The 55,196-nt window shown below is 69.1% G+C and carries 52 protein-coding genes and 2 pseudogenes (1 of these 54 running past the window's edge); 35 read left to right on the top strand and 19 right to left on the bottom strand.

Annotated features, from left to right (window positions below):
• The first annotated feature begins 89 nt into the window (after positions 1-89).
• From KHU32_RS20790 to KHU32_RS23575, 3 genes and pseudogenes are all read left to right on the top strand, one after another.
• The gene (locus KHU32_RS20790; RefSeq protein ID WP_213672100.1) at positions 90-656 is read left to right on the top strand and encodes a hypothetical protein; all 567 of its coding nucleotides are present in this window, start codon (positions 90-92) and stop codon (positions 654-656) included.
• 86 nt (positions 657-742) lie between these two features.
• Positions 743-1,057: a transposase gene (locus KHU32_RS23570; protein WP_408887864.1), complete on the top strand. Its 315-nt coding sequence runs from the start codon at positions 743-745 to the stop codon at positions 1,055-1,057.
• A gap of 5 nt (positions 1,058-1,062) precedes the next feature.
• A pseudogene (locus KHU32_RS23575) lies at positions 1,063-1,206 on the top strand (transposase); the annotation flags it as partial.
• Between the two features lie 88 nt (positions 1,207-1,294).
• On the opposite strand, the gene KHU32_RS20800 reads toward KHU32_RS23575, so the two are convergent.
• Together KHU32_RS20800 and KHU32_RS20805 are read right to left on the bottom strand one after the other, a co-directional pair.
• Positions 1,295-2,413 carry an AI-2E family transporter gene (locus KHU32_RS20800; RefSeq protein WP_213672101.1) on the bottom strand — a complete coding sequence of 373 codons (1,119 nt, stop codon included), beginning with the start codon at positions 2,411-2,413 and terminating at the stop codon, positions 1,295-1,297.
• Positions 2,414-2,864: 451 nt separating this feature from the next.
• Entirely contained in the window at positions 2,865-3,656 is a 792-nt protein-coding gene (locus KHU32_RS20805; RefSeq protein WP_213672102.1) for a bestrophin-like domain, read from the bottom strand.
• 566 nt (positions 3,657-4,222) lie between these two features.
• On the opposite strand from KHU32_RS20805, the gene KHU32_RS20810 reads away from it, so the two are divergent.
• Positions 4,223-5,872, top strand: a complete 1,650-nt coding sequence (locus KHU32_RS20810; RefSeq protein WP_213672103.1) for a carboxylesterase/lipase family protein — start codon at positions 4,223-4,225, stop codon at positions 5,870-5,872.
• A 65-nt stretch (positions 5,873-5,937) separates the two neighbouring features.
• On the opposite strand, the gene KHU32_RS20815 is transcribed toward KHU32_RS20810, so the two are convergent.
• The gene (locus tag KHU32_RS20815; RefSeq protein ID WP_213672104.1) at positions 5,938-6,873 is read right to left on the bottom strand and encodes a 1-phosphofructokinase family hexose kinase; all 936 of its coding nucleotides are present in this window, start codon (positions 6,871-6,873) and stop codon (positions 5,938-5,940) included.
• Between the two features lie 406 nt (positions 6,874-7,279).
• Between KHU32_RS20815 and KHU32_RS20820 the strand changes: the two genes are divergently transcribed.
• The 9 genes from KHU32_RS20820 to KHU32_RS20860 all read left to right on the top strand — a co-directional run bounded on the left by KHU32_RS20820 (position 7,280) and on the right by KHU32_RS20860 (position 16,120).
• Complete coding sequence (locus KHU32_RS20820; RefSeq protein WP_249681486.1) at positions 7,280-8,356, top strand: NAD(P)-dependent alcohol dehydrogenase; 1,077 nt, start codon at positions 7,280-7,282, stop codon at positions 8,354-8,356.
• A gap of 506 nt (positions 8,357-8,862) precedes the next feature.
• Positions 8,863-9,693 (top strand): TauD/TfdA dioxygenase family protein, encoded by an 831-nt coding sequence (locus KHU32_RS20825; protein ID WP_213672105.1) that lies wholly within the window; start codon positions 8,863-8,865, stop codon positions 9,691-9,693.
• Positions 9,690-10,700, top strand: coding sequence for an ABC transporter substrate-binding protein (locus KHU32_RS20830; RefSeq protein ID WP_213672106.1), 1,011 nt, complete (start codon positions 9,690-9,692; stop codon positions 10,698-10,700). Before KHU32_RS20825 ends, KHU32_RS20830 begins: the two co-directional genes overlap by 4 nt.
• Entirely contained in the window at positions 10,684-11,433 is a 750-nt protein-coding gene (locus KHU32_RS20835) for an ABC transporter ATP-binding protein (protein ID WP_249681487.1), read from the top strand. The genes KHU32_RS20830 and KHU32_RS20835 overlap by 17 nt, the downstream gene beginning before the upstream one ends.
• Positions 11,426-12,247, top strand: a complete 822-nt coding sequence (locus KHU32_RS20840) for an ABC transporter permease (RefSeq protein ID WP_213672108.1) — start codon at positions 11,426-11,428, stop codon at positions 12,245-12,247. The genes KHU32_RS20835 and KHU32_RS20840 overlap by 8 nt, the downstream gene beginning before the upstream one ends.
• Positions 12,248-12,308: 61 nt before the next feature.
• On the top strand, positions 12,309-13,343 hold the full coding sequence (locus KHU32_RS20845) for a sulfate ABC transporter substrate-binding protein (protein ID WP_213672109.1): 1,035 nt from the start codon (positions 12,309-12,311) through the stop codon (positions 13,341-13,343).
• A gap of 7 nt (positions 13,344-13,350) precedes the next feature.
• Positions 13,351-14,214, top strand: coding sequence for a sulfate ABC transporter permease subunit CysT (gene cysT, locus KHU32_RS20850; protein ID WP_213672110.1), 864 nt, complete (start codon positions 13,351-13,353; stop codon positions 14,212-14,214).
• Complete coding sequence (gene cysW / locus KHU32_RS20855) at positions 14,211-15,053, top strand: sulfate ABC transporter permease subunit CysW (RefSeq protein ID WP_213672111.1); 843 nt, start codon at positions 14,211-14,213, stop codon at positions 15,051-15,053. Before cysT ends, cysW begins: the two co-directional genes overlap by 4 nt.
• Positions 15,050-16,120, top strand: coding sequence for a sulfate/molybdate ABC transporter ATP-binding protein (locus KHU32_RS20860; RefSeq protein ID WP_213672112.1), 1,071 nt, complete (start codon positions 15,050-15,052; stop codon positions 16,118-16,120). Before cysW ends, KHU32_RS20860 begins: the two co-directional genes overlap by 4 nt.
• A 51-nt stretch (positions 16,121-16,171) precedes the next feature.
• On the opposite strand, the gene cysC is transcribed toward KHU32_RS20860, so the two are convergent.
• The 3 genes and pseudogenes from cysC to KHU32_RS20875 form a co-directional block, all read right to left on the bottom strand.
• A complete protein-coding gene (gene cysC, locus KHU32_RS23495; RefSeq protein ID WP_213672113.1) occupies positions 16,172-18,055 on the bottom strand; it encodes an adenylyl-sulfate kinase in 1,884 nt (627 codons plus the stop codon).
• Positions 18,052-18,846, bottom strand: coding sequence for a sulfate adenylyltransferase subunit CysD (cysD, locus tag KHU32_RS20870; protein ID WP_213672344.1), 795 nt, complete (start codon positions 18,844-18,846; stop codon positions 18,052-18,054). Before cysD ends, cysC begins: the two co-directional genes overlap by 4 nt.
• Positions 18,847-18,915: 69 nt before the next feature.
• Positions 18,916-19,608: pseudogene (locus tag KHU32_RS20875) on the bottom strand (phosphoadenylyl-sulfate reductase); the annotation flags it as partial.
• A 345-nt stretch (positions 19,609-19,953) separates the two neighbouring features.
• Here KHU32_RS20875 and KHU32_RS20880 point away from each other — a divergent pair.
• The gene (locus KHU32_RS20880; protein WP_213672114.1) at positions 19,954-20,550 is read left to right on the top strand and encodes a peroxidase-related enzyme; all 597 of its coding nucleotides are present in this window, start codon (positions 19,954-19,956) and stop codon (positions 20,548-20,550) included.
• 252 nt (positions 20,551-20,802) lie between these two features.
• On the opposite strand, the gene KHU32_RS20885 is transcribed toward KHU32_RS20880, so the two are convergent.
• Complete coding sequence (locus KHU32_RS20885) at positions 20,803-21,918, bottom strand: LLM class flavin-dependent oxidoreductase (RefSeq protein WP_213672115.1); 1,116 nt, start codon at positions 21,916-21,918, stop codon at positions 20,803-20,805.
• A 273-nt stretch (positions 21,919-22,191) separates the two neighbouring features.
• Here KHU32_RS20885 and KHU32_RS20890 point away from each other — a divergent pair, with 273 nt between their 5' ends.
• On the top strand, positions 22,192-23,163 hold the full coding sequence (locus tag KHU32_RS20890; protein WP_213672116.1) for a serine O-acetyltransferase: 972 nt from the start codon (positions 22,192-22,194) through the stop codon (positions 23,161-23,163).
• Positions 23,164-23,403: 240 nt separating this feature from the next.
• Here KHU32_RS20890 and KHU32_RS20895 read toward each other — a convergent pair whose 3' ends face one another.
• Positions 23,404-23,874 carry an Lrp/AsnC family transcriptional regulator gene (locus tag KHU32_RS20895; protein ID WP_213672117.1) on the bottom strand — a complete coding sequence of 157 codons (471 nt, stop codon included), beginning with the start codon at positions 23,872-23,874 and terminating at the stop codon, positions 23,404-23,406.
• A 175-nt stretch (positions 23,875-24,049) separates the two neighbouring features.
• Here KHU32_RS20895 and KHU32_RS20900 point away from each other — a divergent pair, with 175 nt between their 5' ends.
• Positions 24,050-25,018, top strand: coding sequence for a DMT family transporter (locus KHU32_RS20900; RefSeq protein WP_213672118.1), 969 nt, complete (start codon positions 24,050-24,052; stop codon positions 25,016-25,018).
• Positions 25,019-25,092: 74 nt separating this feature from the next.
• Positions 25,093-25,980: a PhzF family phenazine biosynthesis protein gene (locus KHU32_RS20905; protein ID WP_213672119.1), complete on the top strand. Its 888-nt coding sequence runs from the start codon at positions 25,093-25,095 to the stop codon at positions 25,978-25,980.
• Positions 25,981-26,028: 48 nt separating this feature from the next.
• Here KHU32_RS20905 and KHU32_RS20910 read toward each other — a convergent pair whose 3' ends face one another.
• From KHU32_RS20910 to KHU32_RS20935, 6 genes are all read right to left on the bottom strand, one after another.
• A complete protein-coding gene (locus KHU32_RS20910; protein ID WP_213672120.1) occupies positions 26,029-26,835 on the bottom strand; it encodes an ABC transporter permease in 807 nt (268 codons plus the stop codon).
• A complete protein-coding gene (locus KHU32_RS20915; RefSeq protein ID WP_213672121.1) occupies positions 26,832-27,665 on the bottom strand; it encodes an ABC transporter permease in 834 nt (277 codons plus the stop codon). The genes KHU32_RS20910 and KHU32_RS20915 overlap by 4 nt, the downstream gene beginning before the upstream one ends.
• Positions 27,666-27,669: 4 nt before the next feature.
• Complete coding sequence (locus KHU32_RS20920; protein WP_213672122.1) at positions 27,670-28,782, bottom strand: ABC transporter ATP-binding protein; 1,113 nt, start codon at positions 28,780-28,782, stop codon at positions 27,670-27,672.
• Positions 28,725-29,792, bottom strand: coding sequence for an ABC transporter substrate-binding protein (locus KHU32_RS20925; protein WP_213672123.1), 1,068 nt, complete (start codon positions 29,790-29,792; stop codon positions 28,725-28,727). Before KHU32_RS20925 ends, KHU32_RS20920 begins: the two co-directional genes overlap by 58 nt.
• Positions 29,793-29,948: 156 nt before the next feature.
• Positions 29,949-31,286, bottom strand: a complete 1,338-nt coding sequence (locus KHU32_RS20930) for an NAD(P)/FAD-dependent oxidoreductase (protein WP_213672124.1) — start codon at positions 31,284-31,286, stop codon at positions 29,949-29,951.
• 69 nt (positions 31,287-31,355) lie between these two features.
• Positions 31,356-32,285, bottom strand: a complete 930-nt coding sequence (locus tag KHU32_RS20935; RefSeq protein WP_213672125.1) for a LysR substrate-binding domain-containing protein — start codon at positions 32,283-32,285, stop codon at positions 31,356-31,358.
• Positions 32,286-32,623: 338 nt separating this feature from the next.
• Between KHU32_RS20935 and KHU32_RS20940 the strand changes: the two genes are divergently transcribed.
• Positions 32,624-33,748 (top strand): HPP family protein, encoded by a 1,125-nt coding sequence (locus KHU32_RS20940; protein ID WP_213672126.1) that lies wholly within the window; start codon positions 32,624-32,626, stop codon positions 33,746-33,748.
• A 12-nt stretch (positions 33,749-33,760) separates the two neighbouring features.
• Here the strand turns inward: KHU32_RS20940 and KHU32_RS20945 are convergent, their stop codons facing one another.
• The gene (locus tag KHU32_RS20945) at positions 33,761-34,102 is read right to left on the bottom strand and encodes a DUF6525 family protein (RefSeq protein WP_213672127.1); all 342 of its coding nucleotides are present in this window, start codon (positions 34,100-34,102) and stop codon (positions 33,761-33,763) included.
• Positions 34,103-34,357: 255 nt separating this feature from the next.
• On the opposite strand from KHU32_RS20945, the gene KHU32_RS20950 reads away from it, so the two are divergent.
• From KHU32_RS20950 to KHU32_RS20990, 9 genes are all read left to right on the top strand, one after another.
• Positions 34,358-35,329: a Bug family tripartite tricarboxylate transporter substrate binding protein gene (locus KHU32_RS20950; protein ID WP_213672128.1), complete on the top strand. Its 972-nt coding sequence runs from the start codon at positions 34,358-34,360 to the stop codon at positions 35,327-35,329.
• Positions 35,330-35,396: 67 nt separating this feature from the next.
• On the top strand, positions 35,397-35,708 hold the full coding sequence (locus KHU32_RS20955) for a hypothetical protein (protein WP_213672129.1): 312 nt from the start codon (positions 35,397-35,399) through the stop codon (positions 35,706-35,708).
• A gap of 76 nt (positions 35,709-35,784) precedes the next feature.
• A complete protein-coding gene (locus KHU32_RS20960; protein WP_213672130.1) occupies positions 35,785-36,912 on the top strand; it encodes an ABC transporter substrate-binding protein in 1,128 nt (375 codons plus the stop codon).
• Between the two features lie 4 nt (positions 36,913-36,916).
• Complete coding sequence (locus KHU32_RS20965; RefSeq protein WP_213672131.1) at positions 36,917-37,786, top strand: branched-chain amino acid ABC transporter permease; 870 nt, start codon at positions 36,917-36,919, stop codon at positions 37,784-37,786.
• A complete protein-coding gene (locus KHU32_RS20970) occupies positions 37,783-38,658 on the top strand; it encodes a branched-chain amino acid ABC transporter permease (RefSeq protein WP_213672132.1) in 876 nt (291 codons plus the stop codon). Before KHU32_RS20965 ends, KHU32_RS20970 begins: the two co-directional genes overlap by 4 nt.
• The gene (locus KHU32_RS20975; RefSeq protein ID WP_213672133.1) at positions 38,655-39,410 is read left to right on the top strand and encodes an ABC transporter ATP-binding protein; all 756 of its coding nucleotides are present in this window, start codon (positions 38,655-38,657) and stop codon (positions 39,408-39,410) included. The genes KHU32_RS20970 and KHU32_RS20975 overlap by 4 nt, the downstream gene beginning before the upstream one ends.
• Positions 39,407-40,132, top strand: coding sequence for an ABC transporter ATP-binding protein (locus tag KHU32_RS20980; protein ID WP_213672134.1), 726 nt, complete (start codon positions 39,407-39,409; stop codon positions 40,130-40,132). Before KHU32_RS20975 ends, KHU32_RS20980 begins: the two co-directional genes overlap by 4 nt.
• 17 nt (positions 40,133-40,149) lie before the next feature.
• Positions 40,150-40,797 (top strand): glutathione S-transferase family protein, encoded by a 648-nt coding sequence (locus KHU32_RS20985; protein WP_213672135.1) that lies wholly within the window; start codon positions 40,150-40,152, stop codon positions 40,795-40,797.
• Between the two features lie 11 nt (positions 40,798-40,808).
• Positions 40,809-42,512, top strand: a complete 1,704-nt coding sequence (locus KHU32_RS20990; protein WP_213672136.1) for a GMC family oxidoreductase — start codon at positions 40,809-40,811, stop codon at positions 42,510-42,512.
• A 15-nt stretch (positions 42,513-42,527) separates the two neighbouring features.
• Here the strand turns inward: KHU32_RS20990 and KHU32_RS20995 are convergent, their stop codons facing one another.
• A complete protein-coding gene (locus KHU32_RS20995) occupies positions 42,528-43,067 on the bottom strand; it encodes a DUF4189 domain-containing protein (RefSeq protein WP_213672137.1) in 540 nt (179 codons plus the stop codon).
• Positions 43,068-43,297: 230 nt separating this feature from the next.
• Here KHU32_RS20995 and KHU32_RS21000 point away from each other — a divergent pair, with 230 nt between their 5' ends.
• Positions 43,298-43,636: a hypothetical protein gene (locus KHU32_RS21000; RefSeq protein WP_213672138.1), complete on the top strand. Its 339-nt coding sequence runs from the start codon at positions 43,298-43,300 to the stop codon at positions 43,634-43,636.
• 18 nt (positions 43,637-43,654) lie between these two features.
• On the opposite strand, the gene KHU32_RS21005 is transcribed toward KHU32_RS21000, so the two are convergent.
• On the bottom strand, positions 43,655-44,353 hold the full coding sequence (locus tag KHU32_RS21005) for an alpha/beta fold hydrolase (RefSeq protein ID WP_213672139.1): 699 nt from the start codon (positions 44,351-44,353) through the stop codon (positions 43,655-43,657).
• Positions 44,354-44,455: 102 nt separating this feature from the next.
• On the opposite strand from KHU32_RS21005, the gene KHU32_RS21010 reads away from it, so the two are divergent.
• Positions 44,456-46,525, top strand: coding sequence for a DEAD/DEAH box helicase (locus KHU32_RS21010; RefSeq protein ID WP_213672140.1), 2,070 nt, complete (start codon positions 44,456-44,458; stop codon positions 46,523-46,525).
• 59 nt (positions 46,526-46,584) lie between these two features.
• On the opposite strand, the gene KHU32_RS21015 is transcribed toward KHU32_RS21010, so the two are convergent.
• Positions 46,585-47,562 (bottom strand): serine hydrolase, encoded by a 978-nt coding sequence (locus KHU32_RS21015; protein ID WP_213672141.1) that lies wholly within the window; start codon positions 47,560-47,562, stop codon positions 46,585-46,587.
• A 292-nt stretch (positions 47,563-47,854) separates the two neighbouring features.
• Here KHU32_RS21015 and KHU32_RS21020 point away from each other — a divergent pair, with 292 nt between their 5' ends.
• The 3 genes from KHU32_RS21020 to KHU32_RS21030 all read left to right on the top strand — a co-directional run bounded on the left by KHU32_RS21020 (position 47,855) and on the right by KHU32_RS21030 (position 51,466).
• Entirely contained in the window at positions 47,855-49,048 is a 1,194-nt protein-coding gene (locus KHU32_RS21020) for an acyl-CoA dehydrogenase (protein ID WP_213672142.1), read from the top strand.
• A gap of 148 nt (positions 49,049-49,196) precedes the next feature.
• On the top strand, positions 49,197-50,438 hold the full coding sequence (locus KHU32_RS21025; protein WP_213672143.1) for a class I SAM-dependent RNA methyltransferase: 1,242 nt from the start codon (positions 49,197-49,199) through the stop codon (positions 50,436-50,438).
• A gap of 35 nt (positions 50,439-50,473) precedes the next feature.
• Positions 50,474-51,466 carry an MBL fold metallo-hydrolase gene (locus KHU32_RS21030; RefSeq protein WP_213672144.1) on the top strand — a complete coding sequence of 331 codons (993 nt, stop codon included), beginning with the start codon at positions 50,474-50,476 and terminating at the stop codon, positions 51,464-51,466.
• 1 nt (position 51,467) lies between these two features.
• Here KHU32_RS21030 and KHU32_RS21035 read toward each other — a convergent pair whose 3' ends face one another.
• Positions 51,468-52,202: an SDR family NAD(P)-dependent oxidoreductase gene (locus KHU32_RS21035; RefSeq protein WP_213672145.1), complete on the bottom strand. Its 735-nt coding sequence runs from the start codon at positions 52,200-52,202 to the stop codon at positions 51,468-51,470.
• Between the two features lie 161 nt (positions 52,203-52,363).
• On the opposite strand from KHU32_RS21035, the gene KHU32_RS21040 reads away from it, so the two are divergent.
• The 3 genes in view from KHU32_RS21040 to KHU32_RS21050 are tightly spaced (at most 44 nt apart) and all read left to right on the top strand, a layout consistent with a single transcriptional unit that may run on beyond the window.
• The gene (locus KHU32_RS21040; RefSeq protein WP_213672146.1) at positions 52,364-53,578 is read left to right on the top strand and encodes an NADP-dependent isocitrate dehydrogenase; all 1,215 of its coding nucleotides are present in this window, start codon (positions 52,364-52,366) and stop codon (positions 53,576-53,578) included.
• A 44-nt stretch (positions 53,579-53,622) separates the two neighbouring features.
• A complete protein-coding gene (locus tag KHU32_RS21045) occupies positions 53,623-54,297 on the top strand; it encodes a DUF599 domain-containing protein (RefSeq protein ID WP_213672147.1) in 675 nt (224 codons plus the stop codon).
• Positions 54,290-55,196, top strand: the 5' portion of a protein-coding gene (locus tag KHU32_RS21050; RefSeq protein ID WP_213672148.1) for an alkaline phosphatase D family protein. The gene runs 665 nt beyond the window's last position; 907 of the gene's 1,572 nt are visible here — the first part of the coding sequence; it begins with the start codon at positions 54,290-54,292; the stop codon falls past the right edge of the window. The genes KHU32_RS21045 and KHU32_RS21050 overlap by 8 nt, the downstream gene beginning before the upstream one ends.

Here is a 55,196-nt window from a genome sequence, read left to right on the forward strand (position 1 = left end):
AACGTCAACTCCCTGCCGGGCGACCGCAAGCCGGCTCTAGGTTTTCAAGGGCGATCACGCCTGCGAAACACCAGATCGGGAGGATCTCGATGAACCGCCGCCTCTTCCTAACGCTGCCACTAACACTCGCCCTCCCCGCGATCGCAAGGGGGCAAAACATAAATACCGACGAGGTCATCACGCTCAACGGCGTGATCGAGACAGTGGATCCCAATACGCGGGAGGTGCTGATACGCGGCCAGTCCGGCGCCCAGTCCGGCGTGTTGGTGACCGTGGTCGCCGGACACGCCGTGCAGCGCCTCGACCAGCTCCGCCCCGGCGACCGCGTGACGGTGCGCTACTATCAGGCGCTGGCTGCCCAGGTAGTTCGCCGACGCGACGGATCAGCCGAACCGCCCTTCGCGGGAATGAACATCGCACGTGAGGCAAATCGTCCCGGGGGCGAGGTCACCCGCGTGCACGCCGCCCGCGTCACCATCAGGGCAATCAATCGCGAGACAAACGCGGTCACCTTCACCGGGCCGGGCAATCTCACCCGCACGGTCACCCCGCGGAACCCGGAAGTCCTGGAGTTCGTCCGGTCGCTGCGCGAAGGCGAAGAGGTGGATATGGTCTACGAGGAAGCCCTGGCAATCTCGATTGAGCCCGCGCGCTGAGGCACGACCCGTCTGTCCCAGGCCGGTAGAATGGCAGCCAGCGTGCGATGCTGACCGCGCCCGACCCTGCACTAGCCGGGTAGGTATTGAGTTCGCGCATCGATGATGTCGCACTTGACCGTTTGAGAATGGGTTGGCGCGGCTCGATTGTGATGATTCAAGCTCGGGATGTGACCCGAGAGCCGCGCCGCCAAATGGCCGAGATTGCCCGCAAGATAAAGCGCGACCCGTCTGACCTGACGGAGGAGTGGGCGCAGGTCGCGCCGCTGATGCCCGAGCCGACCAGACGGCGCAGGAAACCATCGGTAGACCAGCGCGAGATGCTGAAGGCGGTCCGCTACCTGGCGTGCCCAGTCGTGGTTCTGCTTCGTGCGGCGCCTGCTGTTCCGCACCATCCATGACGTGGCGCTGGGTGGTGGAGCGGGTTTTCGGCTGGATGATCCGCTGGTACAGCCTGGTTCGAGACTACGAGCAACGCCTCGACGCCGCCGAGGCCTTGATCCATCTCGCGACGGGCGCCCTTCTCCTACGAAGGATCGTCCCTCCCTGAATCCTCAAACAGTCAACTAGCGCCGCAGCCTGGGGCGACGGTCTGGAGAAATTGCATCGGGTATCTGAGTGCGTGTTTGCAGCGCGGCTCAAGGTGGCGCGGGAGGAATGCCTTCCCGTAAGGGCATGTTCGGATCCGCTTCCGAAACCCAAAGCATAAAGATCTGATAGCCGAGCGCGAACAGCGTGGCACCGACGAACATCCCAAGGATTCCCCCGCTCGCCATTCCGCCGAGCGCGCCCAGCAGGATGATCGGCATCGGCGCGTCCACGCCACGGCCAAGGAGCATGGGCTTGAGGACGTTGTCCGCCATTCCCGCGACCAGAAGCAGCACTGTATAGGCAATCGCCAGCGTGCTGCTGTACTCGCCTCTCGACCAGATCCAGGCGATTGCTGGCAACGAAACGACCAGTGCGGGAACCTGGGCGATACCGAGGATCAGCACAATCAACGCCAGCACGCCAGGGAGTGGCACCCCGGCCACGATCAGGCAAAGGCCGATCAGCAAGGCCTGGATGAAAGCCACGCCGACGACGCCCAGGGCGACCGCCCGGACGGTCGCGGTCGAAAGCTTGGTCAGGGCCGAGCCGCGGGCGTCGCCAGCAATCCGCCTGAAGATCGCGTTGATGCTGCGGCTGCCGGCATGGCCAAAGGCCATGATGATGCCGGCGATGATGAATGAGATCGGGAACTTCAACATCTCGCCGCCCAGGCCCGCGACAACGCCGAGCGCGCCTCTCGCGAGTTCGCCGATCTTGGGTTGCATATTGTGCACCAACGCCGGGAGGTCCGAATGGGCCTGCGACCAGAACGCGTAGGCCTGGGTGCCGATCAGCGGCCAGTTCCTCACGGCTTCACGGGGAGGCGGGATCACGATGGTGTTGGTCTGCAGGCCAGTGATAAAGCTGTGCACGGAGTCGCCGATGGACATCACCAGGATGGCCGTCGGGGCCGCGATCAGGGCGATAACGAGGAGGACCAGCAGAATCGCGGCCAGCCCTTGTCTTCCGCCCAGCCTCGAGGCGATGGATTGATGCAGTGGGAACAGCGTCACTGCCAGGATCAGGGCCCAGGCCATCATGGTCAGGAATGGCGCAAATATCCGATAGCAAAGCATCACCATGGCCAGGACCAGGGCCGCGCGGATCAGGACATCCAGAAAGATCGATGCAAGGCGCCGCGCGATTTCGGGATCAATCGGATTCATGGGGATTTCCTCACGTCTGGCAGAGCATTCTTCAGCTCGCACGAAGCGCGGTCACATCGCCCAATTGTCGCCGATCTCTACGCCGCGCCGGATTTCCGTGTAATCTCCATGTCGAACATCGCATTCCGACTTCGTAACGTCCAGGCATGTTTTTGCCCTATCCGGGCTGCCGGCCGATCAGCAAAGCTTGGCTTTGAACATCCATGGAGGACGAAAAGGACATGGACCGCCCGGAAGCTACAACGGACACCGAGAACCGTGGCTACGTGAGGCCGGCGGCGTCGCGTCAATCGGTTTCCGACACGCCCGGCTTCTCCTCCACGCTCCGCAGCTTGGCTGCTTCTGCCGCTGCAACGGGTCTTTGAACAAATCGGCCCTCTCCGGGTGAGGCGGGTCAAATACACGCAGGCAACCGCGCCCCCAGCACCCAGGCCATAGCTTCGACGGTCAGTTAGCGGCTCATATCGGCCAAGGCCGCCCGCATCGCCGCACTGCGGATACCGAATATCCCGCCATAGGGCATGTTGAGATCGACGATCACGAACATGACGCTCGCGATCGAGACCACGCCGATGGCCAGAACGATTGCACTGAGCCGTCGCTGTGGAATCTGCAAACCGAAGCTGAGGAAGACCAGCACCAGCCAAAAGCTGATGATGCCGACGAATAGTCCCCCTGACGGCGCTTGCGCGTCTTCGATCACCGCCCAGCGGTTTTCCAGCATCTTGCCATAGTCCTCCCGGCAGCGATGGGCCGTATTGGCCAGCGCGGCGCCGGAGGGGTCGGCGGCGTTGAGGGCCAGGCCGATCTCATTGAGCAGGCCGGACAGGGTGGGGTCCTCTCCGCGAATGGCCATGTGGCGGACATCCGGCATTCCGCTGAAGACCGGCGCCGGTTCGGAGGGCCAGGTGCTGCCGATCACGGCTGCCGTGTACTGGCGCAGCTTGAGCCGCGTCTCATCGAACGAGGGCCCCAGATTCCGCACGCATTGGTCCAGGCGCGCGAGTTGCGCGGCATAGAGCGAGCGGTTTCGGTTGGCTGAATCGAAGGCCGACCGTGTCGTGGACAGTTGGAGGCTGAGAACCAGGGCCGCGAATGTCACGAGAAGTCCGGTCACGAGCCGCACCGCATCCATGTTCTCCTGGGAGATATGCTCTCGCGGCAGGCGAATGCGCAGCACGACGCCGCAAAGCGCGCTCATGCAGAACAGGATGAGAAAGCCGAAGCCGTAGACGATCTCCATCACACGTCCGCCCCCACTGCTGTCAGCCGCAGGCCGATGCCGGCGCCGATGCGCTTCGGCTCCAGGGATATTTACCTGATTCACCCGACCATCGCAGCGATGGTGATGATGGCGGAAAAGCCGGCGAACGAACCTTGGGAGGCGTCGGGAGCGGCAGCACCCGCCGCAAAGGGCAACAGCCCCTGCCCTAGGCACCACCATCGCAGCAACGGCGCGCAGGCCGCCTCGCTTATCCCCCGATTTGAAGGGCCATCCCGCGCCGGAACATTATTATCAAATTTCGATGTTAAATTTGAAAAACACTGTTTATTGTTGTTGATAGTGAACCCTGTCCCACATCCTCCCCACCACCGATCAGCGGCGTACTTCGCGGTGCCGGGTCGCTGTTGTCCGTCCCAGGCGGGTTTCGCCAGCCTCCTTCCGTGACCGGCGACGGGTCTTGCCGTTCCCCGCGACCTTTCCGGCAGGCAGCGCAGGACCATCCCCGATGCCGCGACGCCGCGGCCGTCTTTCCCCGCCTTCTGAGCTCACCGCAAAACCCGAACGCGTCAGCTGAAAGACCGACCATGCCTCGATCCAAATCTTCCGTCCTGTCCGCATTGGGCCGGCGTCCCCTGCTCGGCGGCAGCCTGGCGATGCCCTGGCTTGCCCTTGGCGCGTCCGCTCAGACGCAGCCCGGCCCCAGCCCCGTCGTGGAAACCACCTCGGGCCGCCTGCGGGGCGTGGCTGTGGGCGGCGTGTCCAGCTTCAAGGGCGTCCCCTATGGGGACACCACCGCAGGCGCCAACCGCTTTCGTCCACCCCAACCTGCGCCGCGCTGGGCCGGCGTCCGGGAGGCGACGGCCTTCGGTCCCAATGCCCCGCAGATCTGGGCCGAGGGCCCCACTGAGTTCGCCTGGTACTGGGCCAATCTGCCGCAGAGCGAGGATACCCTGACGCTCTCGCTCTACACGCCCGGCACGGACCAGGGCCGCCGGCCGGTGCTGCTCTGGCTGCATGGCGGCGGCTTCTCCATCGGAACCGGCTCATCCCCGGGCTTCGACGGCTCCCATCTCGCCCGGACGCAGGACGTCGTGGTCGTGTCGATCAACAACCGGCTGAACTTGTTCGGCTCCTTCTTCACGGGCGAGCATCAGGACCAGCTGTCGCCGGAATCCGGCAACCTGCAGGTGCTGGATCAGATCGCGGCGCTGCGCTGGGTGCGCGACAACATCGCGGCCTTCGGCGGCGACCCGAACAATGTCACGATCTTCGGCCAATCCGGCGGCGCGGCGAAGGTGGCGGCGCTGCTCGCGGCTCCGGCCGCTTCCGGGCTGATCCACCGCGCGGTGATCCAGAGCGCTTCCGGCGCCTGGCGCCTTGCTCCGCCCGAGGTCGCGGCGCGCTCCGCCCATGCTGTGTTGCGTGAATTCGGCCTGACGGCGCGCGAGGCTGGCCGGCTGCGCGAGGCACCGGTCGATCGCCTCCTTGCCGCCCTGGCCAAGGTCGGCGCCGCGGAGTTCCGGCCCGTGCTCGACGGCCAGGTCTTCCCGCATCATCCCTACGATCCGGTGGCCGCGGCCAGCGCGCGCGGCATCCCGCTGCTGATCGGCTGGACCGCCACGGAGGCGACCTTCTTCCTCGCCGGCGATCCCGGCAATTTCAACCTGGACGCCGCCCGCGCGCGGGCCCGCATCCAGCGCTTCCTGCGTCTCGACGACGCGGAGACGAGCCGCGTGATCGAGGGCTACCGGCAGCTCCACCCGGATGCCACGCCGAGCGAGCTCCTGATCCAGGTCACGAGCGACCACTTCTATCGCCTGCCCACTTCGCTGATCGCGGGTCGCCAGGCGGCGGCGAGCAACGCCCCGGTCTACGCTTACGAGTTCAACTGGGTGTCCCCCGCCCGGCAAAGGGCGCTGGCGTCCCCGCACACTTCCGAAATGCCGTTCATCTTCGGGACGCTCGACGCGGCGGCCGCACTGGTGGCGGGCGATCCTGCAGCGCCGCAGGTCCGTGATCGCCTGGGCGAGATCTGGGGCAGCTTCGCCCGATCCGGCCGTCCCGCCAGCCAGGCGGTCGGCGACTGGCAGCCCTATACGGAGGCCGATCGCGTCACGGCGCTGCTCGGTGGCGACTGGCGCACGGTCAAGGACACGCTCGCCGGGCCGCGGCAGTTGATCGGACGGCTCAAGCCCTACGAATACAGTGATCCCGTCACCTTCGTGCGGGACTGAGGCGAGGAAGCGAGGCGGCGCCCGCGGTGGACCGGCGTTGAAGCCGGTCCGCCGCGGGCCTGCGCTCAGCTCTGCTCGGCCAGCATCTCCGACCGAAGCCGCTCGACATCGGCGCGACGGCTGAGCTCCGTCCCCAGCGTCAGGACCGCGGCCGCGCCCGCGGCCATGCCCCAGACGAAGGCGTCCCGCGCGCTCTCCCCCTCACTGAAGGCCCATGTCATCGCGGCGATGAAGCTGTCGCCCGCCCCCACCGCGCTGACGGCGGTGACGGGCAGCGCCGCGTGGCGGAGAACCTCGCCGTCGCTCGCCAGCAGCGCGCCGTCACGCCCCAGGGTCACGGCCAGATGCTCGACACGGCCGCTCTTCACGAACTCGGCCGCCGCCTCGGCGAGATCCTCCGGATTGCCGAGCCGGCGGCGCGTCAGCGCCTCGAACTCGCCCAGGCTCGGCTTGGCGAGAAAGACCCCGCCGGCGCGGATCGCCGCTTCGAGCGCGGGGCCGGAAGTGTCGAGCACGAAGCGCGCGCCCTTGCGCTGCGCGGCGGCGCCGACCTGCGCGTAGAAATCCACGGGCATGGTGCGGGCGAGGCTGCCGCTGGCGACGACGTAATCAGCATCGCAGGCCTCGATCGCGGCGATCGCCGCGCGCCATTCGGCTTCCGTGACCTCCGGACCTTCGGGCACGAAGCGATATTCGCGGCCGCTGATCTCCTCATGGACCGTGAAGCTGATGCGCGTCTCCCCGCTGATCGGCAGGCGGCGATGCTGAATGCCCTTGGCCTCGACGAGGCTCTCGAGCACCGGCCCGATCGCGCCGCCGGAGAGATAGAAGGCCATGGCGTCGCCGCCCAGTTCCTGCACCACGCGGGCGACGTTGATGCCGCCACCGCCCGGATGGAGCCGCTCGCCATGGGTGCGCGTCTTGCGGATCGGTCGGATCTCCTCCGCATTGGCCGCGATGTCGATGGTTGGATTGACGGTGAGCGTAACGATCCGCTTCAAGAAATCCTCCAGGAATGTTGGTTCTCAGACTACAGGAAATCGGGGAAGCACGGCTCCCACCTCGCACAACTCCAACGGTCCATCCGCTGTGTGGTTTTCACAGGAACACCGGTCACCCCTGGTCTGCGTCGCCCTGCCCCTGTTCGCCATGCTGCAAAATTCCACGAGATGCGTCTTCGAACCAGCTTGAAGCAGGCAAGCCATTCTTCCGGCTTCGTTCCGAAGGCTCCGCAGAAGAGCGTGCGGGCGTGGAAAACTAACCTGAAAGAAGAAAGGACGGGTTGATGCGCATCAACGCCCACGGGCGCCCGCAGGGATAGAACCGCGAGAGGCGTGGGACGCAAATCGGGCGAGCCTGTTTCGCATCTCTCCACGTCCCGCAAGAACCGAGAGGAAAAGGCATCCCATGGCACAGATGATGAAAGCTGCAATTTTCGTCGAGCCGGGCCGCATCGTGCTCGATGAGAAGCCCATTCCCGATATCGGGCCGCTCGACGCCCTCCTGCGCATCACGACGACGACGATCTGCGGCACCGACGTGCATATCCTGAAGGGTGAATATCCCGTGGCCCGCGGGCTGACGATCGGCCACGAACCCGTCGGCATCATCGAAAAGCTAGGCTCGGCGGTCGAGGGCTACAAGGAAGGCCAGCGCGTCATCGCCGGCGCGATCACGCCCAGCGGCCATAGCTATGCCTGCCTCTGCGGTTGCGCTTCGCAGGACGGCGCGGGCACGCGGCACGGCTTCAAGGCCACGGGCGGCTGGCGCTTCGGCAATACGATCGACGGCTCGCAGGCCGAATATCTCCGCGTGCCGGATGCCATGGTCAATCTCAGCCCGGTCCCCGAGGCGCTCACCGACGAGCAGGTGCTGATGTGCCCCGACATCATGTCGACGGGCTTCTCTGGGGCGGAAAGCGGCCGCGTCCGCATCGGCGATACGGTTGCCGTCTTCGCGCTCGGCCCGATCGGGCTATGCGCGGTGGCCGGCGCCAAGCTGATGGGCGCGACGACGATCATCGGCGTCGATACCGTTCCCGAGCGCCTGGCCATCGCGAAGTCGCTGGGCGCCAGCCATGTCGTCGACTTCAAGGCGGGCGATCCGGTCGAGAAGATCATGAACCTGACCGATGGGCGCGGTGTCGACGTCGCGATCGAGGCGCTCGGCACGCAGGGCACCTTCGAAGCCGCGCTGAGGGTCCTGCGCCCCGGCGGCGCGCTGTCGAGCCTCGGCGTCTATTCGAGCGACCTCGTCATCCCGCTCGGCGCCTTCGCCGCCGGCCTCGGCGATCACAAGATCGTCACGACGCTGTGCCCGGGCGGCAAGGACCGCATGCGGCGCCTCATGGAGGTGATCGCGGCGGAGCGCATCGATCTGCGGCCGATGGTGACGCACCGCTTCCCGCTCGAGCGTATCGAGGAAGCCTATGATCTCTTCGCCCATCAGCGTGACGGCGTGCTGAAGGTCGCGATCACGCCCTGAGGCGCCTTCAAATCACTTCGGACCTCTGGGCCGGCAGCGCGATGGCGTTGCCGGCCTTTTTCGTAGGCGGGAGGCGGCGGCGTCTCCGATCGGCGCTGGGGGCCGCCAAGAGCAGGCCCGCGCATCCGCTTCGGACCAGCCAGTTCCGCTTCCTTCAGGCTCGGATCGCGGGCAACGACGGATATTCAACAGAAGACTCGACAAGCCTCGATAATGAATTCACCATAATTGTGTGGATTATATGAAATAGGCGAAAAACCGCGGTGAATATGGTTGGAGCAACGCCGGTTTGGGCGCAGAGCGGGAAGGAGCCGCGGGACATGATCCTGGGCGAATTCCATGCGGCCGCGACGAGCAGGCCCGCCGACCGGCCTCGCCGCCTTCCGCAGCATCGCGCCGACGATCTGTCGCCGCTCGGGCTCCGATGTCGTCATCCGGCCACGGAGCCCAGCCGCGCCTGATCCCCGATACGGCGCGAGCGCCATGTCATTTCGCAGGGAGATTCCATGAGCTACGAAACACTGAAGCTGCACCGCATCTCGCCCCATGTCGGCGCCGAGGTGCAGGACATCGACATCACACGCCCCCTCACCAACCGGCAGGTCGAGGAGCTGCACCGCGCCCTCGGCGAGTTCGGCGTGCTGTTCTTCCGGGAGCAGCGCTTCGACCACGACAGCCAGAAGCGCTTCGGCCGCTATTTCGGCGAGCTCGACATCCATCCGAACACGCCAGGCCCAGAAGGCCATCCCGAGATCCTGCCCATCCACGCCGATGCCAATTCCAAGGTCATCGCCGGCGAGAAATGGCACAGCGACGTCTCCTGCTTCCAGGAGCCGCCGCTCGGCTCGATCCTCCATATCCACACCACCCCGCCCGCCGGCGGCGACACGCTCTTCGCCAGCCTGGCTGCGGCTTATGAGGCCCTCTCGCCCCGGCTGAAGACCTATCTGGAAGGGCTCACCGCCTTCCATTCGGGCGAGCGCAACTACCGACGCCGCAACGCCCTGCACGGCATCGACGACCGCGGCCGCGTCTTCCCCAGCGCCGTGCATCCGGTGGTCATCCGCCACCCGATCTCGGGCCGGAAGGGCCTCTACGTGAACCGCCTCTTCACCTACCGCATCAACGAGGTGAGCGAGGAGGAGAGCGAAGCCATCCTCAACCATCTCCTCCAGCATGCCGAGAAGCCGGACTTCCAGATCCGCTTCCAATGGCAACCGCATTCCGTCGCCTTCTGGGACAACCGCGCCGTCCAGCACCTCGCCATCTGGGACTACTTCCCCCATGTGCGAACCGGCTCACGCGTCACCGTCAAGGGCGGAGCGCTCGCGGCATGAGCGCGACCCGACGTGGCCTTCTCGGCGGCGCGGCAGCCGCCGCCTCCTTCTACAGCTCCGCGATGGCGCAGGAGAGCCGCGAACTGCGCATCGCCGTGCAGTTCGGCATCACCTACCTGCCGCTTACCGTGATCCGCGAGCAGCGGCTCATCGAGCAGCAGGCCCAGTCGCTCGGCCTGCCCGAGCCGAATGTCAGCTGGATCCAGGTCAGCGGCGGCGCTGCCATGAACGACGCGCTGCTGTCGGGCAACCTCGACATCGCCTCGGCCGGCATCCCGCCCGTGGGGCTGCTCTGGGCGCGCAGCCGGAACAACCTCAAAGTGCACGCCATCTCCTCGCTGGTGGCGGCACCGCTCTGGCTGAACACGCGCAACCCGGCCGTGCAGACGCTGCGCGACTTCACGCCGCAGGACCGCATCGCCCTGCCGGCCGTGCGCGTCTCCTTCCAGGCCATCACCCTGCAGATCGCGGCCGAGAAGGAGTTCGGGCCGGGCCAGCACGCGCGGCTCGACCCGATCACCGTCAGCCTGCCGCATCCGGATGCGACGGCCGCGCTCATCGGCGGGCGGAACGAGATCACCGCGCATTTCGGCAATCCGCCTTTCCAGAACCAGCAGCTCCAGAACGCGGGCATCCGCCGCGTGCTCTCCTCCTACGACGTGGTGGGCAGCCCCCACAGCGTGACCCTGCTCTACGCGACGCAGCGCTGGCGCGACACCAACCCGCGCACGCTGCGCGCGATCCGGGCCGCGCAGGAAACGGCCAATGCCTGGATCGCGGCCCATCCGCGCGAGGCGGCCGAGCTCTACGTCCGCGCCGAGCGGTCGTCGCTGAGCGTGGATTTCGTGGAGGAGCTGATCCGCCATCCGGACCACCGCTTCACCACGGCACCGCAGGGCGTGGAGTACTTCGCGCAGTTCCAGCACCGCACCGGCCAGATCCCCGTCCGGATCGAATCCTGGAAGGAGATCTTCTTCCCCGAGGCGCATGATGGCCCCGGCAGCTGAGCCGCCCGTCCTGGCGCTGGAGCGGGTCTCGATCCGCTTCGGCGCCGTCACGGCGCTGCAGGAGGTGGACCTCACCGTCACCTCCGGCGAGCGGCTGGTGCTCGTGGGCCCCTCGGGCTGCGGCAAGTCCACGCTGCTGGCGGCGATCGGCGGCTTCCTGGCGCCCAGCGCGGGCCGCGTGCTGCTGGACGGCCAGCCCGTGCGCCGCCCCGGCCCCGACCGGATGATGGTCTTCCAGGAGTTCGACCAGCTCCTGCCCTGGAAGACCGTTTCGCAGAACATCGCCTATCCGCTCCGCCTCGCCGGGGTGGCGCGCGCGGAGGCCCGGGACCGGGCGGAGGAGCTGATCCGCCAGGTCGGCCTCGCCGGCTTCTCCACGGCCTATCCGCACACCCTCTCGGGCGGCATGAAGATGCGCGTCGCCATCGCCCGCGCCCTCGCCGCCCGGCCGCGCCTGCTGCTGATGGACGAGCCCTTCGCCGCGCTCGATGCGCTCACCCGCCGTCGCATGCAGCAGGAGCTGCTGCGGCTCTGGCAGGAGCACGGCTTCACCCTGGTCTTCGTGACCCATTCCATCGAGGAGGCCGTGCTGCTGGGCAGCCGCATCCTCGTCCTCTCGCCCCATCCCGGCCGCATCCAGGCCGTGCTGGACGTGCCGGAGGCGCCGACGGCGCGCCTCGGCCTGGAGGGCGAGCTGAACCGCCTGCTCCTGCCGGAGACGGCCGATGTTTGACGGCACCCGCCCCCTCCCCGCCGTCCAGGGACCCTCCGTCACCTTGGCCTGGCGCCCGCTGCTGCGCCGCGCCGGCGTGCTGCTGGTGCTGGCCCTGGCCTGGGAGCTCTACGGCCGGTGGATCGCGAACGACCTGATCTTCCCGACCTTCCTCGACACCATCGCCGCCTTCTGGCGCCTCACCGTCTCGGGCGAGCTGCCGGCGCGCGCGGCCTCCTCATTGGAGGTGCTGGCGATGGGCTATGCCGCGGGCCTCGCGCTGGCGGCGGTGCTGGTGCTCTTCGCGGTGGCGAGCACCTTCGGCAGCGAGCTGCTCTCGACCTTGACCGCCATGTTCAACCCGCTGCCGGCCATCGCCCTGCTGCCCCTGGCGCTGCTCTGGTTCGGGTTGGGCGCGCCGAGCCTGGTCTTCGTGATCACCCATTCGGTGCTCTGGGCGGTGGCGCTGAATGCGCATTCCGGCGTGCGCGCCATTCCGCCGACGCTGCGGCGCGTGGGCGAGAATCTCGGCCTGCGCGGCTGGCAGCTGGCGCTGCGCATCCTGGCGCCGGCCGCGCTGCCCGCGGTCATCGCCGGCCTCAAGATCGGCTGGGCCTTCGCCTGGCGCACGCTGATCGCGGCGGAGCTCGTCTTCGGCACCAATTCGCGCTCGGGCGGCCTCGGCTGGCTGATCTTCGAGCGGCGCAACAACCTGCAGATCGACGAGGTCTTCGCCGGGCTGCTGGCCGTCATCGCCATCGGCCTTGTGGTCGAGGGCGTGCTCTTCCGCACGCTCGAGCGCCGTACCGTCGACCGCTGGGGCCTGCAGCGATGACGCCGCCCACGCGGCGATCGCCTCGCCTTTCCCACCCGCTCATCTCCAGGAGACCCAACGCATGACCGTTCCGACCCTTCCCCGCCGCGCGCTGGTCGCCGGCGGGGCCGCCGCCTCGCTCACCGGCCTCGCCACCGGGCGCGCCGCGCAGGCCCAGGCCGCCCAGACCCTCCTCAACGTCAGCTACGATCCCACCCGCGAGCTCTACCGCGAGTTCAGCGCCGCCTTCGCCGCCAACTGGGCCGGACGTGGAAATCCCCGCCCCACCATCAACAACTCCCATGGCGGCTCAGGACGACAGGCCCGCAGCGTCATCGACGGCCTGCAGGCCGATGTCGTCACCCTCGCCCTCGCCTATGACATCGACGAGGTCGCCGAGCGCGGCTTCCTCGCCCGCGACTGGCAGAAGCGCCTGCCCCACAATTCCACCCCCTACACCAGCACCATCGTCTTCCTCGTCCGCCGCGGTAATCCCAAGGGGCTGCGCGACTGGGCCGACCTCCTCAAGCCCGGCGTCGCCGTCATCACCCCCAACCCCAAGACCTCCGGCGGCGCTCGCTGGAACTACCTGGCCTTCTGGGCCTGGGCGCAGCGCCAGCCCGGCGGCAGCGCCGCCACCGCCGAGCAGGCCACCCAGCAGCTCTTCCGCCAGGTCCCCGTGCTCGACACCGGCGCCCGCGGCTCCACCACCACCTTCGTCCAGCGCGCCCAGGGCGACGTCCTGCTGGCCTGGGAGAACGAGGCCCATCTCGCCCTGCAGGAGTTCCCCCAGGCCGGGCTGGAGATCGTCTACCCGCCGCTTTCCATCCTCGCCGAGCCGCCCGTGGCGGTGGTGGACCGCAACGTCGACCGCCGCGGCACCCGGCCGCTGGCCGAGGCCTTCCTCAACCACCTCTACAGCGAGGAGGGGCAGCGCATCTCGGCAAAGAACTTCTACCGCCCCCGCGACGCTGCCGTCCTGCAGGCCAATGCCGCGCGCTTTCCCGCCATCGAGTTCGTGACCATCGACGACACCTTCGGCGGATGGACCGAAGCCCAGCGCGTCCATTTCAGCGACGGCGGCGTCTTCGACCGCATCTACAGGCCAGGACGCTGAGCGCACGATGAGCGCGAGCGCCTCCCTGCCCTTCCTGGCGACGGCCCGTTCGAGCCGTCGCCACGCGCTGCCGGGCTTCAACCTCTCCCTCGGGCTGACGCTCGCCTGGCTGGGGCTGATCGTGCTCGTGCCGCTGGCGGCGCTGGCGATCAAGCCATGGGAGATCGGCGTCGGCGGCGTGCTCGCCGTGCTGACGGATGCGCGCGTGCTGGCGGCCTTCCGCCTTTCCTTCGGCGCGGCCCTTCTGGCCGCGCTCGTCAGCGTGCCCGTCGGCCTCCTGATCGCCTGGACCGTGACGCGCTACCGCTTCCCGGGGCGCCGCCTGCTGGACGCGCTGGTGGACCTGCCCTTCGCGCTGCCCACGGCGGTGGCGGGCCTCGCCCTCACCGCGCTTTTCGCGCCGAATGGCTGGCTCGGCGCGCCGCTCGCCGAATGGTTCGGCTGGCGCGTGGCCTTCACGCCGGCGGGCGTGGTGGTGGCGCTGGTCTTCGTGGCGCTACCCTTCCTCGTGCGCACCGTGGAGCCCGTGCTGCGCGACCTCCCGCTCGATGCCGAGGAAGCCGCGGCCACGCTCGGCGCGACGCGCCTGCAGACGATCCGGCGCGTCGTCCTGCCCGCGCTGCTGCCCGCGGTGATCACCGGCTTCGGCCTGGGCTTCGCGAGAGCGGTGGGCGAGTACGGCAGCATCATCTTCATCGCCGGCAACATGCCCATGGTGAGCGAGATCGCCCCGCTGCTCATCGTGGTGAAGCTGGAGCAGTTCGACTATGCGGGCGCGGCCGGCATCGGCCTTGCCATGCTGCTGCTCTCCTTCGTCATCCTGCTGGCGCTCAACCTCTGGCAGCGCCGGCTGCGGCGAGGCCGGGCATGAGCGCAACGCGCCCCGCCGTCGACGATCCCGCCCTGCTGCGCTGGGCGGCGGTGACGGCCACCCTGCTTCTGGCGTTGGCGATCTTCGTGCTGCCCCTGGCGGCCGTCTTCGCGGAAGCCCTGCGCCGTGGTTGGGAACCCGCGTTGGCGGCCATCGTCGAGGAAGATGCGCAGGCCGCGGTCCGCCTGACGCTGCTGGTCGCCCTCATCGCGGTCCCGGTCAATACGATCGGCGGCATCGCCGCGGCCTGGGCCGTGGCGAAGTTCGACTTCTGGGGCAAGCGCCTCCTGGTCACGCTGATCGAGCTTCCCTTCTCCGTCTCGCCGGTCATCTCGGGCCTGGTCTACGTGCTGCTCTTCGGCGCGCAGGGCTATCTCGGCCCCTGGCTGCAGGCGAACGACCTGCAGATCATCTTCGCGCTGCCCGGCCTCGTGCTCGCGACGGTCTTCGTCACCTTCCCCTTCGTCGCGCGCACGCTCATCCCGCTCATGCAGGAGCAGGGGCGCGAGGAGGAGGAGGCCGCCGCCACCCTCGGCGCCGGCGGTTGGGACATCTTCCGCCGGGTGACGCTGCCCAACGTGAAATGGGCGCTGCTCAGCGGCGTGCTGCTCTGCAACGCGCGCGCGATGGGCGAGTTCGGCGCGGTCTCCGTCGTCTCGGGCCATATCCGCGGCCAGACCAACACCATGCCGCTGCACGTCGAAATTCTTTATAATGAATATATGTTCGTCGGCGCCTTCGCGGTCGCCTCGCTGCTGGCCCTGCTGGGCCTCGTAACCCTGTTCGCCAAGGCGCTGCTGGAAGTCCTGGCGGGACGCCGGATAGGAGCACGCGCGTGACGGTCGACGTCGAGAACCTGGTCCGCCGCTTCGGCGCGGCCGCCGCGCTGGATGGCGTGTCCCTTTCGCTGAGGCAGGGTGAGTTCGCGGCGCTGCTCGGCCCCTCCGGCTCGGGCAAGACCACGCTGCTGCGGATTCTCGCCGGTCTGGACTTCCCCGACCAGGGCCGCGTCCGCATCGCCGGCGTGGATGTGGCCAGCGTGCCGGCGCGCGATCGGGGCGTGGGCGTCGTCTTCCAGAGCTACGCGCTGTTCCGGCACATGAGCGTGGCCGAGAACGTCGCCTTCGGCCTGCGGGTGCGCCCGCGCCGCTACCGCCCGCCCGAGGCCGAGATCCAGCGCCGCGTGCGCGAGCTGCTCGAACTGGTGCAGATCCCGGAACTGGCCGGGCGCTATCCCGAGCAGATCTCCGGTGGCCAGCGGCAGCGCGTGGCCCTGGCCCGCGCCCTGGCCATCGAGCCGCAGCTCCTGCTGCTGGACGAGCCCTTCGGCGCGCTGGACGCGCTGGTGCGCAAGGACGTACGCCGCTGGGTGCGCGGCCTGCACGAGCGGCTGGGCATCACCTCCATCCTCGTCACGCATGACCAGGAGGAGGCGATGGAAATGGCCGACCGCGTGGCCGTGATGGAGCGCGGGCGCATCGTCCAGCTCGACACGCCGCAGGCGCTGCTGGAGGCGCCGGCCACAGCCTTCGTGGCCGGCTTCCTCGGCGAGGCGACGCGGCTGCCGCTCTACATCGAGAGGGGGATCGCCCGCCTCTCGGAATTCGGGCTCGACGACATCGAGATCGACCTCGCGGACGGGGAGGCCGTGCTCTTCCTGCGCCCGCACGAGGTGCGGATCGAGCCGGCGCAGGCCAGCCGGGCCGTGGTCCGCTTCATCCGGCCCGAAGGCACGGGCGGCACGCGCATCCTTGCCGAGACCGGCAGCCGGATCATCGAGGGGATCTCCCATGCGGAGCTCGCGCGCGGCGATGCCTGCCGCATTCGCCCCGTCTCGGGCACCGTCTTCCACGGCGACGGCACCACCCATCGCTGGCAGCGCCAGGAGGCCTGGGCCGCGGGCTGACCTACTACCCGCGGCGCGCTCCGCCGCGGGTAACCTGTAACCCGCGCCTCGTCAGTCGCCGTGGCCGGCCTGTTGCAGCCGGAAGGCCTTCAGCGTCAGCGCCAGGAGGCTGCGCGTGCAGACATCCTCGTCCAGTGCGCCGGTGTCGAGCACCAGCTCCGCATCGCGCGGCGCCTCATAGGGCGCGGAGATGCCGGTGAAATCGGCCAGGCGATCTTCGCGCGCGCGACGATAAAGGCCCTTCGGGTCGCGTGCCTCGCAGGTAGCGAGGTCGGTGGAGAGGTACACCTCCCGGAAACGCTCGCCGACGATGCGCCGCGCATCGGCCCGGTGCGCCGCCATGGGCGAGATGAGCGCGACCACCGCGACCAGCCCGGCATCCGCGACCAGCGCCGCCGCCTCGGCCGTCCGGCGGACATTCTCCGCCCGGTCCTCGGGCCGGAAGCCCAGGTCGCGATTCAGGCCGCGGCGAAGGTTGTCGCCGTCCAGCAGCGTGGCCTGGATGCCGCGCGCCGCGAGCTCGCGCACCGCGCGCGCGGCGAGCGTGCTCTTGCCCGAGCCCGAAAGGCCCGTCAGCCAGAGCACGCCCCCGCGGTGCCCGTTGACCTGCGCGCGCTCCTCGGCGGAGAGGGGCGCTTCGACGGCGGTGAGGTTGCTGCCCGCCGCCTCCAGCGCCTCGACCACGAAGCCGCCGACGATGCGGTGGTTGCGCACCAGCACGCCCCTGCCCGTCCGCGGGCTCGCGCCATAGGTGTCGAGGGCCAGAGGGCGGCGGGCGCGCAGCCGGGCCCGGGCCACGCCGTTGCGCTCCAGCCGCTCGGCGGGGATCGAGGTGAGCGTGTCGACATCGATCACGGCATCGATCGCCTCGACGGCGGCGCGGGTTTCGGCCGTACCGTGCCGCAGGGTCAGGCGCTCGCCCTGCAGCAGCGGCTCTGTATCCAGCCAGAAGAGGCGGACGGTGAGCGCATGCGCCTCGCTGGGCGGCGCGGCCGCCGGGCCCAATACCTGGCCGCGCTCTGCGAAGACGTCCTTGTCCAGCAGGACGGCCACGCTCTCGCCGGCGCCGGCCGTGCTGCGCGCCTCCCCGCCCCAATGCTCCAGGCTCAGCACCTTGGCCGTGCGGCCGCCGGGAGCAAGCACGATCTCCTCGCCCAGGCCGAGGCGGCCGGTCTCGATCCGGCCCACCAGCACGCGGCGCTCGCCGAGGCGATAGACGTCCTGGACCGGCAGGCGCAGCGCCAGTTCGGTGGGCTGCCGTCGCGGCGGCAACCCGTCCAGCGCGCCGATCAGGCTCGGGCCCGCATACCAGGGCGCGGCCTCGCTGCGCGTCACGACATTGTCGCCATGCCGGGCGGAGAGCGGCACGACGTGCTGGGCGACAAGATCCAGAGCCCCCAGATATTCCGCGAGCTCCACACGGAGCTCCTCGAAGCGGGCCTCGCTCCATTCGACGCGGTCCATCTTGTTCAGCGCGACCACGATGGTCGAGACGCTGAGGATGGAGAGCAGGTAGAGGTGCCGGCGCGTCTGCTCGCCCACGCCCTGCTCCGCATCCACCACCAGCACGGCGGCCTCGGCCTGGGCCGCGCCGGTCACCATGTTGCGCAGGAACTCGGCGTGGCCCGGCGCGTCGAGCACGGCGTAGCGCCGCTCCGCCCCCCGGAACCAGACCTGGGCGGCATCCACCGTGATGCCCTGGTCGCGCTCGATCTGCAGGCTGTCGAGCAGGAAGGAGAATTCGAGATCCAGCCCACGGCGCGCGGACTGCTCGCGCAGCGCGGCGATGCGGGCGGCGGGAATGGCGCCCGTGTCGTGCAGCAGCCGGCCGACGAGCGTGGACTTGCCGTGATCCACATGCCCCACGATCACCACCGGGAAGGCCGCGTCGCGCTGCGCATTCCCGACAGATGCGATCTCGGCGACCGCGCTCACAGGTAGCCCCCCACGCGCAGGCGCTCGAAGGCGTCCTCGGTCTCGTTGTCCATGCTGCGGCCCGCGCGCTCGGGCTCGGTGGTGGCGCGCAACTCGGCGAGGATCGCGGGGATGTCGGCGGCCTGGCTCGCCACCGGATGGGTGATGCCGACCTCTCCCAGCGAGCGGAAGCGCCGGCCGTTCTTCGCGAAGTAGAGCTCGCAGACGGGAATGTTCTCCCGCGCGATGTAGCGCCAGACGTCGAGCTCGGTCCAACGCAGCAGTGGATGGATGCGGACATGCGCGCCGGGCGGCCGATCGAGGTTGTAGAGATCCCAGAATTCCGGCGGCTGGTCGCGGAACTCCCAGAGGCCGTCCTCGGCGCGCGGGCTGACCACGCGCTCCTTGGCGCGGGTCGCCTGCTCGTCGCGGCGGATACCGGCGATGAGGCCGCTGAGGCCGTAGCGCTGCACGGCCGCGCGCAGCCCTTCCGTCTTGCGCGCGGCGATGCGGCTGGCGGGCGGCAGCGTCGGGTCCGTGGCCTCGATCGGCGGGCAGGGATCGGCGATGAGGTCGAGGCCCCATTCCTGCGCGTAGCGGTCGCGGAAGGCATAGGCCTCGGGGAATTCCAGCCCGGTGTCGAGATGCATCACCGGGAAGGGCACGCGGCCCAGGAAGGCCTTGCGCGCCAGCCAGATCAGCACGTTGCTGTCCTTGCCGAGCGACCAGAGCAGGGCCAGCGGCCGCACGCGACTATAGGCCTCGCGCAGGATGAAGAGGCTGTCGGCCTCCAACTCGTCGAGATCGTCCATGGTGCGGATATTCGGGGTCATCGGTAGGGTCTTTGCGGGGATGGGTTGAGGCGGGGTCGGGCGATGGATGCCGCATTCGGTCTTGCCGGTGCCGCGCCAGCGGCCGGCACGCGTGCCCTCGCCGGCGGCGACGGGGCTGGTGCAGGGTCGACATCCGACCGAGGCGTAGCCGCGCGCAGCGAGGGGATGCGCGGGCAGGTCGTGGCGAAGGCGATATTCCTCGATCTCCGGCGCGCCCCAGGCGGCGAGCGGGGAGGCGCGCAGGCGGCCCTCCTCCTCGCGGAGGATGTTCAGCCCCTGGCGTTCGGCGCCGTGATGGCGCTTGCGGCCGTCCACCAGCACCTCGAAACCCACCAGGGCGCGATCGAGCGGGCGGACCTTGCGCAGCGCGCAGCAATCATCCGGGGCGGAAGACCAGAGGCCGCCCAGCGGATCCTCGGCGGCGACCTCGGACGGGTCGGGACGGAGGTCGCGCAGCCCGGTCAGGCCCAGGCGCGCGGCGAGCGCATCCCGATGGGCGATCGTTTCCGGAAAGTGGCGCTCGGTATCGAGAAAGAGGATGGGCAGGCCGCGGTCGATCTGTGCCGCCATGTGCAGCAGCACGGCGGATTCCGTGCCGAAGGAGGACAGGATGGCGACCCGCCCGGGATGGCGCGCGAGGATGGCGGCCAGGATGGCGGGCGGGGATAGCCCCTCGAATTCCGGCAGAGGGGCGGCGACGGCATGAGGGGACAAGGGACGGCTCCGCTTCGTGGATGGCATCGGGCCTGACCGCGGCCCGAGGCGGGATCAGATGCGGCGACACCGCCTTCGGCGAAGGGGGGCTGGGCGGACGATCGGAAGGGCCCGAAGCTTGTTCATTGCCTGGAAGGCTAAGCCGATTTCGTGGCCGGTCAAATGTTAAACTAATTTTTATAGTTATTTTTATTCCAACTATAAAAGACTGATAATAAAGATTTTATTCACATTTTGGCTTCCTGTTTGGTTTCGGGCACCTTTTTCCGGAGACCAACATCGTGGTAATTTTGGTAAATTATCATTTCTGCATGTGAATTTCTCAACGGACCTTCGAAACAGAAGGCCGCATTCCCAGGAAAGGTTCCCTCCATGTCCAGCCGTAAGCGCCCCAAGGCCTCGCCCTCGCCGGTTTCCTGGCTCCAGCTCGGCAAGCCGCCGAAAGCCTCGGCCGAGGTCCAGGCCCTGCTCGACCGCACGCAGGAGAAGCTGGGCTATGTCCGCAACGGCCAGCTGGCGGTGCTGCACCGCCCCAATCTCGTCCTCGGGCAGGACGCGATCAGCCGCGCCGCGACGCAGGATCCCGACAGCGCCCTCTCCCGCCGCGAGCGCGAGCTGATCGCGCTCGTCGTCAGCAGCGAGAACCGCTGCGAGCCCTGCGTCTTCGGGCATGCCGCTGCGCTGCGCGAGATCACGGGCGATCCCGTCCTGGTGGACCGCATCGCGGTGAACTACCGCCATGCCGGCCTCTCGGAACGCGAGCGCACGCTGGCCGACTACGCGCTGAAGATCACCCGCCGGCCGGGCGAGATCGAGCCGGAGGATCTGGACGCGCTGCGCAAGGCAGGGCTGACGGACCTCGCCATCCTCGATGCGGCCGCGGTCGCCGCCTATTTCAACTTCAGCAATCGCATCAACAGCGCGCTGGGCGTGACCCCGAACCCGGAGGCCGCGCTGGCGCATCGCTAGAAGCGGGCTGATCCCCCTGCTTTTGCGCTCGCAAAGCAGGGGGATCAGAGGAAAGGGGCCGGCCACGGCACGTCCCGTCGTGACCAGCCGGAGCGCAGGATACCGGCAGGTTGTCGTAAATCGAGCGGAAGACGCGGTTATGCGACCGCCGCGCCGCTCAACCCGAAGACCAGCTCCCCGCCAAAGCGCGGTGCCTCGCAGGAAGCGGCGCTCTGGCGGCACAGAGGCGGCCGGGCATCGGCATCCCGGCCATCAAGCCGCCGCCGGGCGGCCGGCCTTGCGCGCCGCAACGAGCTCGCGCACGCGGGGGATCAGCTCACGGCCGTACTGGATGGCGTCCACCAACGGATCGAAGCCTCGGACCAGGAAGGTGCTGACGCCCAGGTCGTAATAGTCGAGCAGCGCCTCCGCCACCTGGTCGGGCGTGCCGACGAGGCCGGTGGAATTGCCCTGCGCGCCCGTCAGCGCCGCGATCTCGGTCCAGAGATACTTGTCCAGGCGCCGGCCCTGCGCCGCGGCGGCGAGCAGGCGGCGGGAGCCTTCGTTCGGTGGAGCCGTATCGCGCTGGGCCCGAACGTTGTTCGGCGAACGGCCGCTGCCGCCGGCGGCGCGCAGCGCCTTGGCGCGGGCCAGGATCTCATCGGCCTTGGCCCAGGCCTTTTCCTCCGTGTCGGCGATCACGGGGCGCAGCGAGAGGCTGAACTGCGGCGAACGGCCGAAGGGCGCGGCGGCCGCGCGCACGTGCGCGATGAGCTCGCGCACCTGGTCATAGGTCTCACCCCAGAGCGCGTAGACGTCGGCATGCTTACCGGCCACTGGGAGCGCCGCGGCGGAAGCGCCTCCGAAAAAGACCGGAATGCCTTCGGGACGATAGGGCTTCACGTCGCCGTAGCCGCGCCGGACGTTGTAGTACCTGCCCGCATAGTCGAAGGGCGCCGGCGAGGTCCATTCCTGGCGCAGCACATCCAGATACTCGCTGGTGCGGGCGTAGCGCTCATCCTTGGTCAGGCCGTCGCCGTCCTGCGCGAGCTCCGCATCGTCGCCGCCCGTGATGATGTGCACGGCGGCCCGGCCGCGGGAGAACTGGTCGAGCGTGGCGAGCTGCCGCGCGGCGAGGGTCGGCGCCGTGAAGCCGGGCCGGTGCGCGATCATCAGCCCCAGACGCTCCGTCACATGCGCGATGTGCTGGCCGATCAGGATGCTTTCGGCGGAGTTGGAATGGAAGGCGACCAGCGCGCGATCGAAGCCGACATATTCCTGCGCCTTCGCCACCGCCTCGATATGGGCCACGTCCACGGCCGGGCCGATGCGGCGCACGCTTTCGGAAGAGTTGAAGTGGCCGACATAGCCGATGAATTCCACACTCATCTTATGATCTCCTTCCGGCCGATTAGCGGGATCAGCCAACCGACGCAGGCACCCGTCGGGAGCCTCCATCAGGGCTCAAATTCCGTCGTTATGGTAGTTTTAAAAATATCACTATTTGATATGATTAATATGGCCAACAGGGTCCCGCATGACGGGATGGTCGGCGCGTGAAATTCCACCTCTGATGCCGTCCGGACTTCGCCCGTCGTGCCGAATGTCCCGCCAGGGCCATCAGTAGCAGGGACGCGAAGGACAACGATGAGGACGGAAGGCATGGCGTCGGATGAGACCACGCGAACCCTGAAAGCAGGCGAAGCGGCCTCCGGGTGGGATCTGCCGTCGATCGTCGCGGGGCTGAAGCGCTCCCGGGATGCCCTTCACAACATCCGGTATCGCGGCGGGCTGCGGCCGCCGCCCTCGCGCGAGGCGGTCGTCGCCGCGCTTCGCGGCCTGGCCGCGGCGCTGTTCCCCGCCCATTACGGTCAGCCGGGCCTGACGGACGAGACCATCGACCACTTCGTGGGCTCGACGCTGAACGCGGCGCTGATCACGCTCCAGGAACAGGTCGAGCGCAGCCTGCCCTTCTCCGTCCCGGACGGCCGCGCGGAGGAGGAGCTTCGCCACCAAGCGGCGGAGATCACGCGCGCCTTCGCCGCCCAGCTGCCGGAGATCCGTGGGCTGCTCGTCAGCGACGTCCGCGCCGCCTATGAGGGCGATCCGGCCGCCACCAGCTATTCCGAGATCCTGCTCATCTATCCCGGGCTCACGGCCACGCTCCACCACCGGCTGGCGCATGCGCTGCACGAGCTCGGCGCGCCCTTCCTGGCGCGGCTCGTCTCCGACATCGCGCATTCGCGAACCGGCATCGACATCCATCCAGGCGCCAGGATCGGCGGCAGCTTCTTCATCGATCACGGCACGGGCGTGGTCATCGGCGGAACCGCGGTGATCGGCGAGCGCGTGCGCCTTTATCAGGCCGTCACCCTCGGCGCGCGCAGCTTCCCCGCCGACGAGGCGGGCGCGCTGATCAAGGGGCAGCCCCGCCATCCCATCCTCGAGGACGACGTGGTCGTTTATGCGGGAGCCACGCTGCTCGGGCGCATCACGGTCGGACAGGGGTCGACCGTCGGCGGCAATGTCTGGCTCACCCATTCGGTGCTGGCGGGAAGCCACATCACCCAGGCCCAGAACCGCTCCAGCGGCGGAGCAGCCGGGGCTTCCGCGACGCGCGCTTCTTCCGACTAGCCCTGCGGCGACATCAGCCTCAGCACCCTTGCCGCACGCCACTTTTCAGGGCGCAGTTTCGGGAAGCGCTGGCCAACCGGGGACACGATATCCTGCCGGTGGGTCAGACCCTGCCGAATTCAGGAGGCCTCGATGCCGGTTGCCCGCCCAGGGCGCCGCTTGCCTCGGGCACCCGCTCAACGCAGAGGTCTGGCTCGCGGGGGAGGTCGCGCGGCGCGCTCGCCCCCGACTGACGCCGACCTAGTTCGCGAAGGGAATCGCAGTCGTCGACTTCAGCTGCTCCAGCACGATGCTGGACTGCGTCTCCGCCACGCCTTCCACGGCGGTCAGGCGATCCCGCATGAAGGTGCGGAACTGGTCGATGTCGCCCACCCGTACCTGGAGCAGATAGTCGTAGGATCCCGTCACGAGGTGGCAGCCGACGATCTCGGGGATATGCGCCACCTCGGCATCGAACCTGTCGAAGGCGTCCCGCGTCTGGCTCTTGAGGCGAATGTTCACGAAGGCGCTGAGGCCGACGCCGAGCTTCCTGGCATTGAGCAGGGCGACGTAGCGGTCGATGTAGCCCTCATCCTCCAGGCGCTTCACCCGGCGCGCGCAAGGGGAAGGCGAAAGGCCCACGCGCTCGGCCAGGTCGGTCATGCTGATCCGCCCATCCCCTTGCAGCAGCGAGAGGATCTTGCGGTCAAATTCATCCGGCCCGTCGACCATAAAAGAGCGTCCATTTGATAGAGATCGGCATAAACCCCCAACGACCATCATAATCAAGGGTGATTTCGCCAGGATTCTCCGCTCGCCGGATGATAGTCTGCGCGGCATTCAAATCATCGGCGATGGCGCGCGGTCGGCCGCGCATCCAGCGCTTGCGGCAACCGAAGTGACCTTGATGACGACTTACGCAGGAAGCGCCCCGGCAGCCTCGTCCCATGGCGGAAAGACGGTCGGGAAGGGCTTCGGCTTGCTGGATGTGACGGGGCTTCTGCTTCTCATCCCACCGCCGCTTTTCTGGGCCGGCAATTTCATCGTGGGCCGCGCCCTGCGCCACGATATTCCGCCGATGACGCTCTCCTTCTGGCGGTGGGTGATCGCGCTTCTCGTTCTGCTGCCCTTTGCCTGGCGGCCGATGCGCCGCGATCTCCACAAATACTGGCGTTATCGCTGGCGCGTGCTGAGCCTGTCGCTGGCCGGCGTGGTCGGCTTCACGTCGCTGGTCTATCTCGGCCTGCGCTCGACCACGGCCGCGAACGGCCTGCTGCTCAATTCGTTCATCCCGATCCTGATCGTCCTGTTCGGTGCGCTCTTCTACCGGCAGCGGCTTCGTGCCGGCCAGCTGCTCGGGCTTACCCTGTCCTTTGCCGGGGTGCTGACCATCGTGATGCATGGCGAGTGGTCGCGCCTCGCCTCCCTCTCCTTCTCGCCTGGCGACCTGACGGTCTTCTGCGCCATGGTGTCCTGGGCCTTCTACACGCTCTGGCTGCGCGGCATTCCCGCCGAGATCGACCGCGTCGGATTGCTGGGAATGCAGATCATGGTCGCGCTTGCGGTGCTTGGCCCCCTCTCCCTGCTCGAAGGGGCGTCGGGCCAGGTGGCGACATGGAGCGCGGAATCGCTCGGCGCGCTGGCCTATCTCGGCCTCTTCCCCTCGGTCATCGCCTATCTGCTCTATAATCTCGGCGTGGCGCGCGTGGGCGCGGCGCGGGCCGGGCTTTCCATCCACCTGATCCCGCTCTTCGGCGTGGTGCTCGCGGTGCTGTTCCTGGGCGAGACGGTCCACGGCTATCAGCTGCTGGGCATGGCCACCATCCTCGCCGGCGTCACCTGCGCGGCGCGCTTCCAGGCGCCTGCCGCGCGATAGAGCCCTTTCTCCCCAAGGACGTCACGCAGCGGCGTCCTTCATCACCGCCCCAAGCCAAGGAACCGAACAGCCAGATGATCAAGGACTTCGTCCAGGTCGACGCCTTCGCGTCGCGCCCCTTCTTCGGAAATCCCGCCGCCGTCGTCTTCGAGGCCGACGACATCCCCGATGAGGTCATGCAGAAGATAGCCCGCGAGATGAACCTCTCCGAAACCGTCTTCATCCTGAAGCCGACGACGACCGAGGCCGATTATCGCGCGCGCATCTTCACGCCCCTGAGCGAACTGCCCTTCGCCGGCCATCCGACGATCGCGGCCGTGCACTCCATCCTCGCGCGCTATCCGGACAAGGCGCAGGCGACGCTGTTGCGGCAGGAATGCGGGATCGGGATCGTGCCGGTCGAGGTCCTGTCGACGGGAGCCGGCCGGCTGCTGCGCATGACGCAGGGCGCCCCGCTCCACCGCCCGGTGGAGCTGTCGCGCGACACCGCCGCCCGCATGCTGGGCTGCTCGGCGGACGACCTGGCGGAGACGCCGATCGAGGTGGTCTCGACGGGCGTGCCGTGGCTCGTCGTCCAGCTCGGGCGCTTCGGCGCCATCCCGGCGCTGGAGCCCGACCAGGCGCTCATCGCCCGGGAAGCCAAGGCGGTGCGCGCGGCCGGGGTGACGGTCTTCGCAGAGCGCGGCGATGGCGGCCCGGTGCGGCTGCGCGTTCGCACCTTCGCGCCCGGCGAGGGCATCGCCGAGGATCCGGTCTGCGGCTCCGGCAATGGGGCGGTCGCCGCCTATCTCGCCCGCCATCGGCACGCCGCCCAGAAGGCCGACAGCTATGTCGCCGAGCAGGGCATCGAGCTCGGCCGCGACGGCGAGATCCATGCGTCCTGGGAGCGTGGAGAGGCCGCGGTCTCCGTCCGCATCGCCGGCGCGGCGGTGACGGTCGCGAGCGGCCAGCTTCACTTTTGACGATCCTGCGCGCGGGCAGTCCGATGGCCGCCCGCGCGTCCTTCGGCCTTAGCGCAGGGCCGCCATGGTGCCGCCCCGGAGCTTGCGGATCACGGCATCGATCGCCAGCGCCAGCGCCGTCACCGCGATCAGCAGAGTGCTGACGGCGGCGATGGTGGGCTCCACCTCCAGCAGCAGGCTGTTCCAGATCCGGACCGGCAGCGTCTCCGACCGGATGCCCGCGAGGAAGAGCGAGATCACGAGCTCGTCGAAGGAGGTCAGGAAGGAGAAGAGCGCGGCCGAGACGATCCCCGGCAGCGCCAGCGGCAGCACCACCCGGCGGAAGACGCCGAAGCGCGAGCAGCCAAAGACCATGGCCGCCCGCTCCAGCGCGGGATCCACCGTGCGCAGCGCCGATTGCAGGATCACCAGCACGATCGGCAGGGCGACGACGGTATGCGCGACCGAGATCCACGGCCGCACCCCCACCAGCCCCATCCGCGCCGACAGGAAGTACACCGCCACCGCCGTGATGATGTGCGGCACGATCACCGGCATCAGCAGCAGCGAGGCGATGACCGCCTTGAAGCGGAACTGTCCGCGCATCAGCGCATAGGCCGCGAGGAAGCCGATCACTGTCGAGAAGATCGAGGTCAGCAGGCCGATGAACAGCGAGTTCATGATGGCCGACCGCCAGCGATGGTCGCCCAAAAAGCGCTCGTACCAGCGCAGCGAGAAGGCCTCCGGCGGGAATTTCAAATAGCCGTCGCCGCTAAAGGAGGCGATCGTCACCACGACGATCGGCGCCACCAGCCCGAAGCAGAGCAGAACCACCAGTGCCTTGAGCAGGGTGGCGCGGAGCACGGGGCCCATCATCGCGGCGCCTCCCTGTCGGCAAAGCGGCTGTAGACCGCATAGAGCAGGAGCGTCACGACCAGCAGGACGATGGTCATCATCGCGGCCGCGGGCCAGTTCTGGGTCAGCTCCACCTCACGCTCGATGAGCATCGCGATCATGATGTCGTCCGGCCCGCCCATCAGGGCCGGCGTGACGAAGAAGCCGATGGCGAGGATGAAGGTGATCAGCACGCCGGCGATCACGCCATGCAGCGTCAGCGGCATGAAGACCCGGAAAAAGACCGTCGCCGGCGAGGCGCCCATGCCCTCGGCCGCCTGGAGCAGCCGGGGATCGACGGCCTTCATCGCAGCGAAGAGTGTCAGCACCATGTAGGGCAGCAGCACATAGGTCATGCCGATGATCACGCCGGTGCGGTTGTACATGAGCTCCAGCGGCGCATCGATCAGGCCCAGCCCGAGCAGGATCTGGTTGATCAGCCCGGTCCGCCCCAGCAGCACCATCCAGGCGTAGGTGCGAACAATGGTGCTGGTGAAGTAGGGCAGCACGATGCACAGCAGGATGGCCGTGAAGACCAGCCCCTTGGCGCGCGACAGCGCGTAGGAGACGGGGTAGCCGATCACCAGCACCAGCAGCGTCACGGCCGCGCCGATGCCGTTGGTGTTCAGCAGCACGCGCAGGATCGTGCCGGAGAAGAGAACATCCTGCGCCTCCTCCCAGAATTCCGCGAAGCTGGCGAAATCGGTCAGCGAGCCGGCGAGGAACCAGCCGATCGGCAGGAGGAAGACGCCGAAGAGCAGCGCCAGCGCGGGCGCCAGCATCAGCCATCCGGCGAGGCGTCCGAGTGGCATCGCCTCAGCTCCCCAGCAACCGGCTGTCCTCGGCACGCCAGCTCAGCGTCACCGCATCGCCGGCACGGTGGATCTCGGTCCCCGCGCCATTGGCCACGTCGCAGAAGAAGGTGGCGCCATCGGCCGCAGACACGGCGTAGCGCATGATGTTGCCGAGGAAGGAGGCGTGCAGGACCTGGCCAGGAAGATGGTTGGGCCGCAGCTCGGCCGTGCCGGCCGCGACCTTCACCTTCTCGGGGCGCACGAAGACCAGGCCCTCATTCGCGCTCAGCGCGCCGCGCGCCGCGACCAGGGGCGCGCCGCCGGGGCCACGCACCGTCTCGCCGTCGCGCCGCACCTTCACCAGGTTCGCCTCGCCGAGGAAGGACGCGACGAAGCTGCTTTCCGGATTCTCATAGACCTCGCGCGGCGGGCCCATCTGTGCGATCCGGCCATGATTCATGATCGCGATGCGGTCGGACATCGTCAGCGCCTCCTCCTGGTCATGGGTGACGTAGATCACCGTCATGCCCAGGCGCTGCTGGATCTCCTTGATCTCCACCTGCATGTGGTAGCGCAGGTTCTTGTCGAGCGCGCCCAGCGGCTCGTCCATCAGCACGACCTTCGGATGGCCCACGATGGCGCGCGCCAGCGCCACGCGCTGCTGCTGCCCGCCCGAGAGCTGCCGCGCATAGCGAGTCTCGAAGCCGGTGAGCTTCACCATGGCCAGGGCCTCGGCTACGCGGGCCTTGATCTCGGCCTTGGAGGCGCCCTTCACCGTCAGCGGGAAGGCCACGTTCTCGGCGACGTTGAGGTGCGGGAAGATGGCGTAGTTCTGGAACACCATGCCGAGGCCGCGGCCGCGCGGCGGCACGCGGGTCATGTCCTGGCCGCCCAGCAGCACCCGGCCCTCGTCGGGCACGACGAAACCGGCAAGCATGGACAGCGTGGTGGTCTTGCCGCTGCCCGACGGCCCGAGGAGGGTGAAGAACTCCCCCTCCGGGATGACGAGGGAGACCCCCGCCACCACCGTCTCGCTCCCGTAGCGCTTGGTGACCGCGTCGAGGTCGACCGAGCCGCTCATCGCAGCAGCCAGCGCGACCAGGTGCGGCTCACGCGGTCGCGGTTCTCGTGCCACCAGGCGACGTCCTGGTAGAAGCCGGTCCGGCGGGAATTCTCGCCGCCGGGCGTGCGGGCCGCTTCCTCGGGCGTGTAGGATTCGAAGGCGCGCTCGTTGGTCGGGCCGAAGACCAGGGCCTTGGCGTACTGCGCCTGGATCTGCGGCTGCAGCATGAAGTCGGCCAGGCGCTGCGCGCCCTCCACGTTCCGCGCATCCTTGAAGATACCGAGCGACTGGACCTGGATCATGTGCTCGTTCCAGGTATAGGCGAGCGGCGCGTTGCTATCGATCACGGTCTGCAGGCGGCCGTTCCAGATCGAGCCCAGCACCACCTCGCGGTCGGACAGCATCTGCGCGGCCAGCGCGCCCGTGTCCCAGAAGCGGCGGATCTGCGGGCGGATGCGCGTCATGACGCGCAGCGCGCGGTCCACGTCGAGCGGATAGAGCTGGTCCCGCGGAACGCCGTCCGCCAGCAGCGCGAATTCCAGATTGGCGGAGCCGCTCGCCATGTCGGCCAGCATGCGCGGGCCGGCGAACTTTCCGGCATCCCAGAAATCCGCCCAGCTCTTGGGATGGTTGTCGCCCCGGAAGGTCTCCGTGTTGTAGGCGAGCACGGAGGCGTAGATGAAGTTGCCCACGCGATGCGGGTTACGGACCTGGCGCGTGATGTCCTCGGGCTTCGACCAGCGCCAGCGGTCATAGGCGATGGGCGCCAGCGCGCCGAGGCGTTCCAGGGTCAGCAGCTGGGCGTCGCCCGTGTCGATCAGGTCGAGCTCGACATTGTTCGCGCGGAACATGGCGATGAGCTTGGCGGCCGTCGCGGCGACGACCGTCACGCGGATGCCGGTCTCGGCCGTGAAGGGGTCGTAGACGAAGCGGCGCATGACGTCGTCATAGGAGCCGCCGGGCGTCCGGACGATCACCTCGCCCTGGGTCTGGGCGCGGCCGGCATGCAGCGCGGGCGTCGCCAGCGCGGCGCCCAGCAGCAGGCGGCGGTGCAGTCGGAAAGGTGAAGGTGTCACGGACATCTTGGGCCCCTTGCTCTGTTCGGTGTTTCTCTCGGGCGCTTCAGGCGAAGCGGTCAACGAAGCGAGGCGCGGCGCCGAGACATGGCGCCGCGCCGGAAATCAGCCGCGAAAAGCGGCCCTCGGACGCTCTCCCCGAACCACGGGGGCGACAGCCCATCAGCCCTTCCGGTCCCGCAGACGCCAGCCGTCCAGCCGGTCGCGCAGTTGGTAGCTCATGCCCACCACCGGCAGGAACCAGGGCGTGCCGTTGTAGAAGGGCTTCGTCGGGAAGGGGATGCGCGCATAGGCGGAGACGCGGTTGGAGCCGCCCAGGATCTGCTGCGCGGCGACGGTGCCGAAATGCGTCATCGTCGTCACCCCGCTGCCGTTGCAGGCCAGGGCGTAATGGACCCCGTCCTCCACGCCGACATGCGGGATCATGTCGAAGGCGAAGGCGACGTTGCCCTTCCAGCTATGGGTGACCTTCGTGCCCTCGAGATCAGGGATGAGGTCGGTCAGGAACTGATGGAGCCGCGCGCCGGAGCGCCTGGTATCGGCATCCACGAAGCTCGCGCGGCCGCCGAAGAGGATGCGGCGGTGATCCGGCGAAGGGCGGAAGTAATAGAGGACCTTCTTGGTGTCGCCGTAGACGCGCAGCTTCGGCAGCGCCTGGCGCACGCGCTCCTCGCCCAGCTCCTCGGTCGCGATCATGTAGCTCGCGACGGGGATGAGACGGCGGCGGTGCCAAGGCGTGGCCTTGCCCGTATAGCCGTTGCTCGCGACCATCAGGTGCTTGGCCTTCAGGCGGCCGCGGCTGGTCTCGATCACGAAGCCGCCATCGGCCTCCCGCCGGTAGCTCAGCACCTCGGTACCGCCGGCCAGGGTGGCGCCGTAGCGTTCCGCGGCACGGCCGAGCGAGCGCACATACTTGCCCGGATGCAGCGAGCCCGCGCGGTGCAGCACCATGCCGCCCACGTAGCGGTCGGTCGCGATCTCCTCGGCCACGCGATCCTTCGGGACCAGGAAGGCCTGCTCGCCGGCGGCGGAATTGATCATCTCGGCGCGGCGCTTCAGCGCATCCATGGATTTTTCCGCATGCGCGCCCGTGAAGCGGCCGCAGCGGACGAAGTCGCAATCCAGCCCCTCGCGCGCGACCAGCGCCTCGAAGCTCTCGAAGGCGCCTTCGCTCTCCTCCGCCAGCTCCTGCAGGAACTTCTTGCCCAGGACGTCCCCCAGGTCGGAACGCATCTTGCCGAGGCTTCCGGCACCGGCCAGCGCGCCGCCGTTCCGCGAGGAGGCGCCCCAACCGATCATCTCGCGGTCCATCACCAGGCTCTTCGTGCCGTTGCGGCCGAGCTCGAGCGCAGTGGCGAGGCCGGCGATGCCGCCGCCGATGATCGCGACCTCGATCTGGTCCGGCAGCGGCGGTGCCGTGTCGATGGTGGGCGGCGCGGCATCCCACCAATAGGGGCGCTCGACGAAGCCGGGGGCGAAGGGGTCGGAGGTGACTGTCATGGGGCTGTCACGCTCGCACGGCTCGTTCGCCCCGCCTCATACCAATGAGTTATAGGGCCGTGCCCCGGCTTATGGCGTGGCGACCGCCGTCACCTGCTCCAGGACGCGGCGGGCCTCGTTGCGGATGCTCTGCGCCAGGGCGGCCCGGCCGAAGGTGTCCCGCACCTCCTCCGGCCACATCAGCCGGTACTCGAAGAGCACGGCGGGCTCGAAGGGCCGGATCACCAGGCCCCGCTCGAGGAAGATCGAGACCGAGAAGGCATCGGCGATGGTGACGCCCACCCCGGCTGCCACCATGGCCACCGCCCCCGCCGTCATGCGGCATTCCACGCTCTCGACGGGCCGCGCGCCGGTGTCGCGCAAGGCGTCGTCGATGATCGCCTGCCGCCCTTCCTCGCGGGAGAGGGCGATGAAGGCCTGCCCGTCCAGGTCGATCGCCTGCACCACCGCCTTCCCGGCCAGCGCGTGCCCCGGCGCCATCACGCACCAGGCCCGCGTGCGCGCCAGCGGCGAGGAACGCACGCCCGGGACCGCTACCGCGCCCACGGCGATGCCGATATCCGCCTGGCGCGAGGCCACGAGCCCCAGCACCCCGCCGGCCGTGCGGGAATGGATCGAAAGGGTCTCGCGCCGCCCCGCCTTACGCCAGGCCATGACGGCACCGGGCAGGATGGAGAGCGTCAGCGTGGGCAGGGAGGCGATGACGACCCGGCGCGGCGACTGGACGCGCAGCCGCTCGGTCAGGGCCGAGATCTCTTCGATGCCGGTGAAGATGCGCTCCGTCTCCTCGTAGAGGGTCTGCGCCGTGACGGTCGGGACCAGGCGGCCATGGAGGCGCTCGAAGAGCGGAAAGCCGACGAGCGCCTCGGCCTGGGAGAGAAGACGGCTGACCGCGGGCTGGGAAACGCCGAGCATGGCGCCCGCACCAGTGGCGGTTCCGCTGCGCATGATGGCGCGGAACGCCTCGAGGTGGCGGAATTCCAGTGATTTCTTGGTCATCCCGCAAACTCGCCGGGGCCGGGGGACGGGTCAACTTGAAGCTGGCCCAAGGCGGCGATCCGGCGCAGCGCCCTCCTTTGGGCCGGGGAAGCCACCCACCGGAAGCCACGGCAGCTAAACGAAATTCAATGCGGCCAAATCGCCGAAGCCCCCTATGACGGGGGGCATGGATATCGATTTCGCCCCCTCGCGCCCCGGCGAAGGCCCGGGCAGGAGGGGTGGCTTTCCTCCCCCGATGCCGGAAGACGGGCGGCGCCCCCTGGGCCAGGCTGCCCTCCATGTCCTGAACGGCGGCTCCTCCGCCCTTCCCTGACCTGTCCCGCTCCTCCCGGATTTCCATGTCGCACCCCGCCCGATCCCCGCAGGGATCGCCTCCCCCGCCAGGCTCGCGCTTCTTCGCCCCCATCCTCGCTGGCGCGACGCTGCGCGAGCGCCTGGTCGCCTGCCTCGGCGCGCTGATCGGCATCGGCCTGACCGCCTTCATCTCCGGCCTGTTCGTAAAGCACGCGCCGGACGTGCCGCTGATCGCCGCGCCCGTCGGCGCCTCGGCCCTGCTGCTTTTCGTCATTCCGTCGAGCCCCCTCGCCCAGCCCTGGTCGATCGTCATGGGCAATACCGTCTCCGCCCTGGTGGGCGTGGGCGTGGCGCAGCTCGTGAAGGATCCCCTGCTCGCTTCCGGCCTCGGCGTCTCCCTCTCGATCGCGGCCATGTCCTTCACCCGGTCGCTGCATCCGCCCGGGGCGGCCGTGGCCCTGACCGCGGCCCTGGGCGGACCCGCCGTCGCTGCGTCCGGCCTGCTCTTCCCCTTCGTGCCGGTGGCGCTGAACTCTCTGGTGCTCGTCGCCCTCGGCATCGCCTTCCACCGGCTCTCCGGCCGGGCCTATCCGCACACGGCGCCGCCCGCCCCGGCCAATACCCACCGCACCCAGGATCCGCCGGCCGCCGCCCGAACGGGATTCCAGCCCACCGACATCGACGCCGCGCTCGAGATGCTGGACGAGACCTTCGACATCGATCGCGGGGACCTCATCCGCCTGCTGCGCCAGGTGGAGCTGCAGACCACCGCGCGGCTGCACGGCGCGCTGAGGTGCCGGGACATCATGTCCCGCGACGTCGTTTCCGTCGGACCCGACGAGGAGGCCCGCCGCGCGCGCTTCCTGCTTCTGGACCACAATATCCGCAACCTGCCGGTCGTGGGCGAGGATGGGCGGCTTCAGGGCAGCATCGGCCTGCGGGAACTGGCGGATGCGGTGGGTCCGGTCGGGCCGGCCATGTCGCCGGCGGCGACCGCCTCGCCGGACCAGCCCGCGGCCTCGCTCGTCCCGAGCCTGACCGACGGGCGGACGCATGCCGTCGTGATCGTCGATGCGGAACGGCGCGTCCTCGGCCTCATCACCCAGACGGACCTGCTGGCCGCCCTGGCGAGGACCGTCCCGGCCAAGGCCGAGACCGCCGGCGCCTGAGGCAACGGGCGGTCAGACCTCGGGAATGCCGTCCTTGCCGCGATACCGCTGGATGGTGGCCCCGGCCGCGACGTGCGGATACGCCTTGGCCCCCTTGGGCCAGGTCCGGGCGAAGGCCACGACCTCGGCATGATCCATCTTGCGGATGGTGCGCACCAGCAGGCTCGCCGCCTTGGCGGGCCGCAGGCGCTCCTTCCGCAGGAGGTGGAGATGCCATTCCCGGGCGCGCAGGGGGCACCAGTCCACCAGCGATTCCTGCAGGGCGCGACGCACCTCGACCGGCAGCTCCTCGAAGGCGCGGTAGGCGTCGCCCTTCAACGGGCTGCGGGGCTTGGTGGCCGTGTTGTTGTCCATCCGCGCCTCATATTCGACGGGCGTTCCCCCGCGAAGCGTTTTCGCGGGGGGCTCCATCGCCCCTTTTGCATGGAACGCCCCCGGATCGATCGTCCCGAAAGTCATTTTGAGGTTGGAACGGCCCTCGCGCCGCTGCCGCCCACGTCCGTTACCGAGACGGAACCCCGGCCGCGTGGTCTGGACCACCCCGTGTCCTTGCTGCGAAACTCTCGCGGATAGAGTGCAAAGCAGCGCTCCCAATGACGAGGAAATGACGTGACACCAAGCTTCTCCCGCCGCACTGCGCTGGCGGCCCCGTTTGCGAGCCTTGCCGCGCCTGCCGTCGCCCAGTCCGGTTTTCCCAACCGCTCCCTTCGCTTCGTCGTTCCCTGGCCCGCCGGCGGCTCCGCCGACACGCATATGCGCGTCCTCGCCGAGGTCGCTTCCGAGCAGCTTCGCCAGCCCGTGGTCATCGACAATCGCCCGGGCGCCAGCGGCACGCTGGGCCCCGCCTCGATCGCGCAGGAGAGCCGCGCGGACGGCTACCTCTTCGGCCAGATGCCGGTGTCGATCTTCCGCTACCCGGCCATGACGCGCCGCCCGCCCTTCGACCCGATGACCGACTTCTCCTGGATCATCCACCTCACCGGCTACTGCTTCGGCGTCGTCGTGCGCGCCGACAGCCGCTACAACACCTGGGAGGAGCTGCTGGACTACGCCAAGGCGAATCCCGGCAAGGTCAGCTACGGCTCGCCGGGCGTCGGCTCCTCGCTGCACATCACCATGGAGCGCATCGGCGCCGATCGCGGGATCGAATTCCTGCACGTGCCCTTCCGGGGCAGCGCGGAGACGACGCAGGCCCTGCTGCAGGGCTCGGTCGACTGCGTGGCGGACAGCACCGGCTGGGCGCCCATGGTGCAGGAGGGCCGGTTCCGGCTCCTGGTGGTCTGGAGCGAGCAGCGGGCGAAGCGCTTCCCTGAGGTGCGCACCCTGCGCGAGGCCGGCATCGACATCGTCTCCGACAGCCCCTACGGCCTCGCCGGGCCGAAGAACATGGACCCGGGCGTGGTGCGCGTGCTGCATGACGCGATGAAGATCGCGCTTCATGATCCGCGGCACCTGGCCGTGCTGGAGCGCTTCGACATGCCGGTGCGCTATATGGACACCGCGACCTATACGGCCTTCGCCGAACGCACGAATACCGAGGAGGTGGCCATGGTACGCCGCCTGAACCTGAGGATCGACTGATGCTGCAGCGCCGCCCCGAACGACGGGCTCTTACTCCCCGGCTTTGTTCGGGAAGGGCGGCGCCTGCATGCCCGGCCTCGCGATGAGCGGCGTTCCGACCATGAGGCCGGTCCCGCCGGTCTGGAAATGGATCCTGGGCGTTTTCACGCTGGGCTCCTTCACGCCGATCATCATGCCCTTCCTGGCCTATTTCCTGGCCTCGACGCTCGGCTGCCGACTAAACGAGGCGGGCTCCCATCCCTGCCTCCTGGCCGGCCGGGATATCGGCGAGACGCTCTACACCATGGCGATGATGATGTGGCTGGCCTTCCTGACCTTCCCGCTCATGGCGCTCGCCCTCGTCGGCTGGATCATCGTCTGGGTCCGCCGGGCGCGCTGAGCGCCGCCGGAGTTGACATGCCGAAGCGCCGCAGCGGAGGATGCGCGCCATAAGAAAGACTTGGGAGAGAATGGTCATGTCCGGCATGAATTCAGGCCGCCGCGCGCTGTTGGGCGGCCTTGCCGTCGCACCCTTCGTCGGCAGCGCCCGGGCGCAATCCGCGGCTCCCTACATCGTCGGCACGCTTTTCCCCATGAGCGGCCCCAATGCCGAATACGGCTCGGTCTTCACGGCCGGCGCCGCCCTGGCGATCCAGCACATCAACGCCGATGGCATTCTCCGCCGCCCCGTGCGCATCCAGGCCGAGGACACGCAGGCGCTGCCGCAGCAGGCCGTGGTGGCGATGAACAAGCTCGTCAGCGTCGACCACGCGCATTACGTGCTCTCGGCCTTCACCGCCGTCTCCAAGGCCGTGGCGCCCGTGGGCGACCGGGCGCGGACCGTGATGGTGAATGGCGGCGCGGTGGGGCCCGACCTCTCCGGCCTCTCGCCCTATTTCTGGAATGTCATCCCCCTCGCCCATCTCGAGACCCAGGCGCTGCTGCCCTTCATGATCCAGCGCGGCCTGAAGCGGGTGGCGCTGGTCTATGTGGACGACCCGCTGGGCGACGCCATCCTGGGCATCCTGCGCACCTCCCTGCCGGCGGCGGGCGGGTCGCTGGTCGGCAACTTCTCGGTGCCGCGCACGGCGCAGCAATTCGCCCCGGTCGCGGCCCGCATCAGACAGACCCGGCCGGACGCCGTCTACATCGCCTCCTTCGGCGCGCAGCAGAGCCAGATCATCAAGCAGCTGCGCGACAACGGCGTGTCCCAGCCGCTCGTCTCCTATTCGGCCATGAACATCGACAGCGTGCGCAACACGCCCGAGGCCGAGGGGCTGATCTTCACCACGCAGTCCACCGATTTCGAGGGCGGCGACGCCGTCACCCGCCGCTTCGCGACCGACTTCAAGGCGCAGCACAACGCCGATCCCGGCACCTACCAGGTGAACTACTACAACGCCGTCCGGCTCTTCGGCCTGCTGGCCCAGTCGCTCGAGCGCGAGAACGCGGAAGTGAACGGCGAGAATCTGCGCCGGGTCCTGCTGGCCCAGCGCGAATTCGACCTGGTGGGCGGCAAGGGTCGCTTCGACGACCTGGGCAATATGAGCGCGGCACTCCAGATCACCGAGATCCGCGGCGGGCGGCTGGTCAAGATCGGCTGAGGCAGTGCTTTTTCTCCAGCTCCTGCTGCAGGGGCTGCAGGTCGGCGCGCTCTACGCGCTGACCGCGGCCGGCTTCGCCCTGATCTTCGGTGCCACGCGCATCTTCCACTTCGCGCATGGCTCGGCCTTCACCCTGGCCGGCTATACCTTCCTCTTCACGAGCCAGGCCGGCTGGCCCTGGTATCTGGGCGGCCTCGCGAGCGTGGGGGTGGCCACGCTCTTCGGCATCGGCATCTACTGGTTCGTCTATCGGCCGATCCAACGGCACGAAGGCTCCTTCTTCACCGTCTTCGTCGCAGCCTTCGGCGTGGGCATCGTGGTGCAGAACCTGGTCGGCATGTTCGCCGGGCGCGGCTTCGCGAGCGTGGACACGCCCCTCTCCCGCGCGACCGAGGTGCTGCCGGACGTCTATCTCGCCCAGGTCTTCTGGGTCGCGATCGGCCTTTCCCTGGTGCTTTTCCTGCTGCTGACCCTGTTCCTCACCCGGCACCATGCGGGCGTGGCGCTCCGCGCGCTGCACCAGAACCCGGACCTGCTGCGGGCCTATGGCCTCTCCTCCACGAAGCTCTCGCTGCTGGCCTTCGCGGTCGGCTCGGCGCTGGTGGCGCCGGCGGCGATGCTGACGGCGATGACCTCGGGCCTCAACGAGGCGATCGGCCATCACGTGATGCTCATCTCCATGGCGGCGACGATCGTGGGCGGCGTGGGCTCGCTCCGCGGCGCGGCGCTGGCGGGGCTCATGCTCGGCGTGGCCGAGGCGGTGGCGCTCAGCTTCGTCGACACGCAATGGGCCGAGGCCGTCTCCTTCCTCGTGCTCTTCGCCTTCATCATCTTCCGCCCGAGCGGAATCTTCGGGATCGCACAGGCAAGATGACCGCTTATCTCACCAATCTGGCGTCCCTGGGCGCGATCTTCTGCATCCTGGCCGCCACCCTGAACGTGGCCGTCGGCTATGCCGGCATCTTCAGCGTGGCGCATGCGGTCTTCTTCGGTCTGGGCGCCTATGCCGGCGCGCAGGTCTCCCTGCTGCTGGTGCCGGACGCGCTGCTGGCCATGCTGGCCGCCGCCCTGGTCTCGGGCGTGCTGTCGCTGTGCCTCGCCCTGCCGGCGCTGCGCGTGCGCGGCGAATATTTCGTGGCGGCGTCGCTCGGCCTGCAGATGATGGCCGTCACCCTGTTCAGCGAGGCCAAGACGGTCACCGGCGGCATCGGCGGCCTCACCGGCATTCCCGGCCCCCGCCTCTTCGGCGTGGAGGTGAGCACCCTTCCGGTGGCGCTCGGGGCGCTGGCCGTCATCCTGCTGGCGACGGCGCTGCTCATGCGCAGCTCCTTCGGCCGCACGCTGCAGGCCATCCGCGACGCCGAGAGCGCGGCCGAGGCGCTGGGCAAGAACGTCGCGGCCGCCAAGGCGCTGGCGGTGGCCTTCGCCTGCGCGGGCGCGGGCGTGGCGGGCGCTCTCTTCGCCATGCACATGCAGTTCGTGAATGTGGAGAGCTTCACGCTCGATCAGTCGGTGCTGATCATGGCCATGGTCATCATCGGTGGCACGGGCACCCTCTGGGGCCCGCTGGTGGGCGCGGTGATCCTGCTCTCGCTGCCGGCCGGGCTGGCCTTCCTGCCCTTCATCCCGTCCACGGAAGTCGGTGCCGTGCAGCAGGTGATCTACGGCCTTGCCATGACGCTGCTGATGATTTTCCGGCCCGCCGGCCTTGTCGGCGACCTCAGCCGCGGGAAGAGCCACGCATGACCGCGCCCCTTCTCATCTGCGAGGGCCTCTCGCGTTCCTTCGGCGGGGTGAAGGCCGTGGCCGGCGTCTCGCTCTCGCTCACGGCGGGGATGGTCACGGCGCTGGTCGGCCCCAACGGCGCGGGGAAGACCACCTGCTTCAACCTCATCACCGGCAACCTCCGCGCCGATGCCGGCAAGGCCATGCTGCGCGGCCAGTCCATCATGGGCCTCAAGCCGCATCAGGTGGCCCGGCAGGGCGTGGCCCGCAGCTTCCAGGACCTGCGTCTCTTCACCCATATGTCCGTGCGCGACAACGTGCTGGCCGCCACCGAGACCTCCGCCTGGTTCTGGCAGCCCGGCGGCGCCGCCGCCCGCCGTGCCCGCGAGGCCGCGACGGAGGAGGCGCTGGCCCGCACCGGCCTGACCGCGCTGGCCGAGGCGCGCGCGATGGACCTCGCCTATGCCGAGCGGAAGTTCCTCTCCATGGCGCGGATCCTCGCCGCCCGGGCCGATATCTGGCTGCTGGACGAGCCCGCCTCCGGCCTCGACCTCTCCTCCCGCCGGCGCTTCGGCGAGCTGCTGAAGGAGGCCCGGCGCCAGGGCGTGGCCATCTGCCTGATCGAGCACAACCTCGACGTGGTGACCGAGCTGGCGGACCGCATCGCCTTCCTCGACCAGGGCAAGGTCCTGGCGGAGGGCGAGCCCGAGGCGATCCTTCGCGACCCCAAGCTGGCCGCCATCTATTTCGGCGACCGGGAGGACGCGGCATGAGCCAGGCTCAGCAAAGGCCCGCCCTCGAGGCCATTGGCATCAGCGCCGGCTATGGCGGCCGCGCCGTGCTGGAGAACATCTCCCTTACCCTCGGCGAGGGCGAGATCGTCACGCTCGTCGGCCATAACGGCGCGGGGAAGTCCACGCTGATGCGCGTGCTCTTCGGCCTGCACCGGCCAGATGCCGGCCGCATCCGCGTCTTCGGGCAGGAGCTGCCGAACCATTCGCCGGCCGCCCTCGGCGCCGCCGGGCTGGCGCTGGTGCCCGAGGGACGTGGCGTCTTCCCCGACCTCACCGTGGACGAGATCTTCGGGCTCGCGCTCTGGGCCGCCGCGGTGCCGAAGCAGGAGCGCGCCGAGCGCATCGAGGAGGTGCTGACCCTCCTCCCCCGCATCCGGGACTTCCGCACGCGCCGCGCCGGCACGCTCTCCGGCGGGCAGCAGCAGATGGTCTCCATCGCCCGCGCGCTGCTGACCCGGCCGCGCGCGCTGCTGCTGGACGAGCCTTCCATCGGCCTTGCGCCCAAGCTCTTCCAGGACCTGCTGGCGCCCATCGCCGCCTTGCGCGACAGCCGCGGTATCGCGATCCTGCTGGTGGAACAGAACGTGCGGGAGGCCTTCGCCATTTCCGACCGCGTGCTGGCGATGAAATCCGGCGCGATCATCGAGGAGGGGCCGCCCTCGGCCTTCTCCGACCATGCGCGCCTGATGGAACTTTTCTGAAGGACAAGACCACGACCATGCTGACCATCTACGGCTGCTACCGGTCCCGCGCCTCGCGCAACCTCTGGCTCGCCAACGAGCTCGGCATGGAGGTCAGGCACGTGCCGGTGATCCAGGCCGACCGTGCGAAGGGACCGGACGGGCCGCTGCACTCGCGCTCGCCCGAATTCCTGAAGGTAAACCCGAACGGGCACATCCCTTCGATGACCGATGGGGACCTGACGCTGCACGAGTCGCTCGCCATCAACCTCTACATGGCGAAGAAGCAGGGCGGGCCGCTCGCGCCCAAGGACCTCGCCGAGGATGCCGAGATGACCATGTGGTCCATCTGGGCGATGACCGAGGTCGAGCCGCATTCGCTGCAGATCCTCTACAACATGGTCGCGAAGCCGCCGGAGCAGCGGGACGCCGAGCTGGCGCGCCGCTCGATCGAGGCGCTGAAGGCGCCCTTCGCCGTGCTCGACGCGGCGCTCGCCAAGACGGGCCATGTCGTCGGCGGTCGCTTCACCGTCGCCGATCTCAGCCTGGCCGAGGTCGTTCGCTACGCCATGCCGGCGCCGGAGCTCTTCGAGGGCGCGCCGCGCGTGAAGGCCTGGCTGCAGGCCTGCCACGCCCGCCAGGGCTACAAGGACATGGTGGCCGCGCGCGACAAAGAACCGGCCTAAGGGGAGAGCGCATGATCTACGACTACATCATCGTCGGCGGTGGCTCCGCCGGCTCGGTGCTCGCGCATCGGCTTTCGGCGAGCGGGAGCAACCGGGTGCTGGTCTGCGAGGCCGGGCCGGACACGCCCCCCGGCGATGAGCCGGCGGAGATCAAGGACAGCTATCCCGGCACGGCCTATTTCGATCCGCGCTTCCACTGGACGGACCTCAAGGTCCATACCCAGGTCGTGCCGCACAACCGGCCCGAGGAGCGCCCGCCGCTGCGCAAGTACGAGCAGGCGCGCGTGCTGGGTGGCGGCTCCTCCATCAACGGCCAGATGGCCAATCGCGGCGCGCCGACCGATTTCGAGGAATGGGTGGAGCGCGGCGCCGAGGGCTGGGGCTGGGACGACGTCCTCCCCTACTTCAAGAAGGTGGAGCGCGACCTCGACTTCGACGGCCCGCTGCACGGCAAGGACGGCCGCATCCCGGTCCGCCGCCTGAAGGAGGAACACCTCGGCCCGCATGCCAAGGCGGCCTGCGAAGCCTTCAAGGCCGCCGGCTTCAAGTACCTGCCGGACCAGAACGGCGTCTTCGAGGATGGCTACTTCTCCATCACCATCTCGAACCAGGACGAGCAGCGCGCCTCCGCGGCCATGGGCTATCTCGACCGCGAGACCCGCAAGCGCGCGAACCTGACCATCTCCACCGAGACGCAGGTGACGGGCCTCCTCTTCGAGGGGCTGCGCTGCGTCGGCGTGAAGGCGCTGGTGCGCGGGCAGGAGCAGGAATTCCGCGCCAACGAGGTGCTGCTCTCCTCGGGCGCCATCCATTCGCCGGCGCATCTCCTGCGCGCCGGCATCGGCCCCGTGGCGCATCTGCGCGAGATGGGCGTCGAGGTCCGGCACAACCTGCCGGGCGTGGGACAGGGGCTGATGGACCATCCGGCCATCTCGCTCTCTTCCCACCTCAAGCGCAGCGCCCGCATGGACGACGTGCACACCCGCCGGCACATCCAGGTCGGGCTGCGCTACTCCTCGGGCCTCGAGGGCATCCCGGCCGGCGACATGTTCGCGGCCGCCGTCAGCAAGTCGGCCTGGCATGCGGTGGGCAAGCAGGTCGCCTCCTTCCTGATCTGGGTGAACAAGACCTATTCCGAGACGGGCCAGGTGCGCCTTGCCTCGGCCGACTGGCGCGCCGAGCCGGTGGTGGAGTTCAACCTCCTCTCCGACCGCCGCGACCTCGACCGGCTGATGACCGGCTTCCGCATGATGGCCGCCATCCAGATGACCGGGGAGCTCGGCGAGCTCACCTCCAACCACTTCCCGGCCAGCTACAGCGACCGCGTGCGCAAGCTCGGCGTGGTGAACAGCAAGAACCGCTTCCTCACCTCCGCCATCAGCCTGATCATGGACGGGCCGGAATTCATCCGCCGCCGCTTCATCGAGAAATACGTGATCGAAGGCTTCACCTTCGACCAGGTGATGACCGACGACGCGGCGCTGGAGGCCTTCATCCGCAAGGCCACGATCGGTATCTGGCACGCCTCCTGCTCCTGCCGCATGGGCGCGGACGACGATCCCCGGGCGGTCGTGGACACCCAGGGGCGCGTGCGCGGCGTCGCGGGGTTGCGGGTGGTCGATGCCTCGATCTTCCCGGTCGTGCCCTGCGCGAACACGAACTTCCCGACGCTCATGGCGGCCGAGAAGATCGCGGACGCCATCCTGGCGGGTTAAGGCCGAGGGCCGCGTCTAGCGCGGCCCGCAGGACACCTGCAGGAGCCGGCAGTGGAGCGCCCCGCGCTCCAGCGACGCGCATTCGCGCAGTGCCGCTCGCTGCGCGTCCGCGGGGTTGGAGGCGGTGCCGATCTCGATGGCCCGGACCTCGTAGGTGCGCGGGTCGCTCGTCATGATCAGGGCGACGCGCCTGACGCCCTCGGCGACGGCGACGCAGGCCTCGGTGAATTCGACGATCTGGGTGCAGCCCCGCGGGACGGAACGGCAACCCGCCTCCGCGGCCTCCCGCGCCGCGCGGGGGTCGCGATGGCCCACGGCCACGCCGAAGCGGAAGCTGGGCGGCCGTGCCAGGGAAAAGGCGCCATAGCGGACGGGCGGCGGCGCCGCATCCGGGAGGGGCCGGGAGTGCGACGGCAACGGCGCGCTGCCCCATGCCCCCCCAGGCCTCAGGGTCTCCAGGCAGCCCACGCCGCAGGCATCGGCAGGCGGGTTGCCCATCGGCACCAGCAGCGCGGCCAGCAGGATGCCTCCGGCCAGGACGCGGGACAGCTTCATGCCGCGCACACCCGGCGGGAAGTCCGCGCTCCGGCGCGGACCCAGGATGACTTCGCCTTACCCATTGAAGGAGCCTACCCTGCGGGGCGCCCGCCTTTCGATCCCCATGGGCACACCAAGGGGTGGGCGGTTTCGGCCATGGCGGGCGGCCGCAGCCCGTTGTAATCTGGCTTCTTCGGCGGCGGCCGCGGCTCCTGCGCGCCATCGCGCTGCCCGGATTCGAGACATCGATGCGCCTCGCCCTGATCCTGCTGGCCCTCCTCCTGGCCCTGCCCTTCCCGGCAGAGGCGCAGTCGCGCGGGCGCATGGCCGGGCTCCGCAACCCCCATGCCAGCGGCGCCGCGCTGGAGGCCGCCCGGCGCTACCTCTGCCCGAATGGCGGCACGCCGCAGGGCCGCGGCCGCTGCTCCCGCGGCAGCAGCGTGGGCCTGCTGGAATCCGATCCGGATGTCCGGGGCTGGGACCGGGGCATCTCGGCGCCCACGCATTCGCAGCGGCCCTGCCCCGAAGGCACCACCCCCACCGCCGCCCGCGCCCAGCCCGGTGTCACGCGCTGCGTCGCAGGGTGAAGCCCGGGCCCTCCGACGTCAGACCTGGAGCCATTCGCGAAGCGCCGCGCCGACCTGCTCGGGCACTTCCATCGTCGGCAAATGGCCCGAATTCCCGAAGCTCATCCGCCGCGCGCCGGGGATCAGCGCCGCCATCTCGTCATGCAGCGCGGGCGGTGTCAGCACATCTTCATCGCCGCAGGCGATCAGCGTGGGGACGTCGATCTCGCCCAGGTCGGGCCGCGAATCAGCCCGGCCCATGATCGCGAGCTGCTGGCGCAGGAAGCCGTCATGCCCCACCCGGGCCGCCATCTCCATCACCTCCTCCGCCAGCGGCGTGTCGAGCCGCGAGGGATGGATGAGGCTCGGCAGCAGCCGCGGCGTAACGCCCTTGAACTGGCCGGATTTCGACAGCGCCATCAGCGCGCGGCGCCGGCGCTTCTGTTCCTCGGTATCGGGCCGGGCGGAGGTGTCCAGCAGCGCCAGATGGGTGACGCGCCCGCGCGCCCGGCGCCAGACTTCGAGCGCCACGTAACCGCCCATCGACAGGCCCGCGACGGCGAAGCGCTCCTCGCCGTCGACGAGGTCGAGCGCGCGGCTGGCCATCTCGGCCATGCTGTCGTCGCGGGTGAGGTCGGCGACACGCGGATCGGCGATTCCACGCAGGGCGGGCAGGCAGTCGCGCCACAGTCGTTCATCGCAAAGAAGGCCGGGGAGCAGCAGCAGAGGGCGAAGCATGGCTGTGGATAATTCCCCCTCGCCCAGCAGGCAATGCACGGGTTTCGTGTTGCGTTCCGGCCCTATCGGGCGCATATGCGGCTCGTTGCAGAAGAGGGCGGCATGATCCGCCCGACCGGCCGTGCGCCCAATGCGCCGGCCCTGAGGCCAGGAAGCCAAACTTTGAACGAGACCACCGCGCCAGGCGCGCCCGCCGGAACCGATCCGGCCATCGCTGAAACTGAGACCAAGATCATCCACGAGACGCCCGCCCCTGCCACCGCGGAGGAGACGTCTGTCGAGGCCGTTGCCGCTGCCGAGCCTGTGGTGGAAGCCGCACCGGCGGCCGTCGAGCCAGCCGAACCCCAGGCGGAGGCCGCTCCCGTCGCCGACGAGCCGGCCCCCGTCGAGGCTGCCCCGGCCGAAGCGCCCGCGGAGACCGTGGCCGAGGCCGCACCTGCCGTCGCCGACGAGCCGGTTGCCTCCGCCGAGGCGGAAGAGCCCGCCCCGCGCGGCGATGGCGAATATTCCGACGAGGAATACGACGCCGCGGAGCCCGGCCCGCCCCGCGCCCTCTTCTCCGATCTCGGACTGTCCGACGAGCTGCTGCGCGCCGTCACCGAGAGCGGCTACGTCCACCCGACGCCGATCCAGGAGCAGGCCATCCCCATCGTGCTGATGGGCCGCGACGTGCTGGGCTGCGCCCAGACCGGCACGGGCAAGACCGCCAGCTTCACGCTGCCGATGATGGACATCCTTGCCGGCAGCCGCGCCAAGGCGCGCATGCCGCGCAGCCTCATCCTCGAGCCCACGCGCGAGCTCGCGCTGCAGGTGGCCGAGCAGTTCGTGAAGTACGGCAAGTACCTCAACCTGACCCACGCGCTGCTCATCGGCGGCGAGAGCATGAACGACCAGCGCGACGTGCTCGAGAAGGGCGTGGACGTGCTGATCGCGACGCCGGGCCGCCTGCTCGACCTCTTCGATCGCGGCCGCATCCTGATGGCGGACTGCAAGCTCCTCGTCATCGACGAGGCCGACCGCATGCTGGACATGGGCTTCATCCCCGATGTCGAGCGCATCGTGTCGATCATCCCTGCGCTGCGGCAGACGCTGTTCTTCTCGGCCACGATGGCGCCCGAGATCCGCCGCCTGGCCGACGCCTTCCTGCAGAACCCGAAGGAAATCACCGTCAGCCGCCCGGCGACGGTCGCCACCACCATCACCACCGGCGTCGCCTATGTGCGGGACCGGGACAAGCGCGAGGCGCTGCGCCGGCTCATCCGCCGCGAGCAGGTGCAGAACGCGTTGATCTTCTGCAACCGCAAGGTTGACGTGAACATCCTCTACAAGTCGCTCAAGCGGCACGGCTTCTCGGTCGGCGAGCTGCATGGCGACATGGACCAGTCGGCACGCTTCGCCACGCTGAATGCCTTCAAGGCGAACGAGATCCGGCTGCTGGTCTGCTCGGACGTCGCGGCCCGCGGCCTCGACATCGGCGGCCTCAGCCACGTCTTCAACTTCGACATCCCCTTCCACTCCGAGGACTATGTCCACCGCATCGGCCGCACCGGCCGCGCGGGACGCGAGGGGCATGCCTACTCCATCGCGACGGCCGATGACGGCAAGCTGATCCAGGCCATCGAGAAGCTGACCGGCGCGCCGATCCCGCGCCTCGAGGTGGAAGGGCTGGACCCGGTCACCGACGAGGAGATCGCCGAGGCGGCGACGCGCAAGCGCGGCCGCAACGGCCGACCCCTTCCTGCCGCGGGCGGCCGCGAATCCGGACGGGACCGTGGCGGCCGCGAGCGTGGCCGCGGTGGCCGCGATCGCGACGAGCGTCCCCGCGCCGAGGCCGCGCCGCCGGCAGAGGAGACGCCCCGCGAGGAGCGTCCCCGCCGCGACCGCGACGACCGTTCGCGCGGCCGTGCCCGCGACGAGGCGCCCCGCGAGGCCGCGGCCCCTGTTCGGGAAGAGTTCCGCGCCCGCGACCGTGACGAGCGCCCCCGCCGCGAGGAATATCGCCGCGAGGAGTTCCGCGCCCGCGACGGGCGTGGCCGCGATCGCGACGATCTGGGCCCCTCGGTGCTGGGCTTCGGCGACAGCATCCCCGCCTTCATGCTCGTCCCCATCCGCGCCAAGCGCGACGTGCGGGAGACGGTCGAGACCGTCGAGGAAGCGGAAGCCACCGCCTAAGACGCAGGTTTTTCCGGAGATATGGGGCCAGGGCGGTTTCGACCGCCCTGGCCCTTTCTTTATCCGATCCGCGTCGCCACGGCCCGCAGCACGGCGCGCACCGCGGGGATCATCGCCTCGGTCGCCGGCGCCACGGATTCCGGCCCGCCCGGCCAGTTGTACGAGAAGCAGAAGCTCGCCGGGACGCCGCGAACCACCATCTGCCCCGCGACGGAGAGCGCGTTCTCGCCGTTCCACACGATGCTGCCGCCCTTGCCATAGGCGGCGATGCCCGGCGGGACGATGATGTTCAGCGCATCGGCCATGGCCGAGATGCGCCGGAATTCCGACAAGGCGGCCTCGGAGGTGAAGAACCGGCCCGAGAGCACATGGCGGTACCAGGCCACCATCGTGCTGGCCGGCGCCACCATCGTCTCCCCCTCGCCCATGATCCCGCGAGCCGGGCCCGGGAGCCGGTCGGCATTCACCGCCTCCATGCCAGACCAGCCGAGGTCCTGCCCCGGCGCCGCGCCTGCGAGGTAGGAGAACATCCGCCGGGTCGAGGCGGCGAGCCGCACGCCGTTCAGCGGCACCCTCGCGATCGCCTCGCGCACCGCCTCCACGCCGATCTTCTTCAGGGCGATATCAGTGGCCGTGTTGTCGCTATGCGCGATCATGGCCTCCAGCACCGAGCGCGCCGGCATCCGGCCGGTGAGCTCGCCCAGCACGGGGCTGACCAGGGAACGCACCTCGTCGTTCACCGCCAGGGGCTCGGCCAGCGTCAGCCCGGCATCCTGCACCTTGAGCAGATAGGCTGCGAGGATGAAGGTCTTCAGCACGCTGCCGACGAAGAGCGGGCGGTCCGGGTGGTGGCCCAGCTGCCAGGCGCCGGAGGGGTCGTCGACGGCCAGGGCCGCGCTCACCGTCCCGGGCAGGGCGGCGAAGGCGGTCATGGCCTCCTCGGTCGCATTGACCGGGACGCCCTGGGCGAGGGCCCCGGCCGGCAGCAGCAGGGGAGTGGCGAGGAATGCCCGCCGCCGGCGGATCGTGATGGGCATGGTCGGGCCTCCTGGATCTGGTTTCTGGCCAAACGCCGACCGGGCGCGAAGGTCGCGGCAGGCGCCGGCACCTTCTGACGATGGTGATGTTTCCGCCGCCGCCAAGGTAATCCCAGGCCGCCCAGGGTCGCGGTTCCGCCGCCGGCCCGCCCCGGACGACGCATCTCCCGCCCGAAAGGTGTCTCCTCCGCGAGAAGAGGCGACAGCGGGCTTGCGCTTCCGTGTCCGGGGCGTGATAGGACGCGCATCTCCTGTTGATCCGGCGTCTGGCCTACCCGAAGGGAACGAGAAGATGAACGTCGTCACCAAGACCAAGTCCCCCCCCTTCATGTGGGATGATGCCTTCCTGCTGGACGAGCAGCTCACCGAGGACGAGCGGATGATCCGCGACGCCGCGCGTGACTTCTGCCAGGACAAGCTGATGCCCGGCGTCCTGATGGCGAACCGGAACGAGACCTTCGACCGCTCCATCATGAACGCCTTCGGCGAGCAGGGCTTCCTGGGCGCCACCCTCGAGGGCTACGGCTGCGCGGGCGTGAGCTACGTCGCCTACGGCCTGATGTCGCGGGAAGTGGAGCGCGTGGACAGCGGCTATCGCTCCGCCTTCTCCGTGCAGTCCAGCCTCGTGATGTTCCCCATCCACGCCTATGGCTCCGAGGCGCAGCGGCAGAAGTTCCTGCCCAAGCTGCGCACCGGCGAGTGGGTCGGCTGCTTCGGCCTGACCGAGCCCGACGCCGGCTCGGACCCGAACTCCATGCGCACCCGCGCGAAGAAGGTCGATGGCGGCTGGGTGGTCTCGGGCTCCAAGACCTGGATCACCAACTCCCCCATCGCCGATGTCTGCGTGGTCTGGGCGAAGGACGACGAGGGCACGCTGGGCGGCTTCCTGCTCGAGCGCGGCATGAAGGGCCTGACCACGCCGAAGATCGAGGGCAAGTTCTCGCTGCGCGCCTCCGTCACGGGCATGATCATGATGGACGAGGTCTTCGTCCCCGATGAGAACCGCCTCCCCGGCGTGCGCTCGCTGGCGGGTCCCTTCTCCTGCCTCAACCGCGCCCGCTACGGCATCGCCTGGGGCGCGCTGGGCGCGGCCGAGTTCTGCATGGCCGCCGCCCGCGACTACACGATGAACCGCAAGATGTTCGGCCGTCCGCTGGCACAGACGCAGCTCATCCAGAAGAAGCTGGCGGACATGGAGACCGAGATCACCCTCGGCCTGCAGGCGGTGCTGCGCGTCGGCCGGCTCTTCGACGAGGGCAAGGTGGCGCCGGAGATGATCAGCCTCGTGAAGCGCAACAACTGCGGCAAGTCGCTCGACATCGCCCGCATGAGCCGCGACATGCATGGCGGCAACGGCATCGTGGACGAGTACCACGTGATCCGCCACGTCATGAACCTCGAGACGGTGAACACCTACGAGGGCACGCATGACGTCCATGCGCTGATCCTGGGCCGCGCCATCACGGGCCTGAACGCCTTCGGCTGATACCATCGAGGGGGCCTTTGCCCCCTCGAACTCTCCAGCAAGAACCTCATGTTCTTGCATCTCCGCCCAGTTCCAGGGTCCAGGGCCAAAAGCCCTGGCGGGGAGCGCGAGGGGCAGCGCCCCTCGTCCCTCATCAAAAAGGCCGCACATGTCCGAATATCGGATCGAGCGCATGGGCGCCGGCGGCGACGGCATCGCTCCCGGCCCCCTGCACATTTCCTTCACCCTTCCCGGCGAGCGCGTCGAGGCCCTTCCGGCCGCGAAGGACCGCGCCACCCTCGTCGAGGTGCTGGAGGCCAGCGCCGAGCGCGTCGAGGCCCCGTGCCGCCACTTCACCGTCTGCGGCGGCTGCGCCCTGCAGCACTGGGACGAGCATCCCTACGCCGCCTGGAAGCGCGGACGCTTGGCCGAGGCGCTGTCCCGCGCCGGCTACGAGGATGTGGAAGTCGCACCGATGGTGCCGACGCCGCGCCACGTCCGCCAGCGCGCCGATTTCGGGCTCGAGCGCCTGGCCGATGGCCGGATCGAGATCGGCTTCCATGAGCGCGGTACCACCAACCTCATCCCCATGCGCGAATGCCACGTGGTGCAGCCGGAGCTCGTCGCGCTCCTGCCGCGGCTCGCCGATGCGCTGCGCGGGCTGAACGCGATACGCCGCCTCGGCTCGGCGCTCATCAACATGCTCGACAGCGGGCCCGACATCCTGCTGCGCACCGACATGCCGCTCTCCATGCCCGATCGCCGGCTGCTGGCGGCCTTCGCCGAGGCGGAGCGCCTGCCGCGCATCGGCTGGGGCACCAAGGGCGGCACCGAGATCGCCGCGCAGATCTTGCCGGTGCGGCATAACCTCTCCGGCGTGACGGTCACGCCGCCGCCTGGCGCCTTCCTGCAGGCCAGCGTGCCGGGCGAGGCCGCGATCATCGAGGCGGTGCTGGCCGGGCTGCCGAAGAAGCGCTCGCCCCGCGCCCGCGTGGCGGACCTCTTCGCCGGTATCGGCACCCTCTCCTTCCCGCTGGCGAAGCACGTGCTGGTCGAGGCCTTCGAGGGCGATCCGGCGGCCGCCGAGGCCCTGCGCGCCGGCGCCAATGCCGCGCAGATGCGCATCCAGGCCGAGCGGCGGGACCTCGCACGCCAGCCCCTCCTGCCCGCCGAGCTGAAGAACTACGTCGCCGTGGTGCTGGACCCGCCCTTCGCCGGCGCGCCCGAGCAGGTGGCGCAGATCGCCCGCAGCAAGCTGGAGCGCCTCATCTACGTCTCCTGCAGCCCGGCGGCCCTGGGGCGGGACGCGGCCACCCTGCGCGCGGCGGGCTTCAAGATCCTCCAGGCGACGCCGGTGGATCAGTTTCTTTGGTCTCCCCACCTCGAATCCGTGGTTGTCTTCGCCCGCTGAACGCCCACCTCCGGTGCTCAGGGGAGATGACATCCATGTCCACAGACCGCCGCACGCTCTTCGCCGGTTCGGCCGCGATCGCCGCAGCCCTGGCGCTTCCCAACGGGGTCCGGCCCGCCGCCGCCCAGCCGGCCCCCGCCGCGCCGACGCCGACCAACGCCCAGGCGCCGGGCTTCTATCGGTTCAAGGTGGGCGGGCTGACCGTCACCACCGTGCATGACGGCTTCGCCCGGCGCCCCGTCGAGGGCTTCGTGCGCAACGCGCCGCTCAACGAGGTCCAGGCCGTGCTGGCCAGCAACTTCATGCCGGCCGACACGCTGACGATCCCCTTCACCCTTACCTTCGTGGCGACGCCCGGCGGCCTCGTCGTCTTCGATGCCGGCAATGCCACCCAGGCGGGCAATGCCACCAGCGGCCAGGCCGCGGCCAATATGCGCGCGGCGGGGATCGACCCGGCCCGCGTCGTCGCGGTCGTCATGAGCCATTTCCATGGGGACCATATCTCGGGCCTCAGCTCCGCGGGCGGCGAGCGCCTCTTCCCGAATGCGGAGATCGTCGTGCCCGCCGCCGAATGGGCGTGGTGGACCGACGAGGGCAACGTCACCCGCAGCCCCGAGGGCCAGCGCGGCACCTTCGCCAATGTGAAGACCCGCTTCGCCCCCTATCAGGGCCGCATCCGCCAGATCGCCGACGGCGCGGAAGCGGTGCCGGGCATCCGGGCCATGGCCGCCTATGGGCACACGCCGGGCCACACGATGTACCACATCGCCGATGGCGGCGAGCAGATGGTCTTCCTGGCCGACATCACCAACCGGCCGGAGATCATGGCGCCGAAGCCCGACTGGCAGATCGTCTTCGACTTCGACGGCGACATGGCCGCCGCCAGCCGCCGCCGCGTGCTCGACCGGGTGGCGACGGACCGCATGCGCGTGACCGGCTATCACTTCCCCTTCCCGGCCCAGGGGCACTTCCTCAAGGACGGCAACGGCTACCGCTTCGTCCCCGGCGATTGGAGCAGCGCGGTCTGACTCAGTAGACCGCGCGGCCGCCCGAGCAGTCGAAGACCGCGCCCGTCGAGAAGCTCGCCTCGTCCGAGGCGAGGAAGGCCGCCATCGCAGCCACTTCGGCGGCAAGGCCGAAGCGGCCCATCGGGATTTTCGACTTCATCCAGGCGACTTGCTCCACCGTCATCTGCTGGAAGAGCTCGGTCTCGACGGCGGCCGGCGTGATGCAGTTCACCCGGACCTCGGTTTCCGCCAACTCCTTGCCCAGCGATTTGGTCAGGCCGATCACCCCCGCCTTCGCCGCCGAATAGGCCGAGGCCATGGGATTGCCCTCCTTCCCCGCGATGCTGGCGATATTGACGATGCGCCCGCGATTGCGGGCGCGCATGCCGGGCACGACGCAGCGGCAGGTGAGATAGACGCCGACCAGATCTACCTCGATCACCCGGCGCCAATCCCCGACCGGGTAATCCTCCAGCCGGTGGTTCGGCCCGGTGATGCCGGCATTGGCGACCATGATGTCGCAGGGGCCGAGGGCTGCCTCCGTGCCCGCGAGCGCGGCGTCGAGGCTGGCGGCGTCGGTGACATCGGCCCTTTCGGCATGCCCGCCGATCCGCGCCGCGGCGGCCCGCGCCGCATCGAGGTCGCTGTCCCAAAGGGCGATCCGCGCGCCGTCGCGCGCCAGCCGTTCGGCGATGGCGAGGCCGATGCCCCGTGCGCCGCCCGTCACCACGGCCACCCGGCCTGCCAGTTCCGCCATTTTTTCCTCCCCGCTTCGCGTTGCCTCCAGCTTCGGGCAACGGGGATGAGGGTCAAGCCGGGCGGCCCCTCTCTTGCCCCTGTCCTGGGGGGGTGCGATTGTGCGGCCGCATCGCAACATCACGCGGCCTCCCGTGCAGGAGGTCCAAGAGGGCTCAGGATATGGCGAAAATCAAGGTGAAGACCCCCGTCGTCGAGATGGACGGCGACGAGATGACCCGGATCATCTGGGCCTTCATCAAGGACAAGCTGATCCATCCCTACCTCGACATCGACCTGAAGTACTACGACCTCGGCATCGAGTACCGCGACCAGACCAACGACCAGGTCACCATCGACGCGGCGAATGCCACCAAGCAGTACGGCGTCGGCGTGAAGTGCGCGACGATCACGCCCGACGAGGCCCGCGTGGCCGAGTTCGGCCTCAAGAAGATGTGGAAGTCGCCGAACGGCACGATCCGCAACATCCTCGACGGCACGATCTTCCGCGAGCCGATCATCTGCCAGAACGTGCCGCGCCTGGTGCCGCATTGGTCCAAGCCGATCGTGGTCGGCCGCCATGCCTATGGCGACATCTACCGCTCGGTCGAGATGAAGGTTCCCGGCGCCGGCACCGTGAAGATGACCTTCACGCCCGAGGGCGGCCAGCCGCAGGAGATCGGCGAGTTCTCCATGCCGGCGACCGGCGGCGTGGCGATGATGATCCACAACCTGAACAAGTCGATCGAGGGCTTCGCCCGCGCCTCGTTCAACTACGGCCTGGCCCGCAACTACTCGGTGTACTTCAGCCACAAGAACACCATCCTCAAGGCCTATGATGGCAACTTCAAGGACATCTTCCGCGCCATCTACGACGCCGAGTTCAAGGCGGAGTTCGAGAAGCGCGGGATCACCTACGAGGACCGCCTGATCGACGACATGGTGGCCTCGGCGCTGAAGTGGGAAGGCGGCTACATCTGGGCCTGCAAGAACTACGATGGCGACGTGCAGTCCGACATCGTGGCGCAGGGCTTCGGCTCGCTCGGCCTCATGACCTCCGTGCTGCTCTCCCCGGACGGCAACACGGTCGAGTCCGAGGCGGCGCACGGCACGGTGACGCGCCACTTCCGCGAGCACCAGAAGGGCCGCGAGACCTCGACGAACCCGATCGCGTCGATCTTCGCCTGGACGCGCGGCCTCGCCTATCGCGGCAAGTTCGACAACACGCCGGACGTGGTGAACTTCGCCGAGACGCTCGAGAAGGTCTGCGTCTCGACCGTCGAGGGCGGCCAGATGACCAAGGATCTCGCCATCCTGATCGGCAAGGACCAGGCCTATCTCTCGACGCAGGCCTTCCTCTCGGCGCTCGACGAGAACCTGAAGAAGGCGATGGCCTGATGGCCCGCGGCGTCCTCTGCACCTTCTTCGGGTGAGGTGACGCCGTGAACCTGCTCTCGCCGCTCGACTATGTGGCGCTGGCGGTGTTCTTCCTGTGCTGGGCGGGATATTCGGCCATCGTGGACCGTGTCCCGTCCATCCGCTCCCGCTCGGTGATCGCCTCCATGGACGAGCACCGGCGGCGCTGGATGCTCGCGCTGCTCGACCGCGAGAACCGCATCAGCGACGTCTCGATCGTCAACAACCTGATGACGAGCACCTCCTTCCTCGCGAATAATTCCATCTTCATCCTGGGCGGGCTGGTAGCGCTGCTGAGCGCATCGGATCTCGGCAGGCGGGTGCTGCTCAACCTCCCCTTCACCGATCCGCCGACCAGCGACGTCGCCTGGGAAATCCGGATCTTCCTGCTGGTCTTCATCTTCATCCGCGCCTTCTTCGAGCTGACCTGGGCGCTGCGCCAGTTCAACTACACCTCGATCCTGATCGGCGGGCTGGGCCATGGCGACGGCTATATCGTGCAGGCGGAGGCCGCCGCGCAGGTCGCGAACCGCGCGGCGCGACACTTCAACACGGGGTTGCGCGCCTATTATTTCGGGCTGGCGGCGCTGGGCTGGATCATCCATCCCTTCGCACTGATCATCGCCTCCATCGTGGTGCTGCGGGAGCTGCACCGACGCGAATTCCGCTCCGTGGTGCGGGAAGTCCTGAGCCGTGGATAGCGCGACGCGCCAGCTGCTCGGGCTGGCGCGTCGGGGATTGCTGCGCGGCGCCGCCGGGCTGGCCGCGCTGGCGGCCTGGCAGCCGCCACAGGCCCGCTCCCAGGCACCAGGCTATCCCTTTGCGCTCGGCGTGGCCTCGGGCGATCCCTGGCCCGACGGGGTCGTGATCTGGACGCGCCTCGCGCCCGACCCGCTGGCCGCCGGCGGTGGCATGGGTCTGGCGCCGGTCGAGGTCGGCTGGGAGGTCGCGGAGGATGAGCGCCTGACGCGCCCCGTCCAGCGCGGGACCTTCACGGCCACGCCGGAGCTCGGCCATTCCGTCCATGTCGAGCTGCGCGGCCTCCAGCCGGGACGGACCTATTTCTACCGCTTCCGCGCCCTCGGCCAGGAAAGCCGCATCGGCCGCACGCGCACCGCGCCGGCCCCCGGGGCCGAAGCCACGATCCGCTTCCTCAATGCGGGCTGCCAGAATTACGAGCACGGCTTCTTCACCGCCTGGCGCCATGCCGCGGCGGAGGAAGGGATCGACTTCGTCTTCCACTATGGCGATTTCATCTACGAGCATCGCGGCCGGCGGCCCGGCGAGGGCGGCTGGGGGCCGGTGGTGCGCACGCATCACGGGGGCGAGGCCGTCAGCCTCGAGGACTACCGCGCGCGCTACGCCCAGTATCGGCTGGACCCGGACCTCGCAGCGGCGCAGGCCGCGCATCCCTTCGTCTGCACCTATGACGACCACGAGGTCGAGAACAACTGGGTGGGCCTGATCAGCCAGCGGGACGGCGGCCGCCGCTTTCCCGTGGCGACGCCGCCCGACGTCTTCGCGCTCCGCGCCGCCGCCGCCTTCCGCGCCTGGTACGAGAACATGCCGGTGCGCGCCGCTGCCCTTCCCCGCGGCACCG

This window comes from Roseococcus pinisoli, from assembly GCF_018413645.1.
GTDB lineage: Bacteria > Pseudomonadota > Alphaproteobacteria > Acetobacterales > Acetobacteraceae > Roseococcus > Roseococcus pinisoli.

What these genes read in the sequence shown, in the direction of transcription:
- KHU32_RS20790 (WP_213672100.1), top strand. Translation starts at nt 90, where the DNA reads ATGAACCGCCGCCTCTTCCTAACGCTGCCACTAACACTCGCCCTCCCC.
- KHU32_RS20800 (WP_213672101.1), bottom strand. Translation starts at nt 2,413, where the DNA reads ATGAATCCGATTGATCCCGAAATCGCGCGGCGCCTTGCATCGATCTTT.
- KHU32_RS20805 (WP_213672102.1), bottom strand. Translation starts at nt 3,656, where the DNA reads ATGGAGATCGTCTACGGCTTCGGCTTTCTCATCCTGTTCTGCATGAGC.
- KHU32_RS20810 (WP_213672103.1), top strand. Translation starts at nt 4,223, where the DNA reads ATGCCTCGATCCAAATCTTCCGTCCTGTCCGCATTGGGCCGGCGTCCC.
- KHU32_RS20820 (WP_249681486.1), top strand. Translation starts at nt 7,280, where the DNA reads ATGGCACAGATGATGAAAGCTGCAATTTTCGTCGAGCCGGGCCGCATC.
- KHU32_RS20825 (WP_213672105.1), top strand. Translation starts at nt 8,863, where the DNA reads ATGAGCTACGAAACACTGAAGCTGCACCGCATCTCGCCCCATGTCGGC.
- KHU32_RS20830 (WP_213672106.1), top strand. Translation starts at nt 9,690, where the DNA reads ATGAGCGCGACCCGACGTGGCCTTCTCGGCGGCGCGGCAGCCGCCGCC.
- KHU32_RS20835 (WP_249681487.1), top strand. Translation starts at nt 10,684, where the DNA reads ATGGCCCCGGCAGCTGAGCCGCCCGTCCTGGCGCTGGAGCGGGTCTCG.
- KHU32_RS20840 (WP_213672108.1), top strand. Translation starts at nt 11,426, where the DNA reads ATGTTTGACGGCACCCGCCCCCTCCCCGCCGTCCAGGGACCCTCCGTC.
- KHU32_RS20845 (WP_213672109.1), top strand. Translation starts at nt 12,309, where the DNA reads ATGACCGTTCCGACCCTTCCCCGCCGCGCGCTGGTCGCCGGCGGGGCC.
- cysT (WP_213672110.1), top strand. Translation starts at nt 13,351, where the DNA reads ATGAGCGCGAGCGCCTCCCTGCCCTTCCTGGCGACGGCCCGTTCGAGC.
- cysW (WP_213672111.1), top strand. Translation starts at nt 14,211, where the DNA reads ATGAGCGCAACGCGCCCCGCCGTCGACGATCCCGCCCTGCTGCGCTGG.
- cysD (WP_213672344.1), bottom strand. Translation starts at nt 18,846, where the DNA reads ATGGACGATCTCGACGAGTTGGAGGCCGACAGCCTCTTCATCCTGCGC.
- KHU32_RS20880 (WP_213672114.1), top strand. Translation starts at nt 19,954, where the DNA reads ATGTCCAGCCGTAAGCGCCCCAAGGCCTCGCCCTCGCCGGTTTCCTGG.
- KHU32_RS20885 (WP_213672115.1), bottom strand. Translation starts at nt 21,918, where the DNA reads ATGAGTGTGGAATTCATCGGCTATGTCGGCCACTTCAACTCTTCCGAA.
- KHU32_RS20890 (WP_213672116.1), top strand. Translation starts at nt 22,192, where the DNA reads ATGGCGTCGGATGAGACCACGCGAACCCTGAAAGCAGGCGAAGCGGCC.
- KHU32_RS20895 (WP_213672117.1), bottom strand. Translation starts at nt 23,874, where the DNA reads ATGGTCGACGGGCCGGATGAATTTGACCGCAAGATCCTCTCGCTGCTG.
- KHU32_RS20900 (WP_213672118.1), top strand. Translation starts at nt 24,050, where the DNA reads ATGACGACTTACGCAGGAAGCGCCCCGGCAGCCTCGTCCCATGGCGGA.
- KHU32_RS20905 (WP_213672119.1), top strand. Translation starts at nt 25,093, where the DNA reads ATGATCAAGGACTTCGTCCAGGTCGACGCCTTCGCGTCGCGCCCCTTC.
- KHU32_RS20910 (WP_213672120.1), bottom strand. Translation starts at nt 26,835, where the DNA reads ATGATGGGCCCCGTGCTCCGCGCCACCCTGCTCAAGGCACTGGTGGTT.
- KHU32_RS20915 (WP_213672121.1), bottom strand. Translation starts at nt 27,665, where the DNA reads ATGCCACTCGGACGCCTCGCCGGATGGCTGATGCTGGCGCCCGCGCTG.
- KHU32_RS20925 (WP_213672123.1), bottom strand. Translation starts at nt 29,792, where the DNA reads ATGTCCGTGACACCTTCACCTTTCCGACTGCACCGCCGCCTGCTGCTG.
- KHU32_RS20930 (WP_213672124.1), bottom strand. Translation starts at nt 31,286, where the DNA reads ATGACAGTCACCTCCGACCCCTTCGCCCCCGGCTTCGTCGAGCGCCCC.
- KHU32_RS20935 (WP_213672125.1), bottom strand. Translation starts at nt 32,285, where the DNA reads ATGACCAAGAAATCACTGGAATTCCGCCACCTCGAGGCGTTCCGCGCC.
- KHU32_RS20940 (WP_213672126.1), top strand. Translation starts at nt 32,624, where the DNA reads ATGTCGCACCCCGCCCGATCCCCGCAGGGATCGCCTCCCCCGCCAGGC.
- KHU32_RS20945 (WP_213672127.1), bottom strand. Translation starts at nt 34,102, where the DNA reads ATGGACAACAACACGGCCACCAAGCCCCGCAGCCCGTTGAAGGGCGAC.
- KHU32_RS20955 (WP_213672129.1), top strand. Translation starts at nt 35,397, where the DNA reads ATGCCCGGCCTCGCGATGAGCGGCGTTCCGACCATGAGGCCGGTCCCG.
- KHU32_RS20960 (WP_213672130.1), top strand. Translation starts at nt 35,785, where the DNA reads ATGTCCGGCATGAATTCAGGCCGCCGCGCGCTGTTGGGCGGCCTTGCC.
- KHU32_RS20970 (WP_213672132.1), top strand. Translation starts at nt 37,783, where the DNA reads ATGACCGCTTATCTCACCAATCTGGCGTCCCTGGGCGCGATCTTCTGC.
- KHU32_RS20975 (WP_213672133.1), top strand. Translation starts at nt 38,655, where the DNA reads ATGACCGCGCCCCTTCTCATCTGCGAGGGCCTCTCGCGTTCCTTCGGC.
- KHU32_RS20980 (WP_213672134.1), top strand. Translation starts at nt 39,407, where the DNA reads ATGAGCCAGGCTCAGCAAAGGCCCGCCCTCGAGGCCATTGGCATCAGC.
- KHU32_RS20985 (WP_213672135.1), top strand. Translation starts at nt 40,150, where the DNA reads ATGCTGACCATCTACGGCTGCTACCGGTCCCGCGCCTCGCGCAACCTC.
- KHU32_RS20990 (WP_213672136.1), top strand. Translation starts at nt 40,809, where the DNA reads ATGATCTACGACTACATCATCGTCGGCGGTGGCTCCGCCGGCTCGGTG.
- KHU32_RS20995 (WP_213672137.1), bottom strand. Translation starts at nt 43,067, where the DNA reads ATGAAGCTGTCCCGCGTCCTGGCCGGAGGCATCCTGCTGGCCGCGCTG.
- KHU32_RS21000 (WP_213672138.1), top strand. Translation starts at nt 43,298, where the DNA reads ATGCGCCTCGCCCTGATCCTGCTGGCCCTCCTCCTGGCCCTGCCCTTC.
- KHU32_RS21005 (WP_213672139.1), bottom strand. Translation starts at nt 44,353, where the DNA reads ATGCTTCGCCCTCTGCTGCTGCTCCCCGGCCTTCTTTGCGATGAACGA.
- KHU32_RS21010 (WP_213672140.1), top strand. Translation starts at nt 44,456, where the DNA reads ATGATCCGCCCGACCGGCCGTGCGCCCAATGCGCCGGCCCTGAGGCCA.
- KHU32_RS21015 (WP_213672141.1), bottom strand. Translation starts at nt 47,562, where the DNA reads ATGCCCATCACGATCCGCCGGCGGCGGGCATTCCTCGCCACTCCCCTG.
- KHU32_RS21020 (WP_213672142.1), top strand. Translation starts at nt 47,855, where the DNA reads ATGAACGTCGTCACCAAGACCAAGTCCCCCCCCTTCATGTGGGATGAT.
- KHU32_RS21025 (WP_213672143.1), top strand. Translation starts at nt 49,197, where the DNA reads ATGTCCGAATATCGGATCGAGCGCATGGGCGCCGGCGGCGACGGCATC.
- KHU32_RS21030 (WP_213672144.1), top strand. Translation starts at nt 50,474, where the DNA reads ATGTCCACAGACCGCCGCACGCTCTTCGCCGGTTCGGCCGCGATCGCC.
- KHU32_RS21035 (WP_213672145.1), bottom strand. Translation starts at nt 52,202, where the DNA reads ATGGCGGAACTGGCAGGCCGGGTGGCCGTGGTGACGGGCGGCGCACGG.
- KHU32_RS21040 (WP_213672146.1), top strand. Translation starts at nt 52,364, where the DNA reads ATGGCGAAAATCAAGGTGAAGACCCCCGTCGTCGAGATGGACGGCGAC.